63 protein-coding genes, 1 tRNA gene and 6 pseudogenes (1 of these 70 running past the window's edge) are annotated in these 56,570 nt (G+C 37.2%); 19 read left to right on the forward strand and 51 right to left on the reverse strand.

Translation table 11 applies throughout. The features are described from left to right. Positions 1–33 precede the first annotated feature (33 nt). Positions 34–936, reverse strand: coding sequence for a diacylglycerol/lipid kinase family protein (locus EUBHAL_RS11260; RefSeq protein ID WP_005349652.1), 903 nt, complete (start codon positions 934–936; stop codon positions 34–36). A gap of 326 nt (positions 937–1,262) precedes the next feature. Here EUBHAL_RS11260 and EUBHAL_RS11265 point away from each other — a divergent pair, with 326 nt between their 5' ends. The 3 genes from EUBHAL_RS11265 (at position 1,263) to EUBHAL_RS11275 (ending at position 4,858) form a co-directional block, all read left to right on the forward strand. Next, the gene (locus tag EUBHAL_RS11265) at positions 1,263–1,937 is read left to right on the forward strand and encodes a response regulator transcription factor (protein ID WP_005349655.1); all 675 of its coding nucleotides are present in this window, start codon (positions 1,263–1,265) and stop codon (positions 1,935–1,937) included. A 35-nt stretch (positions 1,938–1,972) separates the two neighbouring features. Further along, positions 1,973–3,352, forward strand: coding sequence for a sensor histidine kinase (locus EUBHAL_RS11270; protein ID WP_044923203.1), 1,380 nt, complete (start codon positions 1,973–1,975; stop codon positions 3,350–3,352). 342 nt (positions 3,353–3,694) lie between these two features. Next, positions 3,695–4,858, forward strand: coding sequence for a hypothetical protein (locus EUBHAL_RS11275; RefSeq protein ID WP_005349659.1), 1,164 nt, complete (start codon positions 3,695–3,697; stop codon positions 4,856–4,858). A gap of 209 nt (positions 4,859–5,067) precedes the next feature. Here the strand turns inward: EUBHAL_RS11275 and EUBHAL_RS11280 are convergent, their stop codons facing one another. From EUBHAL_RS11280 to EUBHAL_RS11340, 12 genes are all read right to left on the reverse strand, one after another. Beyond that, positions 5,068–5,496, reverse strand: coding sequence for an Hsp20/alpha crystallin family protein (locus EUBHAL_RS11280; RefSeq protein WP_005349662.1), 429 nt, complete (start codon positions 5,494–5,496; stop codon positions 5,068–5,070). A 240-nt stretch (positions 5,497–5,736) separates the two neighbouring features. Further along, positions 5,737–6,195, reverse strand: coding sequence for an Hsp20/alpha crystallin family protein (locus EUBHAL_RS11285; RefSeq protein WP_005349675.1), 459 nt, complete (start codon positions 6,193–6,195; stop codon positions 5,737–5,739). Positions 6,196–6,458: 263 nt separating this feature from the next. Continuing rightward, positions 6,459–7,877 (reverse strand): HAMP domain-containing sensor histidine kinase, encoded by a 1,419-nt coding sequence (locus tag EUBHAL_RS11295; RefSeq protein ID WP_005349694.1) that lies wholly within the window; start codon positions 7,875–7,877, stop codon positions 6,459–6,461. After that, positions 7,870–8,583 carry a response regulator transcription factor gene (locus tag EUBHAL_RS11300; protein ID WP_044923207.1) on the reverse strand — a complete coding sequence of 238 codons (714 nt, stop codon included), beginning with the start codon at positions 8,581–8,583 and terminating at the stop codon, positions 7,870–7,872. The genes EUBHAL_RS11295 and EUBHAL_RS11300 overlap by 8 nt, the downstream gene beginning before the upstream one ends. 313 nt (positions 8,584–8,896) lie before the next feature. Next, the gene (locus EUBHAL_RS11305) at positions 8,897–10,057 is read right to left on the reverse strand and encodes a type II toxin-antitoxin system HipA family toxin (protein ID WP_005349701.1); all 1,161 of its coding nucleotides are present in this window, start codon (positions 10,055–10,057) and stop codon (positions 8,897–8,899) included. Beyond that, entirely contained in the window at positions 10,023–10,322 is a 300-nt protein-coding gene (locus tag EUBHAL_RS11310; RefSeq protein WP_005349716.1) for a helix-turn-helix domain-containing protein, read from the reverse strand. The genes EUBHAL_RS11305 and EUBHAL_RS11310 overlap by 35 nt, the downstream gene beginning before the upstream one ends. Positions 10,323–10,872: 550 nt before the next feature. Next, entirely contained in the window at positions 10,873–12,738 is a 1,866-nt protein-coding gene (locus EUBHAL_RS11315; protein ID WP_005349718.1) for an ABC transporter ATP-binding protein, read from the reverse strand. Position 12,739: 1 nt separating this feature from the next. Further along, positions 12,740–15,184: an ABC transporter ATP-binding protein gene (locus EUBHAL_RS11320; RefSeq protein ID WP_005349720.1), complete on the reverse strand. Its 2,445-nt coding sequence runs from the start codon at positions 15,182–15,184 to the stop codon at positions 12,740–12,742. Positions 15,185–15,281: 97 nt separating this feature from the next. Continuing rightward, complete coding sequence (locus EUBHAL_RS11325; RefSeq protein ID WP_022169736.1) at positions 15,282–15,878, reverse strand: cytidylate kinase-like family protein; 597 nt, start codon at positions 15,876–15,878, stop codon at positions 15,282–15,284. Between the two features lie 172 nt (positions 15,879–16,050). Continuing rightward, positions 16,051–16,485 carry a MarR family winged helix-turn-helix transcriptional regulator gene (locus tag EUBHAL_RS11330; RefSeq protein ID WP_022169737.1) on the reverse strand — a complete coding sequence of 145 codons (435 nt, stop codon included), beginning with the start codon at positions 16,483–16,485 and terminating at the stop codon, positions 16,051–16,053. 160 nt (positions 16,486–16,645) lie between these two features. Further along, positions 16,646–17,284, reverse strand: a complete 639-nt coding sequence (locus tag EUBHAL_RS16545; RefSeq protein WP_005349725.1) for a metal-sensing transcriptional repressor — start codon at positions 17,282–17,284, stop codon at positions 16,646–16,648. A 247-nt stretch (positions 17,285–17,531) separates the two neighbouring features. Beyond that, positions 17,532–18,131, reverse strand: a complete 600-nt coding sequence (locus EUBHAL_RS11340; protein ID WP_005349730.1) for an SAM-dependent methyltransferase — start codon at positions 18,129–18,131, stop codon at positions 17,532–17,534. A gap of 236 nt (positions 18,132–18,367) precedes the next feature. Here EUBHAL_RS11340 and melB point away from each other — a divergent pair, with 236 nt between their 5' ends. From melB to EUBHAL_RS11370, 6 genes are all read left to right on the forward strand, one after another. Then, complete coding sequence (gene melB / locus EUBHAL_RS11345) at positions 18,368–19,750, forward strand: melibiose:sodium transporter MelB (RefSeq protein WP_005349739.1); 1,383 nt, start codon at positions 18,368–18,370, stop codon at positions 19,748–19,750. A 627-nt stretch (positions 19,751–20,377) separates the two neighbouring features. Beyond that, the gene (locus EUBHAL_RS11350) at positions 20,378–21,985 is read left to right on the forward strand and encodes a response regulator (protein WP_005349742.1); all 1,608 of its coding nucleotides are present in this window, start codon (positions 20,378–20,380) and stop codon (positions 21,983–21,985) included. A 107-nt stretch (positions 21,986–22,092) separates the two neighbouring features. Continuing rightward, positions 22,093–23,850, forward strand: coding sequence for a sensor histidine kinase (locus EUBHAL_RS11355; RefSeq protein WP_022169738.1), 1,758 nt, complete (start codon positions 22,093–22,095; stop codon positions 23,848–23,850). Between the two features lie 135 nt (positions 23,851–23,985). Continuing rightward, entirely contained in the window at positions 23,986–24,627 is a 642-nt protein-coding gene (locus tag EUBHAL_RS11360) for a hypothetical protein (RefSeq protein WP_005349749.1), read from the forward strand. Between the two features lie 203 nt (positions 24,628–24,830). Then, on the forward strand, positions 24,831–25,817 hold the full coding sequence (locus EUBHAL_RS11365; RefSeq protein WP_005349752.1) for a substrate-binding domain-containing protein: 987 nt from the start codon (positions 24,831–24,833) through the stop codon (positions 25,815–25,817). Positions 25,818–25,969: 152 nt separating this feature from the next. Beyond that, positions 25,970–27,583, forward strand: coding sequence for an ASKHA domain-containing protein (locus EUBHAL_RS11370; RefSeq protein WP_005349754.1), 1,614 nt, complete (start codon positions 25,970–25,972; stop codon positions 27,581–27,583). Between the two features lie 82 nt (positions 27,584–27,665). Here the strand turns inward: EUBHAL_RS11370 and EUBHAL_RS16965 are convergent. After that, positions 27,666–27,815 (reverse strand): annotated as a pseudogene (locus tag EUBHAL_RS16965) (DUF6783 domain-containing protein); the annotation flags it as partial. Between EUBHAL_RS16965 and EUBHAL_RS16970 the strand changes: the two are divergent. After that, positions 27,753–27,896: pseudogene (locus tag EUBHAL_RS16970) on the forward strand (DUF6783 domain-containing protein). The pseudogenes EUBHAL_RS16965 and EUBHAL_RS16970 sit on opposite strands and share 63 nt — an antisense overlap. A gap of 100 nt (positions 27,897–27,996) precedes the next feature. Here EUBHAL_RS16970 and EUBHAL_RS11375 read toward each other — a convergent pair. The 5 genes and pseudogenes from EUBHAL_RS11375 to EUBHAL_RS17315 form a co-directional block, all read right to left on the reverse strand. Next, positions 27,997–28,338, reverse strand: a complete 342-nt coding sequence (locus EUBHAL_RS11375) for an arsenate reductase family protein (RefSeq protein ID WP_005349759.1) — start codon at positions 28,336–28,338, stop codon at positions 27,997–27,999. A gap of 119 nt (positions 28,339–28,457) precedes the next feature. Continuing rightward, positions 28,458–28,997 (reverse strand): hypothetical protein, encoded by a 540-nt coding sequence (locus EUBHAL_RS11380; protein WP_005349762.1) that lies wholly within the window; start codon positions 28,995–28,997, stop codon positions 28,458–28,460. 273 nt (positions 28,998–29,270) lie between these two features. After that, complete coding sequence (locus tag EUBHAL_RS11385) at positions 29,271–29,825, reverse strand: alpha/beta hydrolase (RefSeq protein ID WP_005349766.1); 555 nt, start codon at positions 29,823–29,825, stop codon at positions 29,271–29,273. Between the two features lie 173 nt (positions 29,826–29,998). Next, entirely contained in the window at positions 29,999–30,658 is a 660-nt protein-coding gene (locus EUBHAL_RS11390; protein WP_022169742.1) for a 3'-5' exonuclease, read from the reverse strand. Between the two features lie 160 nt (positions 30,659–30,818). Next, positions 30,819–30,902, reverse strand: a pseudogene (locus EUBHAL_RS17315) (histidine kinase dimerization/phospho-acceptor domain-containing protein); the annotation flags it as partial. A 386-nt stretch (positions 30,903–31,288) separates the two neighbouring features. Here EUBHAL_RS17315 and EUBHAL_RS17400 point away from each other — a divergent pair. Further along, entirely contained in the window at positions 31,289–31,417 is a 129-nt protein-coding gene (locus EUBHAL_RS17400) for a hypothetical protein (RefSeq protein ID WP_330360916.1), read from the forward strand. A gap of 181 nt (positions 31,418–31,598) precedes the next feature. On the opposite strand, the gene EUBHAL_RS15945 is transcribed toward EUBHAL_RS17400, so the two are convergent. The 7 genes and pseudogenes from EUBHAL_RS15945 to EUBHAL_RS11420 form a co-directional block, all read right to left on the reverse strand. Then, a complete protein-coding gene (locus tag EUBHAL_RS15945; RefSeq protein WP_005349779.1) occupies positions 31,599–31,772 on the reverse strand; it encodes a hypothetical protein in 174 nt (57 codons plus the stop codon). 242 nt (positions 31,773–32,014) lie between these two features. Continuing rightward, positions 32,015–32,434, reverse strand: coding sequence for an arsenate reductase/protein-tyrosine-phosphatase family protein (locus tag EUBHAL_RS11400; protein ID WP_005349781.1), 420 nt, complete (start codon positions 32,432–32,434; stop codon positions 32,015–32,017). After that, complete coding sequence (locus EUBHAL_RS11405; protein WP_005349783.1) at positions 32,427–33,116, reverse strand: DUF5714 domain-containing protein; 690 nt, start codon at positions 33,114–33,116, stop codon at positions 32,427–32,429. The genes EUBHAL_RS11400 and EUBHAL_RS11405 overlap by 8 nt, the downstream gene beginning before the upstream one ends. Before the next feature lie 30 nt (positions 33,117–33,146). Then, positions 33,147–33,290: pseudogene (locus EUBHAL_RS14945) on the reverse strand (ParA family protein); the annotation flags it as partial. Positions 33,291–33,863: 573 nt separating this feature from the next. Beyond that, positions 33,864–33,950: pseudogene (locus EUBHAL_RS15460) on the reverse strand (MerR family DNA-binding transcriptional regulator); the annotation flags it as partial. Between the two features lie 142 nt (positions 33,951–34,092). Then, positions 34,093–34,617 (reverse strand): flavodoxin family protein, encoded by a 525-nt coding sequence (locus EUBHAL_RS11415; RefSeq protein ID WP_005349786.1) that lies wholly within the window; start codon positions 34,615–34,617, stop codon positions 34,093–34,095. A gap of 300 nt (positions 34,618–34,917) precedes the next feature. Further along, a complete protein-coding gene (locus EUBHAL_RS11420) occupies positions 34,918–35,787 on the reverse strand; it encodes a DMT family transporter (protein ID WP_005349788.1) in 870 nt (289 codons plus the stop codon). A gap of 151 nt (positions 35,788–35,938) precedes the next feature. Between EUBHAL_RS11420 and EUBHAL_RS11425 the strand changes: the two genes are divergently transcribed. Continuing rightward, positions 35,939–36,502: a TetR/AcrR family transcriptional regulator gene (locus EUBHAL_RS11425; RefSeq protein ID WP_044923210.1), complete on the forward strand. Its 564-nt coding sequence runs from the start codon at positions 35,939–35,941 to the stop codon at positions 36,500–36,502. An 88-nt stretch (positions 36,503–36,590) separates the two neighbouring features. Here EUBHAL_RS11425 and EUBHAL_RS11430 read toward each other — a convergent pair whose 3' ends face one another. Next, positions 36,591–37,208: a sugar O-acetyltransferase gene (locus EUBHAL_RS11430; RefSeq protein WP_044923213.1), complete on the reverse strand. Its 618-nt coding sequence runs from the start codon at positions 37,206–37,208 to the stop codon at positions 36,591–36,593. Between the two features lie 23 nt (positions 37,209–37,231). Then, positions 37,232–37,552, reverse strand: a complete 321-nt coding sequence (locus tag EUBHAL_RS11435; protein WP_005349799.1) for a winged helix-turn-helix transcriptional regulator — start codon at positions 37,550–37,552, stop codon at positions 37,232–37,234. A 133-nt stretch (positions 37,553–37,685) separates the two neighbouring features. Here EUBHAL_RS11435 and EUBHAL_RS15750 point away from each other — a divergent pair, with 133 nt between their 5' ends. Continuing rightward, complete coding sequence (locus EUBHAL_RS15750) at positions 37,686–37,889, forward strand: nitroreductase family protein (RefSeq protein WP_049940659.1); 204 nt, start codon at positions 37,686–37,688, stop codon at positions 37,887–37,889. 175 nt (positions 37,890–38,064) lie between these two features. On the opposite strand, the gene EUBHAL_RS11445 is transcribed toward EUBHAL_RS15750, so the two are convergent. From EUBHAL_RS11445 to EUBHAL_RS11465, 5 genes are all read right to left on the reverse strand, one after another. Beyond that, entirely contained in the window at positions 38,065–39,069 is a 1,005-nt protein-coding gene (locus tag EUBHAL_RS11445; protein ID WP_005349803.1) for an aldo/keto reductase, read from the reverse strand. Positions 39,070–39,079: 10 nt separating this feature from the next. Further along, positions 39,080–39,847, reverse strand: a complete 768-nt coding sequence (locus EUBHAL_RS11450) for a carboxymuconolactone decarboxylase family protein (RefSeq protein ID WP_005349805.1) — start codon at positions 39,845–39,847, stop codon at positions 39,080–39,082. 28 nt (positions 39,848–39,875) lie between these two features. After that, on the reverse strand, positions 39,876–40,346 hold the full coding sequence (locus EUBHAL_RS11455; protein ID WP_005349814.1) for a flavodoxin: 471 nt from the start codon (positions 40,344–40,346) through the stop codon (positions 39,876–39,878). Positions 40,347–40,472: 126 nt separating this feature from the next. After that, positions 40,473–41,351 (reverse strand): LysR family transcriptional regulator, encoded by an 879-nt coding sequence (locus tag EUBHAL_RS11460; RefSeq protein ID WP_021650153.1) that lies wholly within the window; start codon positions 41,349–41,351, stop codon positions 40,473–40,475. 28 nt (positions 41,352–41,379) lie between these two features. Beyond that, a complete protein-coding gene (locus tag EUBHAL_RS11465; protein ID WP_005349817.1) occupies positions 41,380–41,805 on the reverse strand; it encodes a GNAT family N-acetyltransferase in 426 nt (141 codons plus the stop codon). Positions 41,806–42,189: 384 nt separating this feature from the next. On the opposite strand from EUBHAL_RS11465, the gene EUBHAL_RS11470 reads away from it, so the two are divergent. Together EUBHAL_RS11470 and EUBHAL_RS11475 are read left to right on the forward strand one after the other, a co-directional pair. After that, a complete protein-coding gene (locus EUBHAL_RS11470; protein WP_005349819.1) occupies positions 42,190–42,576 on the forward strand; it encodes a plasmid mobilization protein in 387 nt (128 codons plus the stop codon). Then, positions 42,554–43,987 carry a relaxase/mobilization nuclease domain-containing protein gene (locus EUBHAL_RS11475; RefSeq protein WP_242648790.1) on the forward strand — a complete coding sequence of 478 codons (1,434 nt, stop codon included), beginning with the start codon at positions 42,554–42,556 and terminating at the stop codon, positions 43,985–43,987. Before EUBHAL_RS11470 ends, EUBHAL_RS11475 begins: the two co-directional genes overlap by 23 nt. A 149-nt stretch (positions 43,988–44,136) precedes the next feature. Here the strand turns inward: EUBHAL_RS11475 and EUBHAL_RS11480 are convergent, their stop codons facing one another. The 5 genes and pseudogenes from EUBHAL_RS11480 to EUBHAL_RS11500 all read right to left on the reverse strand — a co-directional run. After that, entirely contained in the window at positions 44,137–44,439 is a 303-nt protein-coding gene (locus tag EUBHAL_RS11480) for a hypothetical protein (protein WP_005349823.1), read from the reverse strand. A gap of 9 nt (positions 44,440–44,448) precedes the next feature. Then, complete coding sequence (locus tag EUBHAL_RS11485) at positions 44,449–44,655, reverse strand: helix-turn-helix transcriptional regulator (protein ID WP_003865061.1); 207 nt, start codon at positions 44,653–44,655, stop codon at positions 44,449–44,451. Further along, entirely contained in the window at positions 44,652–44,981 is a 330-nt protein-coding gene (locus EUBHAL_RS11490; RefSeq protein ID WP_005349825.1) for a DUF6442 family protein, read from the reverse strand. Before EUBHAL_RS11490 ends, EUBHAL_RS11485 begins: the two co-directional genes overlap by 4 nt. 213 nt (positions 44,982–45,194) lie before the next feature. After that, entirely contained in the window at positions 45,195–45,275 is an 81-nt protein-coding gene (locus EUBHAL_RS16990) for a TnpV protein (protein WP_330420003.1), read from the reverse strand. 257 nt (positions 45,276–45,532) lie between these two features. Beyond that, positions 45,533–45,847: pseudogene (locus EUBHAL_RS11500) on the reverse strand (Y-family DNA polymerase); the annotation flags it as partial. 223 nt (positions 45,848–46,070) lie between these two features. Here EUBHAL_RS11500 and EUBHAL_RS11505 point away from each other — a divergent pair. From EUBHAL_RS11505 to EUBHAL_RS11515, 3 genes are all read left to right on the forward strand, one after another. Beyond that, positions 46,071–46,529, forward strand: coding sequence for a helix-turn-helix domain-containing protein (locus EUBHAL_RS11505; RefSeq protein ID WP_005334845.1), 459 nt, complete (start codon positions 46,071–46,073; stop codon positions 46,527–46,529). 83 nt (positions 46,530–46,612) lie between these two features. Continuing rightward, complete coding sequence (locus EUBHAL_RS11510) at positions 46,613–47,137, forward strand: ImmA/IrrE family metallo-endopeptidase (protein ID WP_242648791.1); 525 nt, start codon at positions 46,613–46,615, stop codon at positions 47,135–47,137. A 65-nt stretch (positions 47,138–47,202) separates the two neighbouring features. Further along, positions 47,203–47,589 carry a CpXC domain-containing protein gene (locus EUBHAL_RS11515; protein WP_005349829.1) on the forward strand — a complete coding sequence of 129 codons (387 nt, stop codon included), beginning with the start codon at positions 47,203–47,205 and terminating at the stop codon, positions 47,587–47,589. 142 nt (positions 47,590–47,731) lie between these two features. Here EUBHAL_RS11515 and EUBHAL_RS11520 read toward each other — a convergent pair whose 3' ends face one another. After that, complete coding sequence (locus tag EUBHAL_RS11520; protein ID WP_330609240.1) at positions 47,732–47,911, reverse strand: hypothetical protein; 180 nt, start codon at positions 47,909–47,911, stop codon at positions 47,732–47,734. A gap of 813 nt (positions 47,912–48,724) precedes the next feature. On the opposite strand from EUBHAL_RS11520, the gene EUBHAL_RS11530 reads away from it, so the two are divergent. Beyond that, positions 48,725–49,375 (forward strand): DUF1847 domain-containing protein, encoded by a 651-nt coding sequence (locus EUBHAL_RS11530; protein WP_044923240.1) that lies wholly within the window; start codon positions 48,725–48,727, stop codon positions 49,373–49,375. Positions 49,376–49,477: 102 nt separating this feature from the next. On the opposite strand, the gene EUBHAL_RS15485 is transcribed toward EUBHAL_RS11530, so the two are convergent. The 12 genes from EUBHAL_RS15485 to EUBHAL_RS11585 all read right to left on the reverse strand — a co-directional run. Continuing rightward, on the reverse strand, positions 49,478–49,765 hold the full coding sequence (locus EUBHAL_RS15485) for a tyrosine-type recombinase/integrase (protein WP_330360920.1): 288 nt from the start codon (positions 49,763–49,765) through the stop codon (positions 49,478–49,480). Between the two features lie 66 nt (positions 49,766–49,831). Further along, entirely contained in the window at positions 49,832–50,434 is a 603-nt protein-coding gene (locus EUBHAL_RS11535; protein ID WP_005349843.1) for an alpha/beta fold hydrolase, read from the reverse strand. Between the two features lie 59 nt (positions 50,435–50,493). Continuing rightward, a complete protein-coding gene (locus tag EUBHAL_RS11540) occupies positions 50,494–50,967 on the reverse strand; it encodes a GNAT family N-acetyltransferase (protein ID WP_004611537.1) in 474 nt (157 codons plus the stop codon). A gap of 97 nt (positions 50,968–51,064) precedes the next feature. Next, a complete protein-coding gene (locus tag EUBHAL_RS11545) occupies positions 51,065–51,481 on the reverse strand; it encodes a YjdF family protein (RefSeq protein WP_005349850.1) in 417 nt (138 codons plus the stop codon). Positions 51,482–51,706: 225 nt separating this feature from the next. Next, on the reverse strand, positions 51,707–52,114 hold the full coding sequence (locus tag EUBHAL_RS11550; protein WP_005349851.1) for a hypothetical protein: 408 nt from the start codon (positions 52,112–52,114) through the stop codon (positions 51,707–51,709). Positions 52,115–52,121: 7 nt separating this feature from the next. Next, positions 52,122–52,418 (reverse strand): hypothetical protein, encoded by a 297-nt coding sequence (locus tag EUBHAL_RS11555; protein WP_005349852.1) that lies wholly within the window; start codon positions 52,416–52,418, stop codon positions 52,122–52,124. Positions 52,419–52,427: 9 nt separating this feature from the next. Then, complete coding sequence (locus tag EUBHAL_RS11560) at positions 52,428–53,426, reverse strand: DUF6017 domain-containing protein (RefSeq protein WP_005349858.1); 999 nt, start codon at positions 53,424–53,426, stop codon at positions 52,428–52,430. A 99-nt stretch (positions 53,427–53,525) separates the two neighbouring features. Further along, the gene (locus EUBHAL_RS11565) at positions 53,526–54,407 is read right to left on the reverse strand and encodes a ParB/RepB/Spo0J family partition protein (RefSeq protein WP_005349860.1); all 882 of its coding nucleotides are present in this window, start codon (positions 54,405–54,407) and stop codon (positions 53,526–53,528) included. Further along, a complete protein-coding gene (locus EUBHAL_RS11570) occupies positions 54,397–54,954 on the reverse strand; it encodes a ParA family protein (protein ID WP_044923271.1) in 558 nt (185 codons plus the stop codon). Before EUBHAL_RS11570 ends, EUBHAL_RS11565 begins: the two co-directional genes overlap by 11 nt. 14 nt (positions 54,955–54,968) lie before the next feature. Then, positions 54,969–55,934, reverse strand: coding sequence for a ParB/RepB/Spo0J family partition protein (locus EUBHAL_RS11575; RefSeq protein WP_005349865.1), 966 nt, complete (start codon positions 55,932–55,934; stop codon positions 54,969–54,971). A 326-nt stretch (positions 55,935–56,260) separates the two neighbouring features. Next, positions 56,261–56,334, reverse strand: a tRNA-Arg gene (locus tag EUBHAL_RS11580). Positions 56,335–56,384: 50 nt separating this feature from the next. After that, positions 56,385–56,570 carry the end of a DUF3881 family protein gene (locus EUBHAL_RS11585; protein ID WP_005349868.1) on the reverse strand. Its footprint extends 690 nt past the window's final position, so the window shows 186 of its 876 coding nt (coding positions 691–876); its start codon lies off the right edge, out of view; its stop codon occupies positions 56,385–56,387.

Raw genomic sequence — 56,570 nt, forward strand, 5'->3', positions numbered from 1 at the left:
TGGGTGTCTACCTTGCCTGCAGCAATCCCAAATTTACTTAGGAACCACAATATTTATTGCTTGCGGTATTATACTGATATCCACTGGGAATCCCTCTGGCAGTTCCTCTCCATCGTAGTCTACTTTGACTTCTTCCCCAGACAGATTCTCAATATGCAGCTTCTTTGTCTGGATATACTCCACAGATGGATGATTTACATGATCACCCTGCAGAATAGAAAGCATAAGCGGAAGCATCTGGAAAATGTCCATTTTCTTTATAATGATAATATCAAATAATCCATCTGAAACAGATGCCAATGGCGCAATCTCACGGAAACCTCCTACGCTCTGTGAGTTTGCAACCATAAATAACAGAATCTCTTCTTCTACCGTCTTATTGTCTGTGATAAACTTCATCTTCCAGCTCTTTCCGAACTGCTTTGGAAGTTCTGCCGCTCCTTCTAAATAATACGCCAGTTTACCCATTACTGCCTTTTTATCTTTTGATACTTTAAATCCAGTATCAGATAAAAGACCCGCCGCTACTACGTTAATGAAATATTTTTCATTAACTTTACCGACATCTACCTTTTTAAGCTTAAAATCTGCTATCATATCACAGAATTCCTTCGGTGTCTGTGGAAGATTCAGATAAGTTGCAAAGTCATTAACCGTTCCTGCCGAAATAACTGCAACCGGAGTGTTACTCTGGCTAAGTACAACACCATTAATCACCTCATTAAGCGTTCCGTCTCCTCCAACAGCAACTACAAAGTCATACTGTCCCTTTTCCAGAGCTGCCGCTTTATTCAGAGCATCGTCCTGCTTTTCTGTATAGAAAACATCAATAGTATTGCATATCTGGTCAATGACCAGCATTCCTGCTATCTCCTTAATCTTGTCAATAAAATTCTGTCTTCCAGAAGATGGATTAATGATAAACAATCCCTTCATCGCTTTCCTAAACCTCCTTTAAATTCCTATATATTTTCAGAGAATCAATCGACAAAACAAGTGCCGAAATTCTCTGATAGTACATCTCTTTAAATGTAAAATCCTCAGCAATTGAATTACCTGAGATTTCCTCATAATTTTCTAATTTAATTATTCTAACATAGCGTTTCATGTATTACAAGAATTTTACATACAAATTGCATGTTATGTACAAATTTCTACCTTTAATCTTTTTTTAATATTCTTATGATATTATTTCTTTATTTTCAAGAAATCTGTTATGATTAAATCATAGTAATTCATTAAAATTAAGAAAGGAAAAACTTATGAAAATTCTTGTAGTTGAAGATGAACCAGACTTAAATCACATTATTGCAAAGCATCTTCAGGCAGAAGGATACATTGTTGATTCCTGCTTTAACGGCAATGATGCTGTCTATTATATTACAGAAGAAAGTTATGATGCTATTTTGCTGGATGCCATGCTTCCTGGTAAAGATGGATTTGAAGTTTTAAAAGAGATTCGCAGTCAGAAAATTGAAACACCAGTTATGTTTCTGACTGCCCGTGACCAGACAGAGGATATTGTAACTGGTCTTGATTTCGGTGCCGATGATTACGTTGTAAAACCATTTTCTTTTGAGGAGGTTCTCGCAAGACTTCGTGTTATCATAAAGCGTAGCCCACAGGAACACGGAACTACCTACGAATGTGCTGATCTACTTATAGATACGGATAAAAAATCGGTAACACGAGCAGGCACAGATATTGAACTCTCCCCAAAGGAATACGCTATTTTAGAATACATGGTAAGAAATAAAAACATCGCTCTTTCCCGCTTACAGATTGAATCCAATGCGTGGGGACTTGATTTTGAGGATGAATCTAACATTATCGATGTGTACATTCGGTATCTCCGCAAAAAAATTGATGATGATTTTGATGTAAAACTCATTCAGACAGTTCGTGGAATCGGATATATGTTAACTGAGCCTGATTAATGCACATTTATTTTATCAGAAATAGAGGAGAAATCATGAAACAAAATAAAAAAATTGCTATTACTCATTATATTTCTATACGTTTTTCCGCTATTATTTTTATCATGGCGGCTATTATGATTCTTTTTATTTCATACTTCTCAAATAAAACCATTTATTTTGACATCCGACGGCAAATCAGGAAAGAAACACACTATGATTTTCTCAATATTGATATACAAAATGGAAAAATATTCGTGAATAAAAATTTTATTTTTGAGGAAGATCATGTACAAAAAATTATTTTAGACAGTCAGGGAGATTTTTTCCGTGGTCACTATCCAGATAAAAAATTAAAAAATATCCCTGTTAATCAGTGGCATTTTCAAAAAGTAAAATGTTCTTCCGATTATTACTATATTTACGATCGCCCATACTTAAAAAAAGATACAATAACAAATAAAAGAGTCCTTGTTATTGTAAGAAATATCGGAAAGGCATCTGATTTTGACAGCCAATATAAAACAATGAAATACATTTCCTATACATTTACTTTTGTAATTGCTTTTATCGGCTTTTTACTTATTGGTATTGTTTCTTCCCAGCTGACTATACCTATGAAAAAAATCAAGGATACTGCCGATAAGATTGGGACTGATGGTGATCTGGCTAAACGTATAGAATATACCACTCCTTTTAAGGAATTAGATGCTATGATTCAGGCAAACAACCGAATGATGGACAGATTAGAAGATTTATTTCAACAACAACAGCAGTTTACTTCTGATGTTGCTCATGAACTCCGAACCCCTTCTGCCATTGTATCTGCTGAATGTCAGTATTTAAAAAAATATGGAAAAAACATAGATGATTATACGGAATCTTTAACCGTAATTGAACGTCAAAATACGAAAACAACTGAAATCATCTCACAACTTCTTCAACTTTCCCGTCTTGAGCAAGGACGCATAAAAGATGATTTTGAGTATAGTAACTTTAAAACACTCATTGAATCCGTTTGTGACATGGAACCACTTCAGTTTAAAAAACAGATAACGATTTATTCTAATCTTGATGATATATCCATTTATATGAATGTAGGCCTTATGGCTATCGCCGTGAAAAATATTATAAACAACGCAATGAAATACAGCAAAAATAAATCTTCTATCAAACTTAAATTATGGAAAGAAAAAGACTATGTTTTTTTTGAAGTAAAAGATTATGGCTGTGGTATGAGTGAAGAAACAAAAAAAAACATTTATGACCGATTCTATCGAGCTGATAAATCTCGCAATACAGAAGGATTTGGGTTGGGGCTATCTCTCGTACATAAGATTATAGAACTGCATAAAGGAACAATTCGTGTGCAAAGTGAACTGGGAGTGGGTTCTATTTTTACACTTAGCCTTCCTTCAGATAAAAGTTCTCAATAATTGAATTAATCGCCCAAACTTTCCAGTCATCCACGCAAAAGATTCATTCTCTCTTGCAAAAGGAAGCTGTACCATAAGACTGACTCTTGCTTAAACACGTTCTAAAATCTTTAATCTTATTTTAATGTTTCTACGGTATCCTCTCCGTGTTAAAAATTATGAACAGCTATTCAGAATCCACTTGCCAACTACAGCACTTCTATCAAAAGAATAGATATATTAGACATAATTCGTCAAAGCCAAGAGTAATTGAAATTATAGATTTTAACATATAGTTTTCTATTATATAGGATTCTGAATAGCGTTGCAAAATAAATAAAAAAAGAATGAAAAGAGGATAACATGAAAACATTATACATACACATCGGCTGTCCCAAAACAGCCACCACTTCTATCCAATATTTTTGCAATGAAAATAAAGAAATACTCTCAAAAAACGGAATATATTTTCCTATTTTTGAACAAAAATATAAAGATGTCAATCCATATCGCAACGGACATTTTCTTATTGCCCATCAGTATGATTCCAATGGAAAAATCAATACTTTAGACGAACACAGAATTTTTCGTTTCAATATGGATCATATTATCTATATGTTTTCTAAATATAATAACATTCTTCTTTCCGATGAAAGCATCTGGCACAGTACACATTTTTTCAAAAAAGATTTGTGGGAAATTTTAAGAAAAGAATCTCTTAAAAGTGCATTTAAAATAAAAATCATTGTGTATCTCCGAAGACAAGATGCCGCTTTAAATTCCATGTGGAATCAAAAAATAAAGAAATCCAAACAGCGTTTCCGTTCTATGTCATGGGAGGAATTCATTAATACCACTCCTCCAGCTATTTATTTAGATTATGAAGAAGGTTTAAATGAAATCGCTTCTGAATTAGGCTCCGAAAATATCATTGTCCGCCGCTATGGTAAAAAATATTTTAAAAATGGGTCTATTTATGATGATTTTTTAAGCACACTTAGTCTTTCCCTGACAGATGATTATACAATCACCACCTTTGAACGTAACCCTCGTTTGAGCGGTAACTCTAATGAAATGCAGCGAATCTTTAACAGCATCCCTAACGCTACCAAAAAAGATTTTTCTTTCTTTTATCATATGCTCTCTGAAGTTTCATCGGAAGACCCCGATACAGAAAAACTGGGAATGTTCACTCCCGAAGAAGCTTCTGCCTTCATGGAAAACTATCGTGCCAGCAACCGTAGAATCATGGAAAAATATTTTAACTGCTCCGAAGATTTATTTAAAACGAATTTCAAAAACATAAAAAAATGGGAATGGGATTCCAGACATATGTGCGAGGATATTATCCGTGTCCTCGGCAACACTACTATTTCTTTAAGAAAAGAAAATGAAGATATGCAACAACATATCCTTGAATTAGAAAAAGCTATCGAATTGCAAAATGAAAATATATCCACCTTAAAAACCAAATTAAAACATCCGGTAAGAACTCTTTTCCAAAAGATTGCTGATTCGACTCATTAAATAGACAGACACCCTCAAATCCACCAACCTTGAATAGTGATTTCAAATTTATGAAAAAGCAAAAAATAAAACCCCCATATCGTCTTATCTGTGGACTGGGAGCAAGTGTTGGATGCGAGTATAGGGGCGACTATTCAACACATCGCAACGAAAGTCACAGATAGGACGGTATGAGGGTTCTATTTTCGTCTGTCTATTTTAAAAAATCACTATTCAATAGTAATATACTGTTTTTCTTCCACTGGTTTCTGCACTTCTTTTGGAACTGCTACCGTTAAAATTCCATTATTAAATGCAGCCTTCAAATCTTCCTGTTTTACACCTTCACCAACATAGAAGCTTCTCTGGCAGCTTCCGCTATATCTTTCTCTACGGATGTAGTTACCCTGTTTATCTTTCTCATCTTTGTTAGTATTCTGCTGTGCGGTAACAGTCAGGTAACCATCTTTCAGTTCTGCTTTGATGTTCTCTTTTTCAACTCCCGGCATTTCCATCTCAAGTTCGTAATGGTCACCAGCGTCTTTTACATCAGTCTTCATCAAATCATAGTTAGCAGTTGTATAATTTCCTGCGAATGGGAACATATCATCAAATACATCATCTACAAAATTATTTCCAAAAATACTAGGCATCATCATAAGTCATTTCTCCCTTCAAATAAAATCCTAAATAACGGATTCTTAAATAATCAATTTTAAAAAATTATATTTTAATCTATTATTCAAGCTACTAATTTCATTACTAATTCTGCTTTAAAATCCTCACCTGTATTATTAACCTGTTCACTTATATTTCATCAGAGTTCCTTTCGGTCATCTGTTGTTTTATTAAACTTTATTTTCAAGTTTTTTATTCGATTCTCAATAAACGTTAAGGAATTATTCACCGATTGTAATATATTTCTTCTCTTCTTTTGCTTTCTTATCTTCTTTCGGAACGCTGATACTTAAAATACCATTCTTAAATGCAGCTTTCACATCTTCCTGCTTTACATCTCCAATGTAGAAGCTTCTTGATAAATTACCTGCGTAACGTTCACGGCGGATATACTTACCGGTTTCTTTGTCAGTCTCATCTTTATCTAAACCTTTTGCAGCAGAAATGGTAAGATATCCATTGTCAAGTTCCAGCTTAATCTCATCTTTCTTAAATCCTGGAAGATCAACGTCTACTTCGTAACTATTCTTTGTCTCTCTTACATCTGTCTTCATAAGGTTCTTTGCATGTTTTCCATACAATGGATTCTTCTTACCGAAAAATCTCTTTTCAACCGGGTCACTAAACCAGCTATCAAAATCATCAAATAAATTCTCTCCAAAAATACTAGGCATCATCATAAGTCATTGCTCCTTTCAAACTCTTTTACTGTCTTCAGCAAATCGGAAGCATCTTTCTTTCGACTATGTTGAAATGATTTTTCTGAACTTTGGTTTGGAACTCTTTTTCTTATCTCTTTATGTCCTCTCCTTTGTTCTAGCTGTAATATAACACCTATTATTAGCCACGTCAAGTGTTGAGTGCTAAAAAATTGTGAACATTTTGTGAAATCTTCTTGATTTTCTCTCAAGGCTTTTTATTTTGAGTCAGAACTGATTTTCCCTTAAATAATTCCTGCATTATTTCCTGAGTAAGTCTCTGGTCTGTCAACTCTTCCATATGCGGTCAAATGAAACTCCAATCTCACAGAAAACAATCCATTTTCCTCCGAAAATGAACTCTTTCCCCCAAGCTGCTGCATCATTTTTTCCACACTCATTAAACCGATATGATTACTTTCCACTCCTGTACTTTGCTGCTTAATACCGTTCGACATTGTAAGTATATACGTTGTCTTTGTAAAACAGCCTTTTATATTTACTGGAACCGACTTATCTCCATACTTCAGAATATTTGAAAAAAGATTACTGAATATTCTTTTTATCATTCCTTTATCACCAGTAATCCATCTTTCTACATTCGTATAATCAAGCTCCGGCTGAAATCCTGCAAGCTTGATAAAGTCACTATGTTCATTAATGCAATCTCTAAAATATTCTATTGGTATTTCCTTGACTTTCGGATCATCTACCTCCTCAAATACCAGTGCATATTCAAACATTCTGTCCGTCATTTCCCGGATGTCACTTGTCTTTTGCAGACAGCGATTCAGATATTCCTCATGCATTTCCGGGTTTCGGTTTAATCGAAGTACTTCCAAATATCCATTTAAAATTGTCAAAGGCGTTCTCAAGTCATGGGACATCGCTGTAATCAAGTCCTGATTTGCCCTGCGGCTTTCCTTTTCACGAACCAAAGTATCCTGCAGAGCTGTCCGCAGATTATCCAGTTCTTCTGCGATAATTCCAATCTCGTCCTGACCCATCTCCGGCACGCTGTCTCGGAGATTACCTGCTGCCATTCGCAAAATTTCATCCTTCAACGAGGCAACCATATTCATTTTCTTTTTTATGAAAAATAAAATCACTCCGAAGAACAATCCGATGCTGACTGTCAAACAAAAAATACAATATGGATAAATAAATCGCACTCTATGATAAAACCACACCATTACCGTTGCGTATCCATTTTTAAACTTCATCGGGAACTCATATGTCTCCTCACCTTCTCCACCGGTAAGCTGATAACCCATATCAAAAAATGTACTAAATGCCGCATTATTTAACACGCTCGGAAACTTTCCTGCTACATAGGTTCCCTCTTTTAAGTTATAAATATAAATGCCCGTATATTTGTCTCCCTGACTAAGAAATGGCTGTATCTTTTTAATTCCCTCCTTATCATCTTCAGAAGACGGAATATTATAATTGGCAGCTTCTGTCCGCAGTTTCTCCCAAAATTCTTCATCCTGTGACATATCCCGAAGCCCCGGAACCTGCTGAACATACTCGTAAATATCCCACTTATTCAGCCACAAAACTTCAAACAATAAAATGCTTGCCAGCCCCGTCAAAAGAATAAGAACCATCAACTGCGTATGAATCTTCCATCCTTTCGCCTTTGTCTGTACCTTTTTAATCACAGTAATACCCCTTTCCCCAGGAGGTCTTTATAATCATCGGATTCTTAGAATCTCTTTCTACCTTTCTTCGAAGATTTCGAATATGCACCATGACCGTATTCTCCGCTCCATAATAGAAATTCTCTTTCCATACTGCTTCATAAAGCCGCTCTGTCGAAAAGACCTGCCTTCTATTTTTCAAAAGCAACAGCAATATCGCATATTCTGTATCTGTAAGCTCCAATAACTGCCCATCAGAATATACACTTTTTGTCTCCTCAGCCACAACCAGATTCTTGCAGGAAAAATTCTTTGGTGTCTCTACTTTCTCCGCCTTTCCTTTATAAACCTGATACCTGCGAATCAGCGCCTTCGCTCTGCTAATTAGCTCATTATAAGAAAAAGGCTTCGCCAGATAATCATCCCCGCCACTCGAAAATCCTAATGTCTTATCACTGTCCTTCGTTCTCGCACTCAAAAATAAAATCGGCGCATTACTCTCTTCCCGCATCTTCCGGCATGTCTGGTATCCATCCATTCCCGGCATCATGATATCAAGAATAATCAGATCATACTCCCTGTTTTCCAACATCTCCAATGCCTTAACGCCATTTCCCGCTGTCTCTACCAGATACCCTTCACCACCGAGCAATACCTGTATAATCTCCCGAATCTCCGGATTATCATCCACAACTAAAATACTTGAACTATTCTCTTCCAAATCTATCTGCCTTTCTAAAATAATTTCTTAAACATCTTCCAATCTCAGTATTTATTGCTGCATTTCATATTTGATACACCAGCAATACACTTACTGAATTTTCTTATTTGATTTATAAAAACCTCTATACAAAAAAATACTAATAAGAATCTTTTTTGTAAAACATTTTTTATTATTTTATTATACCTTATTTCGGCATGAAAAAAGAAAAAAAGAGCCTATCTTAAGTATTTTTAAGTTTTACTTAAGATAGGCTGTCACATTCTTTTTTCCAGATACTCTTATACGCTATTTAAATATTGTTACTATACTTCCACCTCTATAAATATCTTTCCAACCGTTCTTCCACCGTATTTTTCATCTTTTCTATTACTTCCTCGCACCAGCTTTTTTCCAGACCTGCCTGCATCCCCACCGCCAGCAGTTCCTTTTTCCCTGGACTTCTTCCATTACCATCTACCATTGTGGTATGCTCTCCATAATAAGTATTGCTGAAAGTAAGGTCATACGCAGGACTCAATCGCCATCCCTTTTTCATTTCATCGTACAAATATGTGAAATTCTTAGAATGATCATCCCTATTATGTGCAAACACATTAAAGCACATTCTGCGAAACATCTCTCTTACATCAGCTTCATTATCTCTCGTCAAAATCTTAGTCAATTTCATAAGGCTATGATAATCCAGGCTCGGCTGTTCAAAATCCAGCTCCAACAATGCCGCTGCTGTTAACATATGAATCCTCTTTTTCTTATTTCCTGCTTTTACTTTTGTTCCTATTCCATCTACTATTCTTTCTCTGTCAAAACGCTTAATACCAAAATAGCCTTTGCATTTCTTTGATGGAAAAAGCCGCACTTCCGTCATATCAATTCCACACGCTTTCGCACATAAAGCATACTCATACTCCATCCCTCCTGCATCCTGACCGTCTACATGAGCTGGGAACTTTATAATCCAGTCTTCTCCATCAATTTCCGTCATAATCTTAGGTCTGGCACCTCCACTGGTTCCTCCCAGCAGATACAACTCATCCAATTTTTCTGAATACTCTGTATTCAATATCTTCTGGCACTGTAATGCTAAATCATCTAAATCATATCCCTGCGGCTCAAAAGAAAAATGTTCCTCCGGCCGATACGTCAATGCTCCCATTCCATACTGTCCCACAATCGCCAAACGATTCAGCATTGTCATTTCTTCTGGCTTCATTCCTTTTTTCCGCAACATACGATTCAATAATAAATTACCCCACCCATCAGGAAGACTATCCCCAAAAACACCAAATAAACCGCCGAAATACTCTTTTGTTGGTATAAAAACCTGCTCCTTTAACGGCAAAGAAAAAGGACTAATAGAAAATCCTGTTTCCAGCCATTCCTCACTGTACTCAAATGCAATCTTTCTTCCTGCCATTAACGCCAGATTTCCAACTACTTTTCCATCATATAAAACTTGTAGTGTTCCGTTTTCTTTCATCAATAACCTCCTGAATATTCCGATATGGAACCTGTGTAAATAACTCACGAAGTTCATCTGCCATATCCAACGCCATCGCCAGCTTCGTAAGCGACAACAATGAAATCTTCCCCGTAGCCTCAAACCTCTTCACAGAACCATAACTCACCCCACTCATACGAGAAAGTTCCTCCTGCGAAATCTTTCTCCTCCGCCTAATATTCCGCACCCTCTGCGCCAGCTTCATATCAAGTTCTTCCGCCGTTTCCCAAACCAACGCCTCCATCAATGTATCTCCTTTTCTCGCTCCACTATTCTATACTCAATCTTGTTTGTGCTCAATCTTATTCATATTTTTATATTTATCCTCATTTTTCAGATAATATATTATCTAAAATCTCCGTTTTTAAGCTATTTTAGATAATATATTATCTATTATTTTATAACTAGCTTACCTCTTTAAAAATAATATGTCAAGAAGGCAAAAATTTATTCCAGCATTAAAGTCAAAAACTCTTTACCTTGATTTTTTTCATCTTAAAACCAGTGTATTTCACTTATTATTTTCGTCCTAAAATATATATTCAAATATTTGAATATATATTTTTCATACTTTTCTTATCAATTCGCCCAAAACATAAATTCTGACTGTTCTTCAACTTCCAAAGACAGCTCTCAGTAAATAAAATAACCTATATTTGTGGCCTCGGAGCAAGGTTTGGATACGAGCGTGTGTAAGCGAGTATTCAAACCGCAGCGACTAAAGTCACAAATATAGGTTGTTTTATTTACTGAGAGCGTCTCCTTGCCTGCGGCAAACCAGAATTCAAACTCTATTATGCAGCTTCTTCAAACTGTGAATTATACAATTGAGCATAGAATCCACCTTTCGCAAGTAACTCCTCATGATTTCCCTGTTCGATAATATCTCCATCTTTCATCACAAGAATCACATCTGCATTTTTAATCGTAGACAATCTATGCGCGATTACAAAACTCGTTCTGCCTTCCATAAGATTATCCATCGCCTTTTGGATAAGAGCCTCTGTACGAGTATCTACAGAAGATGTTGCCTCATCAAGAATCATTACCTTGCTGTCTGCCAAAATAGCTCTTGCGATAGTAAGGAGCTGTTTCTGTCCCTGAGACACATTACTTGCATCTTCATTAAGTTCCATGTTGTAACCGCCTGGAAGTGTTCGGATAAAGCTGTCTGCATGAGCTGCTTTTGCTGCCTCGATAACTTCTTCATCTGTTGCATCCAAACGTCCATAACGGATATTTTCCATAATAGTTCCTTTATAGAGCCATGTATCCTGTAACACCATTCCAAATGCTTTACGAAGATCACGTCTGTTATAATCACGAACATCATGATTATCTAAAAGAATCTGACCACTATTTACATCATAGAAACGCATAAGCAGTTTCACCATTGTTGTTTTTCCTGCACCGGTAGGCCCGACAATTGCGATTTTCTGACCCGGCTTTACGTCTACAGAAAAATCGTTGATAATCGTCTGATTTGGATTGTAGCCAAAATTCACATGAAAGAATTTCACTTCTCCTGTTACGTTTTCTACAGATACCGCTCCCTCGTGTTCCTGATCTTCTTCCTCTTCTTCTAAGAATTCAAATACTCTCTCGGAGGCTGCTGTCATGGACTGTACCTGATTGATAACCTGAGCAATCTGCTGGATTGGCTGTGTAAAGTTCTTTACATACTGAATAAATGCCTGAATATCACCGACACCAATCGTTCCTCTAATTGCTAACAGTCCACCGGAAATAGCAACTCCGGCATACCCAAGGTTTCCGACAAATGCCATGATTGGCTGCATTAAACCTGACAAAAACTGAGATTTCCATGCGGATTCATATAAGACTCCATTGGTTTCATCAAATGTTTTTACCATATCTTTTTCTTTGTTAAATGCTTTAATGACCAGATGACCACCATAACTTTCTTCTACCTGTCCATTAATATGTCCAAGATATTCCTGCTGTGTGCGGAAATATTTCTGAGAAAACTTTACGACTGTAGACATTAAGATTGCCGATACCGGTAAAATGATAAATGCAATTAATGTCATTAACGGTGAAATGGTGAGCATCATTACAACGACACCAATAAGCGTTGCTGTTGAAGTAATAACCTGCGTTACACTCTGGTTTAATCCCTGACCTAATGTATCTACATCGTTGGTGATTCTTGAAAGAACTTCACCATAAGTACGACTTTCAAAGTACTTCATCGGCATACGGTTAATTTTCTCCGAGATTTCTTTTCGAAGGCGGTAACATATTTTCTGTGTTACGCCTGTCATAATCCATCCCTGTAAAAAGTTAAACACTGTACTTGTCAGATACAATCCTAAAGTAAGCAAAAGGATCTTTCCGATACGGGTAAAATCAATCCCGCCTGTTCCGGCAATCTTTTTCATCAGGCCTTCGGCCAGCGCAGTAGTTGCCTTTCCCATAACCTTTGGTCCAGCTACTGAAAATACTGTAGATATTGCCGCAAAAATCATTACCGCAAGAATCGCAAATTTATAATTTCCAATATAGCGAATGAGTTTCTTAAAAGAACCACTGAAGTTCTTTGCCTTCTCTCCACCTTGCATCATTCTTCTTCCGCCACCCATCGGGCCACGACCCCCCATTGGGCCTCTGTTTGATGTTCCTGCTTTATTTTCAGCCATTTTACTTACCTCCTTTCTTATGTTTTAACTTCTTGTCATCAGACTTTTCCTTTAATTTGTTATTTTCTTTCTCATCAATTTTTGTAGAAAGGATTTCTTTCTTATTTGTTTCCTTCTCTGCTTTTTCTTCTGCCAAACCTAATTTCTCAAGTCCAAGCTCCTTTTCAGAAAGCTGTGACTTAGCAATCTGAAGATATACCTCACAGTTTTTCAGCAGTTCTTCATGTGTTCCTTTTCCAACAATCTTTCCATCATCCAAAACAAGAATCTGATCTGCATGTAAAATCGTGCTGACTCTCTGCGCTACAATTACGATAGATGCATCCTGCACCTTTTCATTTAATTCCTTACGAAGTGCTGCATCTGTCTTCATATCAAGTGCGGAAAAGCTATCGTCAAATACAAGTACTTTTGCCTTTTTCGCAATCGCTCTTGCAATCGCAAGACGCTGTTTCTGTCCACCAGATACATTACTTCCGCCCTGGGCAATCGGACTGTCGTATTTTTCTTTTTTCGTCTCAATAAATTCTGTCGCCTGGGCAATTTCTGCTGCTTCTTTTATATCCTCATCTGTCGCATCTGCTTTTCCAAATCGCAGGTTAGAAGCGATTGTTCCTGAGAAAAGAACACCTTTCTGTGGCACAAATCCGATTTCCTCTCGGAGTTCTTCCATAGAAATCCGGCGAATATCTTTGCCATCTAATGTAATCTGTCCACCTGTCACATCATAAAATCTTGGAATCAGATTAACCAGCGTAGACTTTCCACAGCCGGTACTTCCGATAATTGCCGTTGTCTTGCCTGGCTCCACTTTAAAATCAATATCAGAAAGCACGTTATGTTCTGCTCCCGGATACTTGAAATCTACATGTGAGAATTCCAGAACACCTTTATGCTCCTTAAGCGTTTCTGGCTTCTTCACATTCTGAACAGAAGCTTCTGTCTTAAGAACTTCATCAATACGATCTGCTGCAACACCCGCTCTTGGTACCATAATAGACATCGCTGTCATCATAAGAAATGCCATAACGATCTGCATTGCATAAGTAATAAACGCTGTCATCGCACCAACCTGTAACGTACCCGCATCAATTTTTTGTGCGGAAACCCATGTGATTAGAATGGTAACACTGTACATGATAAACATCATTCCCGGCATCATAAACGTCATAATACGGTTTGTAAAAAGCTGCGTACCTGTCAACTTTTTATTCGCTTCATCAAAACGCTCTTCCTCTGTTTTCTCTCTGCCAAATGCACGAATAACAGAAAGTCCTGTTAAAATCTCTCTGGAAACAAGGTTAAGACCATCTACTAATGTCTGCATAATTTTGAACTTCGGCATCGCTATCGAAACAAGCAGCATAACAAATCCGAGAATCACAACAACCGCAAGAGCAATAATCCATTCCATTCCTGCTCCGGTCTGATACACTTTAATAATTCCACCAATTCCGATAATCGGTGCATACAAAAGAAGTCTCAGCATAACTGCTGTAACCATCTGAATCTGCTGAATATCGTTTGTACTTCTTGTAATAAGAGATGCTGTAGAAAAACGGTTCATTTCCGCATTTGAAAATCCCATAACCTTTTTATAGATTTTTCCTCGCAAATCCCTGCCAATACTCGCACCTACCTTAGAAGCAAGAAAACCGACTCCAATCGCCGCTACCAGAATCATAAATGCAATTCCAAGCATACGGCCGCCTTCTTTCCAGAGATAATCTGTCTGTATCTTATCGATATCTACTCCTGCAGCTTTATCACATTTTGTCGCATAGGCAACACCTGTAGAAAATAAAGTACTCTCTCCAATATCATTCATTTTCTTTTCGATTTCTTCTCTGGACTTCTGGATATCTTTGGCACTCATCATTCCTGTCTGCTTCATCTGATACAGCATTGGGCGCACATCAACGTAAATAACCTTTTTCCCGTTATCATCTTCCTCCTGAAAGCTTTTAAACTTCATGTTGAGCATCTTTCCAATCTCATCGACACTCATATCATCTATTTTATCCTTCATCGGAGCCATCGCAGGATTCGAAGCAATCGAATTCTTAATCATCTTCTTAAACTGCGATTCTTTTACATTTGACATGTTATGATTTAAGAAAATCGCTGTAAGAAATGTATCATCTAACTGATCCAGCTTCTCCTCATCCTCCGCCTTGCAAATGTAATACTCACCTTTTTTCTCATAAGTATCTTTCCATATTTTCTTCTCTTTCGAAGTCATATACAACTGCGAAATCTCATACTCATCCTCCGTCATTTTCACAGGAAGAATATGCTCCACACCTTTATTCTGAATTCCCACATCAATGATATCTGACGTATACTGCGGCAGCGACAAATCGCCAAACGCCTGCACAATAAGCAACAGCACAATCGCAACGATCATATACCAGTATGGGGCCATATTTTTAAATATTTTTGTCATTCTTTATGTCCTCCAACTACTTTTTGTCAAAACAATTTTACTCTGACTACTATGTTCATCAAAAATCAGCATCGTTTATTATTATACTTTCCAATGCCTACTCGTTCATCCTCTTCAATAAAATCTCTGAGCACTCCTCCAAAGAAAACTTCGCTGTATCAAGAACCAGATCATAGTTCTTCTCGTCCTTCCAGTCCTTTTTCGTCCAGAACTTAAAATACTTTTCCCTGCCCCAATCCTTTCTGTCCATTAAACGACGTGCCTTCTGCATCGTGTCTACATTTTCCTTATCAAAAATGCGCTGTACCCTCTTCTCCTTATCACTACAGCGAACAAAAACTGTCACAACATCTTCGCAGGATTTCAAAATTTCTGTAGAACATCTTCCGATAAAAACCGCCGGACCTTCTGCATGAAGATTCTTGATTGTCTCTTTCATTCCATAAAAAATCTCATTAATTTTCGCCATATTTTCATACTGATTATAGCCTGCCATCATCGCAATATTATAGAGAAAACTTCCTACTTTATTCTCGTCAAACTCCTTAAGAGTTGCAATCTCTATGCCATATCCTTTCGCGGCCTCAATCAGCAACTGTCCATCATAGTAAGGAATCTGTGCCTCTTTCGCGATGCGAATTCCGATATCCCGTCCTCCGCTGCCAAATTCCCTTTCTATTGCCACTGACTTCATATACTGCATTCCTTTCTTCTAATCTGACTAACTCTTTGGTCATCATCTTCATCAATACTCCAAAAATTATCTAAAATTTCTCCCGGTCATTTTCCAGTGGCATTATCAGTCGATGCCATTAAAAATACTTCCTGTAAATGCTATCTGTAAATATTTCCGTAAAGTAATTCTGTTACTTTTGAAGTTCCTCATCCAGACTGCGAAGCATCTTCTGCATTATCTGGTTCATAAGTTCTTTCTCCTCATCCGTCACATAACGCATGACAACCTCTTTACATTCATTATGAACCTCCAGCATATTTTTCGCTGCTTCCACAGCCTTCTCAGTCAACTCAATGTGTCTCTTTCTGCGGTCATTCTCATCCTCTGTCAAAACGACAAAACCTTTCGCCCGTAAATTATCTACAGACTTTGAAATGTGTGCTTTGGATAAATTCTTCTCCTCCACAATATCTTTTGCTGTATCACCACATGGTGAATGATATAAAAATAAAAGAATCTCCAGTTCTACATTTCTCACTCCGTATTTCTGTGCAAACACCTCTGACTTTTTATCAAGAAGCTTACGCATCTTCATTCCACAGGTATTAATTAACGAATCCCGCATAGTTTTATCCTCCTGTTATGTATCTTTTTCATATTCCTTAGGTTGCCTTTCGGCAATTAGTTCACTAACGAACTTGTTTGCATATAATAATCCTTTTCTTTCCAAATGTCAATGGTGAATTTTGAATTACCGAGCTGGCGAGGCAGACGAACTCCAGAATTTACTTCATAAACTTGTCTATCGCCTCATTCAATGCTTCAATCGCCTCATCATCCCCCGTTTTTATCGCATCAACAATACAAGTTGACATATGTTCTTTCAATATAACCCGGCTAAGGCTCTTGACTGCGGCATCTACAGCGGCGAGCTGGATTAACACTTCGCTGCAGTCTCTTCCAGATTCAATCATAATTTTTATAGACTTCATATGACCTATAATCCGGGCAATTCGGTTTAGTTCGTTTTTCACGATTTGGGGCGAATGGGTGTGTGTATGAGTGTAAACATTTCCGTTTGCATCTACATGGGTATGGGTATGCTGGCACACTGATGCCTCTCCTGATTTATGAGTATGCTGATTCACTGACAACTCTCCTGATTTATGAGTGTGCTGATTCACTGATGACTTTTCTGATTTACCAATATGTTGATGTTCTGACAATTCCTCATGCTTATGAGAATGTCCTTCTTTATGTGTACTGTCATAGTGTACATTTCCTTGAATATCTTCCTGATTGTAAAAATTATTTCGATTTTTTATATATTCATTTTCTTGAATATGTATTTTCCCTATCTTTTTTGTTGTGTCATTTTTCTTATTATTTTCATTTCTATTATTTTGAATATGTTTATTTTCCATTTTATCCTGCCTCGTATTATTAAAATTTGTGGTAATTTTGAATTTTGTAATATCCAGAGAGATAGCAGAGAAGATTACAAAAATAAAATCAATGTATATAAGATTAATGTTATAAAATCGTATAAAAGATATATTCCAGCAATTATTTTACTCATTGCAATAATATTATATGAAAATGATATTAAAAACGCCGCAATTTCATTACCGAATATAATAGATAAGTAATATCATTTTCTCATTGAAGTATTTATAATCCAAATATCACAATCCGCTCTCTCATATCATTTCCCGGAAATAAATCTCTGCAATCTATTTCGTCTTCAAACATAAATTCATCTACGGTCATTAAATAAGAAATATATTCATCTGACGGATAATAAAACAGTAGTTTTATCTCTCTTGGTTTTTCGTAATAGGATTCTAGTATCCTGTGTATCACTTTTTGCAAAATTTCAAGTGAAAATGGGTTAAAGAAGTAAATTCTATCTACTTCTCTTGGTACAGAAAAGTATTCGGCATTTTCCGCTTTAAATGCTACTCTTCCTGCTGAAATGGCTTTTTCTTTGTTTTCTATTGCTTTATTGTAGATTCTCTCATCATATTCCACGCCGATGGACCTGCATCTGGTCTGATAGGCAAGGAAAAAGTCTACACGGCCTTTTCCACACCCGTAATCAAGAAGTGTATTGCCTTTTCTTATGATTCCTGTGTTTGCCAGCCTTTCTAATACAGAATATGGCGTTGGTTCATAGGGATAATAATATTGTCCTGCATTGGAATCATCGCGTCCCATTGTATGGATTTTCAGTAGTTTATCCCATTTATTTTCATATATATCTTCTTTCATTTTTTATTTGCCCCTTTTTTTATTTTTCTCTTATATTCTCCTATTTTCTTTCATTTTCTTTCTCAGAATATTTCCTGTGATTCTCAATTAGTCTACCATAATCCCACTTCTAATCCAATCTTCCAAAATAGAAATTCATATTTTTTAAATAGAATATCAAATGTCATTCTTTTTTCTAAAATGCTAAACTCCAATCAAGTTAAGAAACACGCAAATAAAAAAAGAGGAGAGGAAAAATGGAAAACAACAGTAACAGTGGTGTTATATACCAGGGAAAAATACCAAATCGTGTGAAGTACTGCTTTGCCTTTGGTGCATTAGGAAAAGACTTAATCTATGGAATGATTGCAACTTTTTCTATGATTTATTTTACAGATATTATTAAAGTTGCTCCCGCATTTATCGGAAGTATGTTCTTCGTTGCAAAGTTGTGGGATGCTTTTAACGATTTATTTATGGGTATGATTGTTGATAATACGAGAAGCCGGTGGGGTAAATTCGTTCCGTGGCTTGTTATCGGTACATTGATTAACGCTTTTGTATTCATTACCGTATTTACAGACTTTCATTTATCAGGTGTAAGTCTTTGTGTATTTGCATCTGTCGTTTATGTTTTATGGGGAATGACTTATACGATTATGGATATTCCGTATTGGTCTATTATTCCTAACTTAACTTCCGACCCGGAAGAACGTGAAAAAGTATCTGTTTTACCAAGAATTTTTGCCAGCATCGGTCAGTCTCTTATCATCGCCGGCTTCGGTGTTCAGATTATCAAAGGACTTGGCGGCAACTATACTGGTTACCACAGATTTGCATTAATTATCGCAGCAACCTTTATTTTTACAATGGCTGTCTGCGTTATCAACCTGCCAAAGAAACAGCAGGCTACCGGAACTGCAGAGAAAATGAAATTCAGAGATATTTTCACTGTAATCAAAAAGAATGACCAGTTAAGATGGGCTGTCCTCTTAATTTTATTATACAATATTGGAATTCAGGCTATCATGGGTGTTGCTACATATTATTTCAGCTATGTTTGCAATAATGCCGGAATGTTATCTGCTTTCATGATCAGTGCATCTGTTGCAGAGGTAGTTGGATTATTAATCTTCCCTAAAGTCACAAAATTATTATCCAGAAAAAAGGCATTCTTAATGGCTTGTACGCTTCCACCAATCGGCCTTATCTTACTGCTCATTGTAGGATTTGTATGTCCTTCTAATATTCCTTTAACTGCAATTGCGGGAATTATCGTTAAAACTGGTACAGGTCTTGAACTTGGATGTGCTACCGTTTTCCTTGCAGACGTTGTTGATTATGGCGAATATGTATTAGGTGTCAGAAATGAAGGTGTCGTATTCTCCCTTCAGACATTAATCGTAAAACTGACCGCAGCTTTTACAGCTTTAGCAATCGGATTCGTATTAGAATTAACTGGATACGTTCCAAATGCAGTACAGTCTTTAGCAACACAGAACTCCATCCGTGTGCTGATGTGCATTGTACCAGCTCTCGGCATCATTCTTGCTTACGTTGTATTTAAGACTAAATATAAGCTTAATGATGAGTTTATGAAAAAAGTAGTTGCTAAGATTAGTGGTAAAGCTGAAGAATAATCGCAGAATATTACACAAGGTATAAGACTAGAGCGTGTTTGAAAAATAAAAGTTATACAAAACACAAGAGTTATTACTGCTTGTTGATACTGAAAATATCAAAAATAAATATTATTTATATCATAATTGACATATTTTAAAGACATATATGCAGTATATAATAATTGATTTTGGCAATATAAATAACTTTAAATATTTTTCAAACACGCTCTAGAGCGTGTTTGAAAAAGGCTTTCTGCAATATAACAACAGGATACTGTGCAAAGTATATAACACTAACTATTCCGATTCATTAAATTTACAAACTTACATTTCAAATAAATTCTATGTTTCGGAACAGTTATAAAACATTATAGGGCAAATAAGTAAGGGCAAGTTGATTGATATAAAATGTAATCGACTTGCTCTTATTTATGGTACAATCTAAACGGCTGCAAAATAATAAAATAAGTAGCAAAATCCATACCAAAAGAACTATGTCAAAAATAAATAACACAATAAATAGAAAAACAACTATAAAAAATAAATTTCAAAACACACAACAACGTAACTATAAAAAAACAAACTTAAAATCAAATACCATATAAATAACCACAAATAAACTACAGAAAAAATGAGGAAAAAATCTTGATAAACTTTACTATTATTTTAGCTGATGATGAACAGCAAATATTATATGGAATGAAAAACGGCATCGACTGGGAGAGCCTTGGTTTCTCCGTTGTTGGTACGGCACAAAACGGGAAAGAGGCCTTAGAACTCATTGAAGAATATCACCCAGACCTTTTAATCAGTGATATTAAAATGCCATTTATGGACGGTTTAGAGCTTTCTAAAACCATTCATGAGAACTACATAAACACGAAAATTATTCTTTTTTCCGGTTGGGATGATTTTGAATATGCCAGAACCGCTATCAGCTATGGAGTTTCACAATACATCATGAAACCAATCGACTACAACGAAATGCAGAAACTTCTCACTACAATGCATGAGGAACTCGAAAAAGAATATGCCGAGAAAATGAACCGCACCCGCTTGGAGAACATTTATACAGAAAGTATTCCTCTTCTTCGGCAGCAGTTTTTTACACAGCTTTTAACAGAAACTCTTACCGAAGATTATTGTACTCTTCAAATGAAAAATTTAAAACTGAATCTTGATTATGAAGTTTTTCACATCATTACTGTAAAGATTCGTGAAAATGATTTAAATGATGTTCTTTCCGAACTTTCCATCAAGGAAACGATTAAAGAATCTCTCGAAAAAATAACGGACCTCTACCATTTCGGTATGATTGACAGAGAAGTATTTTTGCTATGTGGCAATAAAAAGCACGATATTGAACGGATTACCCGTACTATACAGGAGGCCTCCGTCATTATCGAACGTATTTTTCACACGAAAATATCCTGCGGCATCAGTTCCAGCGGTACCAGTTTAAGGGCACTTCCTGTCCTCTATCAGCAGGCTCTAGAAGCACTTGATTATAATGTAGTCATTCAAGATGAGAGCTATACTTACTATAATGACATCCTTCCGCTCCAAAAGGATGCACCGCTTCAAAAAGACGATGACTGGAATTCCGAAGTAGATTCCATTGAGAAGATCATAACTCACTGTTCTGAAGAAGAACTGAAAACTGCTGTTTTAAATATGCTTGAACATCTACATGAAGCCCATTACAACTTAAATGAATACCAGATCGTCATATTAGAGATTTCCTTCTCCCTCGCCCGCCTTTATAAAAAATATCAGATTACCTCTGATAAAGAATTTGCCGGTTCCAAAAAAATGGCGGTAAAAATTCTCTCTTTAAACACTGGCGAAGAGCTCGACAACTGGCTTATTAATTATTTTCAGCTCATGCGTACATTGATTCAGAAAAAGCAGGTAGATAATAACGTTATTTTAGCAGAAAATGCAAAGAAATTAGTGGAGGAACATTTCCGTGAACCTGACCTTTCCGTAGAGTCCATTTGCAAGGAACTTCATGTGAGTTCTTCCTACTTTTCAAAGATTTTTAAGCAGGAAACGGAAACTACTTTTTTAAATTACCTCATCAGCCGCCGCATGGAAGAAGCGAAAATGTTACTGAAAATGACCGACTACAAAAGCCATGTCATCGGAACAATGGTCGGATACCCCGAACCAAATTACTTTAGCTATGTATTTAAAAAGCACTGTGGTATCTCTCCGGTAAAATACCGAAAACTTGGAGGGGAAAATAACTAAAAGGACCTTCTCCCGGCATCCAGAGTATGTTTAAAAAATGCTTTTTGCAAGATGTACGTCACAATTTACGGGAAATTTCCTTCCCTGACAAACGAAAGGATTTATTTATGAACAATAAAAAATTAAGCATTCGTGTTCTTTTTCCTTTAATAATGTCCATCTCGATTGTCTTCTGTATTTTAAGCTGCATGATACTGTTTTCTCATTATATTTCTACCTATCTTGTCCGTAAAACGATAGAAGAAACCAGCAGGCAGAAAAATGTACTTGCACAAAATATTGAAAATGAAATAGATTCAATCAATTCTATTATGAATAACATTTACTACAACACAATCAAAAAATATGATATTCAGGACAAGAACTTTAAAACTATTTTGGCAAATGAAATCACCAGCAATTCAGAAACAATCTATGGACTCGCTTTATATGATACAGATGGCAAAAACTTATGGCACTCTAACAATTTAACCAGTACTTCCATGCAAAATGAAAGCTGGTTTACTCAGGCAAAAGATAATATCGAAACTATTTGTTACGGCTCAAAAAAACTTGTTTATCCCGACAACGTAAAACAGGTATTTCAGATAAGCCGCTATGTAGAGTACATTAATCACGGCAAAATGAAATCCGGTGTTCTTTTAATGCAGTACTATACCGATTCCATCGATGCAATTTTAGAGCATTATAAGAATACGCAAAACTCTTACTGCTACCTGCTTGATAATACATCGAACTTTCTTTATCATCCGTTTATAAAAGAAATTTCTTCTGGTTTATATAAAGAAAACACTACTAAAATTGCTCTAAACAGCACCAATTACAGCATCAAAAAGCTACATGGTACAAAGTGGCTGATCGAACGTCAGCAGATTGGTTATACCGGCTGGAATATCGTCCTTGTCAGTTCCCTGTTTAATATTCACACAGAAAATATGGGTATTTATTATGTAATCTGGCTGCTTCTGCTTATCGTTGGAATTATTCTTGTTTTCACTGACATTTTGCTGTTCCATGACTTCACAAATCCTGTCTACCAATTACTCGATACCATGCAGGAATTCGGAAAGGGCAATTATGAAGTAAAAGCCGCAGAAAATGGAATTGGTGAACTGAAAACATTAAGTGCACATTTTAATATTATGGCAGAAAAATTACAAAACCAAATGGGCGAAATCCGTAGAAATGAACGGGAAAAACGAAAAATGGAGAAAAAACTTTTGCAGTCTCAGATTAACCCGCATTTTCTCTATAATACGCTGGACTCTATCATCTGGATGATACAGAGTGGCGAATATAAAGGTGCCGAGCAAATGGTATCCTCCCTCGCGAAGTTTTTCCGCATTTCTTTAAGCCAGGGAAAAGACATTATCCCACTGGAAAAAGAGTTGGAACACGCAACAAGTTACCTCGCTATTCAAAATATCCGTTTTAAGGACAAGTTTGAATTTTCCGTACAGGCAGACAAAAAACTTCTTCATTATCTCTGCCCCAAACTTTCTATCCAGCCTCTACTTGAAAATGCTATTTATCACGGTATGGAAGGTGTGTACGATGATGGCGAAATCACTATTTCTGTTTATGAAAAAGATAACCTTATTCACATTGACGTAAGCGATAACGGACTTGGTATGCCAGAAAAAGTTGTGGAATACATCATGCACAACCGGGTTGTTTCCAGCAAACGAGGCTCTGGAATCGGTGTGCGTAATGTCGATGAGCGAATCAAACTTATTTACGGTGAACAGTATGGTGTCACTATTGAAAGTGAATTAGATGAAGGAACAACCGCAACGATAATTATTCCGAAACTGGAGGAGACTGCAGAGATAAATTCAGATGAATCCAATAAAACAAAATTATAGAAAATCAGCAACTTGTAATAATCTAACAATACTACACTGAACTAAATCTATAATATATATTACAAAAAACTGCCCAAATAGACAGTAGCCAATAACACTAAATTAAAAGAAGTTATTAAAATCAGGAGGAAACTGATGAAAAATAATAAGAAAAAATATGCTTTAGTAATCATCTTAATACTCTTCATTGCCTTTTTTTCCTCGCAATGTATGATGACACGCACAAACACCGAAAGTAAAAAAACGGTAGCAGTAATCCTTCCCTACACTTATAATAAAGAGAATTCCCGTATATTAGATGCCATCCGAGATTACTCTCACAATAATTCTATTATACTTGACGTGTGGCATGAAAAAAGCCTTTCTTCAAATGAGCTATCTTCCATCATCGCTAATGAAGAACAAAATCATGCAATTGGCATCCTGTTAATTTATCCAGAAAACTATTTAACCCAACAAGAAAAACACTACGATTACAATAATGTACTGGCAATTACCGCCACGATGCAAACTGCCTTTTCTCACTATGCAGCCTTTGAAAACAGCCCTTCTCCAAGCTATCTTCTTCCTGTTTCTGCACAGGTAATAAAGAAAATCCAAGACGGCAAAACAAACTGCATTTACATAAAAAACACATACAAACTTGGCTATGAAAGCATTCAAATGCTGGATACTTACTCACGAAATAAATATATGAAAGATATATCTATTCCATGTCATAAAGTAGATAAGGCAGCTATTGAGAGCGGGGAATTAGATGCACTACTGACAAATTAGAAGAGTAGTTTTAATTCAATCTACACACCCCAATTTACGGTATATTTCGCCTGAATGAATACAAAATATACCATAAATTAGAGCGTGCAGGTTGCAGGAATGATTTTTCAAACACTCTCTAAACATAATAGTTTTCCAAAAATTTAGTCAATATTTATCAACTACAGATAATAAATTATACAGAACACGAAAGGATTTCCGTTATGAAAACAAATCTTTTTAGCTATAATTCCATCCTGTTTACCTTAATCATCATCCTGATAAGCACCATAACCATATGGAAATTACCTCAAACGCAGAATGGATACACCCACATAGGCATCGCTGTTTATGATATGGACGACACTTTCATAAACGACTATGTAACCAAACTCCAAAACAAAATTGACCGTTCTTCTTTTTCTGGCAAAAAAGTTCTTTACGAAATCTTTGATGCAGAAGGAAATGCCAACCGGCAGGAACACCAGCTCCAATATATGTACACCCAAAACTTCGATGCCCTGCTTATTAACCTTGTAACTCCATCTTCTGCCGCCAGCGTCCTAAACGAGACAGCAAACCACGATATCCCTGTTATTTTATTTAACAGAGAAGCGGATAAAAAGGACTTATCCATCTCCAAACAGACATGGTACGTCGGAACAGCGGCAAAAAAAGCAGGAGCCATTCAGGCAGACATGCTCCAGAATGTATGGAATACAGACAAAATAAACCTGGACCGAAACAAAAATAATAAACTGGACTATATTCTAATCGAAGGAGAACAGACACATTTTGATGCTGTAAGAAGGACAAATGGCTTTTTAGAAAACAGCCAGAACCTCCCTCTAAATCAGCTTACTAATCTCTCCGCAGATTGGCAGAGAAACCTTGCCTCCGTGAAATTTTCAAAACTGGATACTAGCATTATCCAATCTGCAGAAGCCATTATCTGCAATAATGATGACATGGCACTTGGAGTTTACGATTACTATAAACAGCATAATCTCAAACTCCCCCTTATTCTCGGAATTAATAACAGTCCAGAGATGAATCAGAAAATACAAGCTGGAGAAATTTATGGAACTGTAGATAATGGCACAAGTGACCAGATATCTTATATCTGCAAATTGCTTAATGATATTCTAAATAAGGATACCGCCAAATATCACAAAATATGGTATAGCAAACCGTTTGCTATTGAAAAGTAATTTTCATTTGCGATAACAGACGCAAAAAGAACTGCCCTGATATCTTATCTGTGAGTGGCTTCAGATGCTTATGGCGTTTACGAGTTGAAGGATTTACACTGGAACTATTATTATATTATAATATGGTTATTAATAATTGAGGAGGAACACCATTGAAAACAATTGAATTATCAATTTCCGATAAAAATAAATCTTTACTTACACACCTTCAGGAAAATGGAGAATTTTTACCTGCCTATTGTGCCGGTAGAGGAACCTGTGGAAAATGTAAGGTACAATTTTTAAATAATATACCAGCCCATACTACACATGACGCTGCCTTTTTTTCAGCAAAAGAACTCTCTGAAGGCTGGCGGCTGGCATGTCAGTCTTATGTAAAAGGGCAGTTTACTATTCAGATAGAAGATTATGAAGAAGACCAGATTCAGGCTGCCTCTGCATTTAATCTGTCGGCAGATAAATCTGTTTCAAATAAGTTTACTGCGGCGGATACTGTCTCTGACTCTTCATCTAAATCTGCCTCCGTTCAACACATCTCAATGCAGCCATCTTCAGAAAAATCTGATTCGAAAATTGCTACTGCTCCATCTTCATCCACTCATAACGAAATTTCCAGTTATGATTCTCTTGCTCTCGCTGTCGATATCGGAACTACAACCATTGCTTCCAATCTCATTGATACAAATCAAAAAAAAGTATTACAGACCATAACCAGTATCAATCATCAGCGAATATTTGGTACCGATGTCCTTTCACGAATTGATATAGCCAATCAGGGAAGACTTTTGGAGCTTCAGAGAACTATATTAAACGATTTAGATTCTATCTGCGAACAATTTCAGCTAGGAAAAGATATCACAAAACTTTCTATTCCTGTCATCATTTCCGGCAACTCTACTATGCAACATTTACTTCAGAAATTATCCTGTGAAAGTCTTGGATCCTTTCCTTTCACCCCTGTTGATATTTCCATGCATTCCTACAAAAACATGACGATTCTTCCGGGGATCAGTACTTATGTAGGTGCCGATATTGTCAGTGGTATTGTAGCCTGCGGAATTGATCAAAAAGAAGAAGTTTCACTTCTCGTAGACCTTGGTACAAACGGGGAAATGGTTATCGGTAATAAAGATCGACTCCTCGTAACTTCAACCGCAGCAGGTCCGGCTTTTGAAGGCGGCAATATCCGCTACGGTATTGCCGGTGTTCCAGGCGCAATTGATACCGTAACTATTTTCGATAATCATCCAGCCATTTCTACTATTTCAAATAAAAAACCAATTGGCATCTGTGGAACAGGAGTCATTGAAACAGTCTATGAACTTGTAAAAGAAAAAATTGTTGATAACACAGGATTGATTGCTGATAAATATTTCGATAATGGATATCCATTGACAGAGAATATTTCATTTACTAACAAGGATATTCGTGAGGTTCAATTAGCAAAGTCGGCTATTCGGGCCGGTATAGAAATCCTCGTAACCTCCTATGGTATTGATTACTCTCAGATTGCACATCTATACCTCGCCGGAGGTTTTGGGCAAAAAATCAATTATACCAAAGCTGTCGGAATCGGTATGCTGCCCAAAGAACTGAACGACCGAATCATATCCGTCGGAAACAGCTCTCTCGCAGGCGCAGGCATGTTAGCGATGAACTCTGAATTATCCCATCGCTTTACACATATTCCAGAAATTTCAGAAGAAATCAGCCTTGCAAATCATAAAGCATTTAATGATTTATACTTGGAATATATGTCTTTTTAAAACTTTCCGCTTATCATTATTATAGAAAAATTCTATTTACAGATTTTTCTTCACAGTATCAGACTTATAATACCGAACTAAATCAAGTAGGTAGCAGACGCAACTCATCTCCCACCTTAGAGGTCGGAGTCTTCTTGCTAGAGCGTGTTTGAAAAATGCTTTCTGCAAGATGTGCGTTACAATTTGTGGGAGATTTCGCCTGAATGAGGGCGGCGTAGCGGGCTACGTCAACTGAATGAAGGCAAAATATACCGCAAATTGGGGCGTGCAGGTTGTAGGAATGGTTTTTCAAACACGCTCTAGAAAAGGATAAAATATTTAAAGGGTGCGAAACAACTCACATGAGTAGCTCACACCCTTTCTTAGAACTATCTTACGACAATCCTTTTTTCATTTTCTTATTACTATCTTTTCTATTTCCAATCTTTCCAAACATCCGGCTCATAGCCGACTGTCGCCTGCTTTCCATTTCTGACAATCGGTATTCTTATAATCTTTTGATTTTCCAGAATTTTTTCTTTTTTATCTTCCTCAGAAAGATATTGAACCAATGCCAGTAAGTTTTTATCCTTACACTTAGGGTCAATCAGCTTTTCATAACCACCTACAGCTTGACATACAGAATGAAACTCCCCCTTACTAAGTCCTTTTTCTTTCATATCTACAAACTGATATTTTATTCCTCTTTCTTTAAAATAGCGCTCTGCCTTTTTGCTGTCAAAACTCTTTTTCGTCCCAAAAATCTGTACGTTCATCTCAATTTCCTCTCTATTCCTTCACAATATTATTATAGTTTTTTCACTATCTTCAAATATATCTGATTACATTTATATTTATTTTTGAATATATTTCTTAATAGTATTTTTCTTATATTCTATACCTCTCTATATTTCTCGAACAATCCCAAATACTCTTTTTCCACCTCAGAAAATGATCTCACCGTATAATCAACCTTCACATGCAGCTTTGGCTGCTTTTCTTCTGATTCTTCATCCAATAAATACTTTAAATCATACCACAATAATGCATTATCAATCTCTTTTATCAACTTCTCCTCATCTATGTTTAACGTGAAACCTAAAAACTTCGTATAAATAACATCTAATAAATGATTCTCATATTCCTTATACTTCTTCATATTCTGCTTTAAAGGTCTTGGTACATCTGACATATAACACTCACTCGCATCATGTAGCAAAGCTGCCAATACAAGTCGATTAGAATATCCCTTTGCCGCTGCTTCCTTCGCACATAAAATACAATGCTCTCCCACAGACCAGAATGAGCTGACATGTCCATTTCCCCGACAGATCATCGGAAGTGCGTGAGCAATATCCTCAATGCAAATTAATTCTGCATCAGGATTTATCGGATCAAAATGTTTTCTCGTATATGTAGTAATATAATTTCCCATAAAATCACGCCTTTCTTATTACTGTTTAATTCATTAGATAAACTACAGACGAAGCCAGTGAACTTCATAAGCCATATTTGTGCTTTTAGTCGCGGCGTGTTGAATGTTCGCTCCACGCGCTCGCATCCAACACTTGCTCCGAGACCACAAATATGGCTTATGAAGTTCGCTGGCTTCTGTGCTGTGGCTGGAGAAGATGAATTAAACAGAGGGGAGGGGATTTGGGGACAGAAGCTGATGTCTTCTGCCCTCTCCCCCAAGTCCCCGCAACCACTATTTGTCTAATGAATTAAATAGTAACCCTATTATCTGTTGAAGATTTTCTAAGTCTTTTAATGTATCCCCTGTTTCCAGAGAATGATTTCCTTCATCTGTCAAAATAAGAGGAAGATTTAACTTTTTACATCCTTCTGTAATATCCTTTGTATCAGCCCATGGGTCTGCCGTTCCATGAAATACAATCCCATTCCCATCTGCAAATAAAAATGTCTGCTGAAGTGGTGTAAATAAAATATTCTTCGCTGAGAGTTGATGCCTTCTGGCAAATGCAGAAGATATGACTGTTCCTATACTCTTTGATACAAATAATATATCTTCATATTCTTCCCAGCAAATATCCTGCAAAATTTTTTCTGCCTGCTCTAATCCACAACGAAAAGCCTCTTCCATCTTTTCTTTATTTTCCTTTATTCCTGATGGAAAATTACCATATTCTACTTTCACAAGTTTGTATCCCCTTGCTACCGCAAGTTTACCTGTATAGTAGAGTAATGGCTTATCACAAGTATAACCAATACCTGGAAACAGTACTGCTATTTTTTTCTTCATAATAATCTCTTTTCCTGTTATTCTGCATTGCTATATTTTCTTTAATAATCCATAATTTAATTTTTATAAATAGAGCAATTCAATGCTAATGATTCTGGATATCAATATGTGATGAAATCTATATTTTCCATAATCTACCCTTTATTTTCCATCCATGCTATCTCTCATCTTCATTATCCAAGCTGCAAATTCAACCCTTCAAATAGTTCTCCTAATCGAACCTTTAATGGCTGTGAATCTTCTTGCTCCTGCCGTTCCCTATAAATGAGCTTATAATTTGGATTCTTTTCTAATTTTTCAATAAGACGTGCTGTATTCCATGCATCATCCAGCCCATCATGCATTCTTCCATCTGGCTCAATATCACATAGCATCAAGGCCTCCTGCAAACCTACTGCCTGCTCAAAGTTATACTTTTTCCCGAATATTTCCTGATAATCTACCCAACGCTCTGGCTTCATCAATTCATCCAGTTTCTCATCATTTAACTTCTTACTTTTAATCTCATGGTCAAGCTGCCAGTAATCACTTTTACTCCATGCAAAAACTTTATATTCCCGCTCTCCAAGCCAGTCTGCCATATGAATAAGTGCATCTTTCAGCTTCGGTGCATTCTTTATCTGCCCTTTCTCAATTCCTGTAAGATTCGTTATAAAGTAATCAAGGATACCAAACTCAGGATGTACATACTGGCATAAAGTTCCTATTTCCTTATATTCTTCATCTAAAAGAACTGCTCCAACCTGAATAATCTCACTCGCATACTTATAATTTTTTCCCCGATAATTCTTTGGGACTTTGCACATTTCTAAATCAATAACCAGATAATTCAAGCACTCACCCCCTCTATATATGTTTTTTATCTGTATTTCTTGTCATCATAAAAAAATACCGCCTTTCTGATATTTATTATATCAGAAAAACGGCTCTAACAATAGCAAAAACCTATAACAGCAGGCTTTGTCCCTGCCGGAGGCTATATCGGATAGGGGGCAAATGTCCGGACGCCAGTTCTGCATAACCAATGATTGCATTCATAGGAGTTCTGATATCATGGGACATATCAAGCAGTAAAGAATGACCATCTTGTGCTTGCCGGAGATCAGCGACAATGTCATGAACGCCGCATGGGGCACCATGCAGTAGCGGGACACCGTTGTTGTGAACCTCACCGAGACACACAAGACCGTACAGAACATCAAGGCACGGGGAGCATTCACCGTCAGCATTGCCGATGCAGCCCACATAGTGGAAGCAGACTATTTCGGCGTAGAGTCCGGCAATAAAGTTACCGATAAATTTGCCCGCAGTGGTCTGACCGCCAGCAAAGCAGAAACAGTAGATCCACTCTCATCAACGAGTTTCCGATCTGCCTGGAGTGCAGGTTCATCGAGTATCAGAACAATGAATACGGATGCGGCGTTATCGGCAAGGTGGTCAATGTCACTGCCGATGAGAGCGTTATGGGGGATGGGAAAATTGATATGTCTAAGGTCAACGCCATCGCATTTGACCCCTACACCCACGGCTATTATAAAGTCACCGAGCGTGTGGGCGAAGCATTCCGAGATGGCTTAAAGCTGAAAAAGTAAGGTATGCAGAAAAGGAGCTTTCGCATAAGCGAAGGCTCCTTCTTAAAATATCACAAATTCTAAGTTGTCAAACAGCGTTCGTTGTTTCGCTTTGTGGCATTTTTACACACTGCTGAATCACACCTGTAACATACGTAATGGAATCGGCGTAAACACATGACGGAACATCCTATCATAGCTTTTATCCATCCCCAACACCAGCCACCATCGCAGTGACAATACCGAATGTGTAGGTAAAAACGGTTGCGGGAAGCTTGGCTTTTGTATCCAGCTTGCGAAGAGCGACCACCTTGGTGGTGTCCTTGGGTGCATATTTGTTTGCGAGTTGTTCTGCATAGATTTTATCTGTATTCATGGCTTGTTGCCTCCTTCATTTGATGGTTCTATGATACCAGCAAAGAACGAGCAACGGAACAACACTGATGGCAGTTTGTGTTGAGTTCAAGAATTGTGCAAATTCCGATTTCTATTTTCGTTTCCATAGCATGGTGTATTCTTTTTCACCAGTAGCTTCATCTTGTAAATCACCTTTTTTCAGAAATAGAAAAAGTGATGACCACATTGATCACCACCTTAACCATCTGTATTTTCTAATGTTTACTCACGCAAAACTCCACTTTCACTCAACCTTTTCTTTAGCTCCATGATATTCTCCTCAATCCGCTGTATCACAGCCTTGAAATCATCATCTGATTTCCCCGTTGGATCATCAAGTCCCCAGTTATCATCAAATGCCCTTCCAATAAAAGGACATCCCACATTGCATCCCATGGATATTGCAATATCAACATCTGGGATATCAGTAATCAGCTTACTATGCTGACTATTTGCTTCCATGTCTATTCCATAAGTCTCTTTCATGATACGAACTGTATCCTGATTAATCTGAGGCTTTGTCTCTGTTCCGGCCGAATAGCTTTCAAATATATCTGATGCCAGATATTTTCCCAATGCCTCTGCTATCTGACTACGGCATGAATTATGAACACAGATAAGTGCGACTTTTTTCTTATTCATGAAATGGGCACCTCTCCTTAATACATTGGTTGTTCTTATCAGAATGAATACACTTTATAACAGGCTTTTCCATTTGTATATTGAAATTCTCTGCCACATAGTCAATCGCTGAGATTATGGCCATATAAGAATCTCTTTTACAACATCTTGGTCCACCAATGCTTCCGATTGCGTCAAGTGCCTTGGAAGTCATTTTATTAGCCAGACCCCAAGGTTCATTTTTAAGTGGAGTCGCTCCTGAGATTATTGATATAAACATTCCTGTACTAATTCCAGCACCACAAGCACCCCAGAATCCACATACGCCACCCGGAACAGTTTTTCCTCTATTCATCATTTCAAGTAGTGCTTCCGGCAAATCAATCTCACCACCTGCATTTTTATATGCAGCAAGAAGTGCTGAACCAACCATAACATGATGCTCTGGTCCATGCATATGACAGAATGGCTGTTCCATCATTTTTCTTATAATTTCTATCGGATTCTTAGATGTTTCACTAAGACATATGTCTATAATTACATCCATTCCTTTTGTATGGCATTCATTACATACATAATGGCCCTGCTCACATCTAGTCTTGCTTAATTCCTTTTTATGGCATAACACGCACTCCATCATTTCATCTTTTTCGAGATATATAAGTGGTGCTTTACATATAATACATTCTTCTTTCATTTCCATTTCCTACCTTCCCAAAGCTTCAATAAATGAACTTGCTGTTAAACTTCCCTGTGAATCCGCGTCGATCAGCAACACTTTCTTACCTTCTCTTGCCAGTCCAATGCCTACATTTACGGTTGTTGTGGTCTTTCCAACGCCGCCTTTCTGGTTTACTACGGATATAACTTTACACATGATTTTTTCCATCTTTTCCAGCGATAACTGTTTTTCTTTACTCAGCTGCTTTATCCGTTGAGCCTGTGAGAGTGACGGAATCGCTTGTGCATAAAGGTTATAAATAGTAGGTCTGCTGACTCCTAAGATCTCCTGTAACTCTTGAACTGTATAACATCTTTTCTCTGACATTTCTTTATCCTCTTTTCTTTGAAATATGAAAGAAAAATTATCCCTTCATATAACGAAACGCTCAGAGCATGTTTTACAGTGGTCAAAAGCAAATTTTTTTACTTTTTTTCTTACGAGTTTTTTTAATGCAACTCGTAACATTAGATTTCTGCATTTATCCTGAAATTAAGAAAAGAATCAGGTTGTCTTTACATAATTTCCACTTTCAAGAAATAAAAAAATTTGTGTTTTTGAAAGCGACATCTTGCATATACTATTAGCAGACAGTATTCTAAGTACAACAAAGCGGTTTCGAAAAATGAAAAACTTCAATTTTTGAAAGTGGGTGACTATATGAAAACAATCACGAGAGCAACCAAACATCCCCCTATATAGCTATGAAGGTATCGAAATTCACGATATAGGTTTTAAGAGTCCAATGGTGTCGTAATACTGCAGAGTGCGTATACTCACTCCCGTTAATTTACTTACTTCATTCACCGTCATCATTGTCATTTTCTCCTCTCGATAAGCATACTCTAAACTATTACGTTACGTAGGAGTCAATAGTTTTTCAAAGAAATTTTCAAAATTAAAAAGCTTGATAAACAACGATTTTCTTAATTCAACAAACTTGAATTTGGAACGTGCTTTATAAATTTTTTCCGATCTCCTCAAGTTCGTTCATGGAATCCTTGTTTTTTTCAAGTTCATCTCTGGCTGTTGCGTAATATGATTTTTTGAAAAGCATATCCCATGAAAGATATTTTGCCATACAGTCAAACTGCTTATCAATCAGCTCATACTGGATACTGTCTACGGGAGAACCGCCTACAACAATCGTGCCAACTTTTTTATTTTTTAACTGCAATCCACGGCAGTAGCACTTATCAATGATAAGTTTCAATTGTGCTGACATTCCCCACCAATAAACTGGTGTAGCAAAAAGAATCATATCTGCGGCAGCAATTTTATCAATTGTAGGATTTGTATCATCCTTATCGACGCATCCCTTAGAGCATTGACAGACACCACATCCCTTGCATGGTGCAATGTTGAGTTTGTCAGGTTCAATGATTTCAATTTTATTCTTTTCTGACGCTCCTTTTATGAATGCATTGATTGCTGCCAGCGTATTTCCTTTTCTGGCGCTTCCATTAATGATTACAATTTTCATGCGTGTATCCTCCAAATTCCGATTTCTATTTTTGTTTCCATAGCATAGTGTACTCTTTTTCACCAGTATCTTCATCAAAATCTTCACATTGAATGCTTTTCTCTTTTTTCCATTCTATCACAAGTTCACCATTAATCATCAATTTTTTGATATTTTTTCTTTTACCCCACTGTAAAACAGCCTCTGAGCGTTTCGTTATATAGAGGGATACAAATAAGAGTAAGATTCACCCATGTTTAACAGTAATGCCGTTTAGCATTTCCTTTACTCATTTTTAACTTTTCTGATTAGCGGCTTATCTTACGAAGAAAGCCAGGCACCTACAATCATTAACACAAGTGCGACAAAGTAAGTAACATCAGGTATTTCTCTAAAGATAATCAACGAAAGAATTGCCGCTATAAATGGAGCAACGGCATAATATGCACTTGTTCGTGCTGCACCAAGTAATCTTTGTGCATATACATAAAAGTAAATACTCAATCCGTATGCCACAAATCCTACACAAAGAACAGCAACGATACTCCAAAGTGCCTCTATCCGTTCTCCAATAAACAAGCCGATAATGAGGGAACCGATACCCGAAAATATTCCTTTTAGCAGAACAATCTGCAATGGATCTTTTGACGATATTTTTCGAGTGTAATTATTCTCAAATCCCCAACAAATGGTGGCAAGTAAAACAAATAAAGAACCATATGAGAAACGCAGACTTGATATATCTTCAAAAGACAGTATTCCACAGGATAACGTTACAAAAAATATCCCAAACCACAATCTTGTGCTGATTTTTTCTTTGAATACCATAAGGGCAATTATCGCTGTTGCTACAATTTCAAAGTTATTAAGTAACGACGCATTTGCGGCAGTTGTAGAGTTTAGACCAAACAGTAAACAAATAGGAGCAGCAATATCTAAAACTATCATTGCAATGGTGTATGGTAATTCTGATTTTGTTAATTTCAATTCTTTTGCTTCATATTTCTTTATTTTCCGCATAAGAGCAATAAATATCATTCCTATTCCTGCACCAACATAAAGAAAACCAGCCATTAAAGTAGGCGGCATAAATTCAAGCAATATCTTTGAAAAAGGAGCATTTATGGCATACAGTGCTGCTGCAAGTATCGCAAATGCTATCCCTTTCTTGCTTTTCTGTTCAGTTTCCATTTTCTTGACACCTCCAAAATACTACGATATAATTTGTATGTTATCTAACATCTTGTTCGATTATATCATTAGCATATTTGGGCGAACAATAATTAAATCAAAAGAAATGTACGTTATTGAACATTTCTTCAAATTTGTACGGAGGAAGATAATGGATAGACGACAGCAAAAGACACGAGAAGCAATTTTTCATGCATTCAGCACATTGCTTGAAAAGAAAAGCTACAATCATATCACAGTACAAGAAATACTTGATACCGCAAACATCGGCAGAAGTACCTTTTATGCCCATTTTGAAACGAAAGACGAATTATTAAATGCAGTCTGTAAGGAACTGTTCGGACATATCATCGACAGTGCTATGGATAAAACTCATATACACGGGCTTTACTCAAATGAAGAAATGCCACAATCTGTTTTTTGCCATCTTTTACAGCATTTGAAAGAAAATGATAACAATATTTTAGGATTACTATCTTGTGAAAGTAGCGAAATTTTCCTTCGTTACTTTAAGGATAGCTTAAATGAATTGGTACAAACACAATTTATAAATCACAACCGCAAGCGAAATCAAGACTTACCCCAAGAATTTCTTGTTAATCATATTTCAGGAAGCTTTGTAGAAATGGTTTTATGGTGGTTGAAAGATAAAAAAAAACATACACCAGAAGAATTAGATTACTATTTTCGTGCTGTTATTGAACCGATTTTATAAAAAATTAAGTGTGGAATTTTTGAAACAGCCAGCACCTTGAATGGGCTGGCTCTTTCAATGTCACCTGTAATTGACAAACTGGAATTGTTCAATTTTTTTCAATTCTATCTGACATATGATCTTTCTCAGTTATTTTGCGAATAACCCGGCATGGATTTCCCGCTGCCAGACTATAGGGTGGAATATCTCTTGTTACAACGCTTCCTGCACCAATTACACACCCTTCTCCTATGGTGACACCACCGCAAACAACCACATTAGATGCCAGCCAGCAATTATCTTTTATAGTGATTGGCTTCGCATATTCAAGATTATAAAAACTTCCATCTTCTTTCTTTCGGACATTGCGTTCTTCAGGTAACAATGGATGCATAGGAGTTGCCAATGTAACATTAGGACCAATCATCACATTATCTCCTATATGTATTTCACATACATCTAAACATGTAAAATTAAAATTAGCAGAGCTGAATTTTCCGAAGTAAGTATTACATCCATAATCAAAATAAACAGGCGCCTGCAAATACGGAAGTTCCTCTGTTGCCGGCAATAATTTTCTCAATATTTGTGCTTGTTCTTCTTGATTATCTTCATCTGTCAAATTATATTTCCTTGCTAATTTACGTGCGTTCAGACGTAATTGTTCTAATTCCTTATCCATTGGATTATACAACTTTCCATTTATCATTTTTTCTCTTTCTGTCATTCCTGATAACCTCCAATTCCAAATTATAAATATCTGTTTCCCCATTCTCTCATGGTCTGAAATACTTTATCTAATGCTTTTGCACTTTCCGTCAGTGAATATTCAACATGAGGCGGCACCTCGTTAAACTGCTGTCTTAAAACAAGACCTTGATTTTCTAATGCCTTTAATGTAGATGTCAAAACTGTATTGGAAATATCCAGAACAGCTTTTTTCAATTCTCCGAACCGCATGGATTCATGTTTTGATAATTCGTAAATAATTCTCAGATTCCATTTTCTCTGAAATAAGTTCAATATCTTTTGCACCGGACATTCATCAAGTTGATAGTTAACATCTTTCATTTTCAGTCCTCCAGTAAGAAATTTATTACCAAGTTAGTTATTTCTGCGTACTTGATAAGTTTTTCCTGCCGCAATAATATATAAGATAAAGAATCACTGTCAATACTATTTTAATAATAAAGGAGACTTTAAAATGGAACTTTTAAACACACTTATCAGCAGACACTCTGTTCGTACTTATAACGGCGAACCATTATTGTCTTCAGACCTTGAGAAAATCCTTAAGGCAGCAAAAGCTGCGCCTGTGGGTCTAGGCCTTTACGACCAGATGCACTTAACTGTTGTGAATCCAATGCATTTAAAGATTCTTTTCTTATACGCTGTGATTCTTTGTTGATGAAGACATATGCACGGTTTTCTTCAATTGCCTCAGGAGAAATATCTACACAATCCCAGGTAAGACCAAGCAGCTCACCAAGTCGCAGGGAACATGAGAAAGATAGATTAATTGCAAGCTTTAATCGTTCATCTTCACAGACACTGAGCGCATACACTCTATGATTACTGAAACTTTATTTCTTTTCATCAAGCAAAATAACACCTTGCGCCGGATTTTTATCAATTGCACCAACTATCTCATGTGGAACATATGGCTCTTCAAGATATGCAAAGTCTTCGGCAGTTAATTTAATGTCAAATGCTCCGACTGAATCATCCAGATACTGCGTTTTGGTTGCCCCAATAATAGGCGATAGAATTCCCTTTGCCCACTGCCATGCAATGGCTATCTGGGACATTTTGCAGTTATACTTTTCGGCAAGCTCCGCTACACGTTTAACTATCTGCATGTCTTCCGCTTCAGTCTTATCATATTTTCCCATGGCAACCCTATCCGTGGTTCCACGAAGAGACTCTGATCTCCACTGTGGTCTTGCCAGATGTCCGGCTGCAAGAGGGCTATACGGCATTAACGAAACTTTCATTTGCTTACAAATTGGTAGCAATTCTCTCTCATCCTCTCTGTAAAGCAAATTATAATGATTCTCCATCGCAGAAAATGGTGTCCATCCATTGTCTCTTGCGGCTAACTGCATATTATAAAACTGATATCCATACATGGCAGATGCACCAAGTGCCCTGACCTTTCCTGCTTTTACCAGATCGTGCAGTGCTTCCATAGTTTCTTCAATTGGTGTATCATAGTCAAATCTATGGATGATATATAAATCAAGATAGTCGGTTCCAAGACGTGACAGAGTTCCATCTATTTCCCTCATGATTGCCTGTTTTGATAAACGACCTTCATTAAAATATACCTTGGATGCAATCACAACCTGATTTCTCGCTACATTTTTCTTCAATGCTTTACCTAAATATTCCTCACTTGTTCCTGCTGAATATCCATTTGCTGTATCAAAAAAGTTATATCCCAAATCAAGTGCATGCTTGATAACATTCTCACTTTCAGCTTCATCCAACGTCCAGTCATGCATGGTTCCAGCTTTCCCAAAACTCATGCAGCCCACACATAATTTTGACACTTCTATATCTGTATTTCCGAGTTTACCGTATTCCATAGTGCTCTCCTTATCTTAATCCAGCGTACTCTTTCTCCGATACCGCCTCACACCACTCATTGGAACAATCCACTCCCGGCACCTCAATTGCCAGATGGGAAAACCATTCATCCGGAGCGGCCCCATGCCAGTGCTTTACATCTACCGGAATGTTAATACAGTCACCCGGTTTCATTTCTACCGCATCCCTGCCTTCTTCCTGATAAAACCCTCGGCCGGCTACACATACTAAGATCTGCCCGCCACCGCTTTTTGCATGATGAATATGCCAATTATTCCTGCATCCGGGTTCAAATGTCACGTTGAAAATGCCAACCTGAGAAGTGGAAATCGGTGCAAGAAAACTTCTGCCAGAAAAATACTGTGCAAAGCCATCATTTGGTGCACCAATTGGAAATACCATCTCTTTTGCATGCACCCGCATTGCTTCCTCTTCGTATGGTAAATCTCCTTCACCTGCCTCCCACACTTCCTTTGCAAGATTGAAAACAGCCCATGCTTTTGGCCATCCTGCATAAAATGCGACATGTGTGATTACTGCGGCAATCTCTTTTTGTGTTACACCATGATTTTTTGCATTTTGAAGATGATATTTTAAAGAAGAATCTGTAATTCCGGAAGCCATCAGAGCAACCACTGTGATGATACTTCTTGTTTTTACGTCGATGTCCTGGTTATTCCAGTTTTCGCCGAAAAGTACATCATCGTTAAAATGTGCAAATTCCGGTGCGAATTCACCAAGTGTATTTCTTCCTGCTGTCTGTACTATTTTTCCCATTTTCTGTATACCTCCATAGCACTGTTATTTATAAAGATTTTACCCACTCACTGATTTCCTGTTTTGTTCCACGGTTTAACAGGCTGCCTTCTGTGATAACCGCATCCGGTGCAGATGGCTGTAATTCCTTTACAGTATTACCGAATCCACTTCCACCGGATGTTGCAAAGAGCACAATCTTTTTGCCACTGAAATCATAGGCTTCCAAAAATGTATTGACAATTGTCGGAGCTACATACCACCAGATTGGGAATCCCAGAAGGATCTCGTCATAAGAACTCATATCCATCTTTTTCTTCATAATCTCCGGTCTGTATTTCTTATCACTCATTTCCACACTGCTGCGGGATTTTTTATTCATCCAGTCAAGATCAGTCTTTGTATATGGAACTTTTGGCTCAATCTCAAATAAATCCGCTTTTGCTTCCTCTGCAATCATTTCTGCTACTTTTTTTGTTGTCCCGCTTGCACTGAAAAATGCGACTAAATTTTTACTCATAATAAAAATCCCCTTTCTTTGCGAATTTTTCGTATAAAAATAGATGTATAAGATTTGAATTTCTCTTATACATCTATTTTATACCTGATATTTTTATTATGTCTAATGCTTATATTGAATTCCATTCTATGCCTGAAAAGCATTTATTTCTTCTATCATTTTACTGACCGCCAGAGAATATGGAATGTTTCGTCTCCAGGCAATCACAGTACTTGTTGTGATTTCAGGAGAAATTCTTCGCTGTACAAGAATATCCTCCCGCCAATACTTTGCAGCACCTTCGATGGATACCGGATAGCCCAGTCCATTTGCTGCCATAACTCCGGCATTCGTTCCAAGATTACTTGTAAAAGCAATCTGCAGTTTCGAAAAGTCTTTTCCAAACCAATTGGCAAGTTCACTTTGAACATTTACTCTTTCCGGCAGGATCAATGGTTTTCCAATAAGATCTTCTTTTCTTATAAACTCTTTTTCTGCCAGCGGATCATCCGGCCGCATTCCAACACACCAGTGATCGCAATCTGTGATCCGGATATAATCCAGCCCTTCGGTGTCCACCGGCTCCATGAATAATGCAATATCTACAAGTCCTTTGTTCATCATCTCATACACTGCATCTGCTGTTGCAGTATGCAATACAATCTGAACCAGCGGGTATTTTTCTTTATATGTTTTACATATCTCCGCCAATGTCTCCACCGCTGCAAATTCACCGCATCCAATGGTTATATTCCCCTCTACAACATCTTCTTTTCCTTTCAGTTCCTCAAGTGTTTTTTCCTCAAGATTAAGGATCTCCAGGGCACGCCTTTTTAATAAAATCCCCTCTTCAGTAAGCGAAATTTTCTTCCCGCTTCGAATAAATAATGTTACTCCAAGCTCCTCTTCAAATGCCGCCATTTGTCTGGATAGCGTTGGCTGGGTAATATGCAATTGTTCTGCTGCTTTTGTAAAGCTCTGTTCTTTTGCCACCGTCAGAAAATAGCGCAATAGTCTTAATTCCATATTTTTTATTCCCTCCAACTCCCGATTTCTATTTTTGTTTCCATAGCATAGTGTACTCTTTTTCACCAGTAGCTTCATCCAAACCTTCACATTGAATAATGAACCCTTCTCTTTGGTAAAAAGAAATTGCTCTGACATTCTTCTGGTATACATTTAATTGTAATCTTTCTTTTTTATCCTTAATATAATCCAATAAAAGTTTACCTATGCCACATGACTGCATTCCATCAGAGACAAAAATACCTTCGATATATTCATCATTTAGTCCTACAAATCCTTGTATCATTTTATCTGCTTCAAATACATAGACTTCGGATTGTGACATCATTTCTTTCACTAATTCATAATTACTTTTCCAGTATTGATTGGAAATAAAATAATGTGCTTTCAGATTTGTCTTTAACCATATGTCAGCGACTCTATCGATATCTCCGTTCAGCAATTTTCTAATCATAACAAATATTCTCCACAACTACATCCTTTATGCTTTTCTCTTTTTTCCATTCTATCACAAGCTCACCATTAATCATCATTTTTTTGATATTTTTTCTTTTCCCCCACTGTAAAACAGCCTCTGAGCGTTTCGTTATATAGAGGGGTACACATACAGAGCAAGATCCACCCAGGTATTACCGTATCGCCATTTTATGGCTACGGCATACCTCCGGGTAAGTCTCTTGATGGGGATTCCGATTCCCCATACCCTCGTACAGACATCAAAGACATCTGTTGGCTCTCTATCAAAGATAGTCGCAGCACTTTATATAACCGGAAGGGACAGCCGGTTAAAAAGTGTAATCGCACATCCAAGATGTCTTATCAAAAAAGAAGGAGGACTATGGCACCTAAGAAGAAAGAAAAGAATCTCAAGAGGAGTAACATCATCACATTAAAATTAACGGATATTGAATTGGCAGTATTAAATGAAGCCGCTGACGTTACAGGACTTTCTCGTTCTGAATATGTGAGAAAACTACTACTTGAAAAGCAAATCAATCACCAAATTGAAGTTGTTGCAGACATGAATGATCTCAGGAAACTGGTCAGTGAATATGGAAAGATTGGATCGAACCTCAATCAGATTGCCAAGCATTTTAACAGTGGTGGCAGTCAGTCTCGTGCTATAGAAAATGAAATCCATCAGTGCATCACGGACTTATTCCTATTGAGAAAAGAGGTACTGAAACTGGCAGGTGGTATGAATGGCAATCGTAAAACACATTAAAAGCAGAAATGCAAATTACTCGGCTGCTATCAATTACCTTCTGTTTGAAGATGATGAAAAAACCGGGAAAAAGATTGTAGATGAATCCGGACGAAGCATCCTGCGAAAAGAGTTTTACATGGATGGGTTGAGCTGTGATCCAATGTCTTTTGACAAGGAATGTGAACTGACAAATGCTCATTTTCACAAAAATAAGAAACGTGAAGATATCAAAAGTCACCACTACATTATCAGCTACGATCCAGCTGATGTTACAGAAAACGGACTTACCGGAGAGAGAGCACAGGCAATCAGTTTGGAACTTGCGAAGCAGATGTTTCCCGGATATCAGGCTCTGGTGGTTACTCATACCGATGGACACAATGAATCTGGAAATATTCATACCCACATCGTCATAAACAGTGTGAGGATGACTGCAGTGGAAAGGCAGCCTTATATGGATAAACCACATGAGGAAGCTGCCGGTTACAAGCATCGTTCCACTGATAAATTCATGAACGCTTTTAAGAAAACTGTCATGGATCGGTGCCAACAGGAAGGACTTCACCAGATAGATCTTCTTGCTCCGGCTGAGAGAAAAATTACTCAGAAAGAATATATGTCACAGAAACACGGCCAGCAAAAACTGGATGAGATCAATCAGAAAATTATTGAAGATGGTCTCAAACCAACATCCACCGTGTTCCTTACACAGAAAGAATATTTACGAAATGCGATTGATGAATGTGCTGCCACATCCAATAGTTTTGATGAATTCCAATCCAAACTTCTGGAACAATTTCAAATCTCTGTGATTGAGCATCGTGGCAGATACAGCTATCTTCATCCTGATCGACAGAAGCGGATTACTGAACGTGCACTGGGAACACGATATGGAAAAGAGCACCTGGAACAGACCTTCTTACGCAAAGATCCATTGGTCATTCTCTACGTCAGATCTCACCTGCGTCTGGTTGTAAATCTCCAGACAAATGTGAAAGCAATGCAGAGCCCAGCTTATGCTCATCGGGTAAAACTTTCTAACCTGCAGCAAATGGCAAATACCATTATCTATGTGCAGGAACATGGATTTGATACGCAGTCAGATTTGAAAAATACACTGCTTGCATCAAAGCAGGAACTGAAAGAAATGCAGACACAGTTTGCTCAGCATCGATCCGATCTAAGGATTCTCAACGATCAGATCCGTTATACCGGACAGTACTATGCAAATAAGGAAGTTTATTCCCAATTTTCAAATGCAAAGTACAAAGGAAAGTACCGGAAAGAACATGCGAAGGAAATTCAGAAATATGAAGAAGCCAGAAATTGGCTGAGATCCTTTTATCAGGATGGAAAGATGACAAGCCTAAAAACCTTGACTTTACAAAAAGAAAAACTGCAAACAGCAGATAGGTTCCTGCTCCGATAAAGAACGAAGAAATCCTTGCCTTAAGCTTCACCCTTCCTGCAATGAACAAAGCAATCGGTACCCCCATCGAGAGGACAACGGAGCAGATAACTCCCGCTATCGCCAGTCCTGATATTGTGTTCAATTCCATCTTTATACCTCCCTGATTCTTAAAAAATTCCTTTATTGTATTTGAACTGTCCATACAATATAAAGCCTAATCCGACAATAACTGCTGGAAGAATGATATAATCTATAATTATTTCACTCCAAAACGAAACAATAAAACCTACTACAAGAGATATTCCTATAATCAGCGTTCCTGTGCCGACTGTTTTTCCATACTTTGGTATATCTTCTTCCTTTACTTTTCGCCTGTTATAAGAGTGAATTGTGCTGATATTGCCTTTGATATTTACAATTCCCACAACAGATATGAACACTCCCAAAATCAACATTATAATATTTTCCATAATGACCTCCTAAAAATAAAATAGTTCCTCAAATTTTTTGTCCAATGCAATACAAAGAATTAGAGCCAATTTTGCAGTTGGATTAAACTGTCCTGTTTCAATAGAACTAATGGTATTTCTTGATACTCCTACCATTTCTGCAAGCTGAGCTTGAGAAAGATTTGCTTCTGTGCGAACTTCCTTTAAGTGATTTTTCAGTTGTAATTGTTCTTTCATATTCTCACCTCTAAAAGATGGCTAACAAATCCAACAAATGCCAAAATGGAAAACACAAAAAACAGAACAGTCAAGACCAAATCGCTCTTTCGCTTCATTTTGATAAAACGAACTAACCATTGTGTTGCAATAATGCTGAAGTATATAACCCACGGACTGTAAATCATAGTATGAGCAAGCACAGAAGATAACAGCGAAAGCAAACAACACACTAAAGCACCAACTCTGCTTGCGTGACTTCCGGCTTGATATACCACTTCCATTTCAGCCAAGTCCTTATTGCGATGTTCTTTTCTGCTTGCATTTAAGATTTCGTCCTTTTTCATAAAAACACCTCCATGCCAAGTTTTCTTTGCATATTTTAATTATACACATACCAAGTTTTCTTGTCAATAGAGTCATAAAAAAGTTACAACCGATATAAGAGATAACTTTTCTACCACTTCGATTATACTCACGACTTAATGACTTCTTGAATACATGCCGAAAAAGAAAAACTGCCATCGGTTTGACAGCAGTTCTTCTTCGGTTGGTATCCGTTAGGAATACACAATATCATTCAATACAATCTCATCGGCACAGGCTCGAATGTTATTCATCAATCCTATCCATCTCATCATATCCGTTGCTTTCAGTTCTTCCGTTACACCCTGCTTAAACGCTAGTTTTTGCCCTTTAATTGTGGTATTACTTATAGCAAAGCACAAAATAAGGCCCAAAAGGGCACTTTCCCTTTTGAGCCTATACACTTTATTAGCTAACGTATTTTGCTTTCATTTTTCCTCATGGTCATGAGGCTTTTTTCTCTTAAATCGCATTCTATGAATCCTTCGATTGTTCTTTCTGTTCTTCAATAATTCGTTCTGTTGCTTTATGAATAAATCTTTGCGGAATAATCCATGTACAGCTGCATCCTCGGCATGGCTGTAATGTACTTCACACAATCCGGTATCTCATGGATCCGGCACCGATTCTTGATGCCAAGAGCCTTCATAGCCGGAGTGATTGCCAGACAGATTGTTGACTTTGATCTGGTCGGATCTGCAACCACCAGGTTTGCTTTAAATGGATCCAGCCCACGTTCTACGCATTCCACAGAAGCATAAAAGGACTTCAGATCAATACAGATAATAGAAGTCTGATCCTGACTCACATTGTCACCTCCCAAATGTCTTTCCTCTTTTTGTAACATGTATCCCATTTTGACTATCAATGACTGTGTATCCTTCCTGTTTTCTTCAAAATATAGGAAATTCATTTCACATATTCGTTGACAAAAGAGGAAATATTGTATATCTTATAGGAAAGATGTTTCCCTTATCTGTGATTCACATTATGGGAGAGATATCTCCCTTTGTCAAGATTAATTTTTGATTTTTAGGAAACACATTTCCCGTTTTGCCTTGAGGCGGCTAATGAAACTTATAAGACAAGGCTTAGAAAGAGGTATGTTTATGACATTCGGTGAAAAAGTAAGATCATTAAGAAAAGAAAAAAAGATGAGTCAGCAGGAACTGGCCAGCATGGTTGGCGTTTCATATAGGACCATTCGATCCTGGGAAGTGGAAGGACGTTTCCCAAAACAAAATGTTCTGTATCAGAAACTGGCAGATGCATTACAGTGTGACGTTTCTTATCTCATGAGTGAGGATGAAGCTTTTATCACAGAAGCATCCGAACAGTTTGGTAATCGCGGTGCCAAACAGGCTCAACAGATCCTGGAACAGGCTGCAGCTATGTTTGCCGGTGGATCACTGACTGACGAAGATAAAATAGCTTTTATGGATGAAATCCAGAGTCTTTATCTGGATTCCAAAAGACGTGCAAAGAAATTTACACCGAAAAAATATCTGAAAAACCAAGAGGAAAAATAATAGAAGGCGGGATTATTGTACACCTAATCTGTTACCTTATAGTTACAAGGATATTTCTGCCCTTTTTATTTTTTACTTTTGAGGTGATTTATTTGAGAAACACTTACATTTATACAGAAACAAAGAAATTAATCAAGAAATATGGCACCAGGGATTCCTTTGAGATCATGGATCAGATGAACATTGCTGTCGGGGAAACTTCCAGATATAAGACACTGAAAGGATACTGTTTTATGAGCTGTAAGACGATTTATGTCATGATCAGCAGTTTCCTTTCTGAAGAAGAAAAGATGATTGTTGCCGCCCATGAATTAGGGCATATCATCCTGCATCGTTCCCAGCTGAAAATGGCTCCAATGCAAGATGATACACTCTACAATATGACGGATAATACAGAATACCAGGCCAATCTGTTTGCTGCCGATCTACTGATTGAAGATGAAGACATTGAAGAGATGGTTCAGAACGAAGACCTGGATTATTTCGGACTCTGCAGTTCATTGAATGCGACTCCGGAACTCATGAGCTTTAAATTATACAGCCTGACAAAACGAGGCCAGGCTTATCATATGCCGATGGAGATTCAGAGTAATTTCCTGGCAAAATAATAAAGGATAAGTGTATTCTACAATAAGAAAACTATAGATTTATCTCACTGAAAGGGGGATTATTTATGTCAAAACATCATATAGAAAAGGTAACCTGCCCTTCCTGCCATCATGAGGGAGATTTTGAAGTCTGGGACAGCATTAATACTGTACTGAATCCTGAAATGAAAGAGAAGGTACTTAATCAGTCTATTTTCCTTTATACCTGCCCGAACTGTGGAGAGACCTTTCGTTTAAACTATCCTACACTCTATCACCAGATGGAAGATCTTGTCATGATTTATCTGGTTCCTGAATCAGAAGTAGAGAAGACATATGAAATGTTTTATGGAGAAAATGCTTTGGCTGATTATCGTACCGAAAAGTACTTAAACCGGATTGTGACATCAGCAAATCAGCTCATTGAAAAGATCAAAATCTTTGATGCTGGTAAGGATGGCAGGATAAATTAATAATATATTTGGTGGCTACACCCCCAAGCCCCTGTGGAATCAACAACACCGGTACTGGATATCAAAATCCCGCACCGGTGTTATTGATTGTAATTAGCTTACTTTGATAAAATGATAGATTGTCAGCTCTGCAAACTTGAATTTATCGTCTTGTTCCATTCTTATCAAAATTCTTTTTTAATGCTATTTCTGTTGGGAGAATAGACCCAATTAAAGGAATAAGTTGAACACCACAGATAATTCCTCCTATACTCCCAACACAATCTTCATTTTTTCCAATCACTAAAAGCATGAATATTACTGTTATCGGCAACATAACCATTCCACAGACATACCAGACTTTACCACAATATTTATGAGCAAATTCCCATGCTAAATTGCAGATGAACAATTATTATGGAGAAATTATAACAGAGTATTTGACAAATTATATGTGTTTTATTGTGTTGTCAGTGGAAATCTTCTCCATACTTTTTACTTTCGGAGTGGTAAAAAGTGTTGTTGTACTGTTATTTGTGGACACGGCAATTTTTATTGGATTGTTAGTAGTTGGTTTGGTAAAAATGGATTTGAGAGGGAAAGAAGTTTTATGATTCAAATTTTATATTTCAGAAATAACAATAAGATACTATTTTTCCCACGCCTACTATGAGAACGGCGGCTATGAGATAGAAATTGCATATACTGGCGAATAAAAGAACCGCTGTTGCATGGTTTATTGGCTTCCATGTAGCTGGTATTCGGCTGAGGTATTGAAAGAGCTGGGATTGAAATGAGGAAAGTGGATAAATGTTTTGATTGACGAAATAACCTATACATGATAGTATAAATCCAAAGATGATGGTCTATCAGAGAGACTGTTATATATCTTCAAGTTTAAAAAGATAATTTTCAATAATTTTTCAAAAATCAGAATCGACAATTCATGACAAATCAACCCTGAATCGGGGAACGTTTCTCATAGAAAAGAACTACAAAAAATAAGAAAATAAAAACGGAAAACCATTGTCTGTAGTATAAGTATTTGTTATTATGAAGTAAATAGAGGATATTTTACAAAGTAAAGCTTAATCTAGAGAATCTGCCAGTGGCAGGCCTCTGTAGATACCAAGGTATACAAAAGGAGAATGAAAAAATGAAAAAAGAAGACATGTCCTGTATCGACTGCGCAGTAAAAAACTGCAACAAAATGGATAAAACCTATCCGGATTTCTGTCTGACAACACACATGGATGAAGAAGTTCTAAATGAAGCTATGGAATGCTACAATGAAGACGAGAACCGCAAAGTAACAATCGCTGCAGCTGAAGTAGAGTATGAGAATTACTGCAAACATACCCGTGTCGAAGAAATCATGGATTTTGCAAAGAAGATTAATGCGAAAAAGATCGGGATCGCAACCTGTGTCGGATTGTTGAAAGAAAGCCGTATCCTGGCAGATATCCTGCGCAGACATGGCTTTGAGGTGTATGGTGTCGGCTGTAAAGCCGGAACACAGAAGAAGACATCGGTCGGCATCCCGGAATGCTGCGAAGGTGTCGGTGTGAATATGTGTAATCCGATCCTGCAGGCAAAGCTTCTGAACAAGGCGAAGACGGACCTGAATGTTGTGGTCGGACTTTGTGTGGGGCATGACAGTCTGTTTTACAAATATTCCGAGGCACTGACTACGACAGCAGTGACGAAAGACCGTGTATTGGGGCATAATCCGGTGGCGGCGCTTTATACTGCGGATAGTTATTATTCGAAGTTGAAGAAGAGTAATATTTCTAATTTGGGCGTTTAAAGATACATAAAGATATCCCATTCAAGCATTTCTCTTTTTATCCAACGAAAAAAAGAACACACAACACTCTGTATGTTCTCTTTCTGTATGTGAAGTCCAATATTATACTTTGAAGTAGCTATCCAATCCTTTGAACTCTTCCGCTTTCATTTCTTTTGTAACATCAGCATAGATGTTCAGTGCAGTTGAAATATCTGAATGTCCGAGTGCGTCTTGAATGACCTTTATATTTACTCCAGCTTCACACATTCTTGTTGTAAATGTATGTCTAAGCGAGTGGCAGCTAAAATGAGGAAGTAACACATCAGGTTCATCACTGTGCAAAAACTGCTCATCATTGCAATCACGGATAATTCTTCGGATTGTCCTGTAGTTTGCGAATATCCGTATAAATAGAAAAAGCCCTTTGAGAAGAGGATTTCTCCCCTCTCAAAGGACAACCAGACAAACTTGAATTTATTTGGAAGATTTTATTATCCATTCATCAAGAAATTTCATTTGTTCATCCGTATGAAACCAATGCTCTCCATTTTTCATAATAGAAAGTGTTGAATTAGTCCTCTGTACAAATTCAAATATCGTTCCATAAGCGGTAAGATTATCTTTTTCACCATACAAAATGTGCGTTGGGATTTCCCATATAATAGGATTTTCTCTTGCATAGCAAAGATAATCCCATGAAAGAGTCTCTCCAAAGGTTGTCTGAATTTCTTTTCTCTCTTTGAGTTCATCCTCTGTAACATTTGCCCAAATCATCATATCAGCAATAAGCCTTTCCATATCTACAACGGGCGAAATAAAATATGCTTTCTCTATTTGCTGATTTGATAAGGCATTGATAGCAAAATACGCTCCAATGCTATTGGCAATTACTTCAACAGTTTTGTAGTTTCTATAAATTGAATTAAAAAGTAATGGAAATTCTTCTTTTGCTTCCCATGGAAACTGTGCAATATAGTCGAGACCAATCACATCACAATTACTAAAGAGCGGTTTGTAATGAATAGCTTCTTCAGCATTACCACCTTTTCCATGTATATAAATAACTGCTTTATCCACAATAGTTATCCTCCACAAATTCCGATTTCTCAGTTTCAAAAACTGGAAGTTGAAAGTTCCTATAATTTACAAATCATAATATATTCTTCATCATTTTCATCAACGATTTCAAATCCTACCTTCCTATACATACGGACAGCATAATTCATCTTCTGAACAGCTAATGATGCTTGTTTATATCCTTCTAGTTTTAATTTCATTAGCATCTGTTTCATTAATTCTGTTCCGATACCATAGTTTCTATACTCTTTAAGAAGTGAAATTGCAAAAGACGGTGTTTCATTATCTATATGCCCGTAATCATTCATAATCCGAACCCATACAGCACCAACAATCTCATCCGCAACTTGAGCAACCAAACATAAGTCTCCCTTGTTCTCACCAAAGTCTTTTACATATACCTGCAAATCTGGTTTGTTAATGATATCTTTGGACGGTACAGGAACACCTTCAGGAATAAAAATCGCCTCGTACAAAAAAGTATCTAATATCTTATTTTCATCTCGTTTTAATTCTCTTATTGAATAATTCATATAAACCTCCGATTTATTTTTATTTATAAATCAGTTGTCATTCCACATATAATGATTCCTCCGCTAAATATCGAATTGTGCAAAAGCCCAAGGGACTTTAATGCCCCTTATGCTTTTCTCTTTTCTTTTGCTGTTTCAACTCAAACATTCGCTGTTCTTCCGCCTCTTTTTTCTTGCGGTTTCTCTCTTTACGCACCTGATTGTTCTGTTCCTGTTGTAATTTTAATGCCTGCTGCGATTTTGTGCCGATGCCTGTTTCCATCGTCTGCTTTTTTGCTTCTCGTTGCATACGCTTTGGATTTCTTTTTATATCCTTTACAACAGTTTCAACAGCCGGACTGAATTTCAAACTAAAATAGTATTTTTGAATATATTCCTGCACTTCGTAATCCTTTGGTTCTGCACCAAATGTTACCTTCGCCACAGATAGTTTACCATCTTCAATACGTTCAAATACGCCTACCCAAAATGGTTCTTCAAAATATACCGTCAGTTTTCCACTTGCTTTGTCCATAAGAATCCCTCCTAAAATGAATTGAACAAAGAATGGACAACCCGGAGGGGCAGGTTACTTACCCTATTTGCATAGGACGGCTGGGCTACCTACCAGCTCTAGTACATTTTTAATGTACATTGCGTTTTTATCTTTGTATTTATAATCAAGCCATATGGCACGATTAACTTATTCGGTCAATCCCGATTTGCACATCAAATCGTTTTCTTCATTCTATCACAACTTCTATTGATCCGCCATCAGTCTTTCGAACCAGGTATCCATGACAATGATAAACTGGCCTGCTCCTGGCAATTCTTGCAGCATTTCATCAAGAGTTTTCTGTTTCACATATTTCTGCACATACACCCAACAGGCAACGCTACTGGCTTCTGATACAATGTCAGCTATGGTTTTGCGCATAAGCTCTTCAAATTCAGCAATTTCTTCTTTTGGGACAACATCATACAGTGTTGGTGCCTGATGACTTAATTTTACTCCATTTTCATTTGCATCTTTAAGCAGATTCTTAACTTTTTCTCTTGAATTCTCCGGTACTTTCATGTACTCCCACATAAATGCTACCACATCAGATGGTGTGTCTTTTTTTAGTGGTGGTAACTGAATATAATCATTGTTTTCACTCATTTTCATATTCTTCTCACGATATAATAAAATCAATAATACGTTCTCTTGTCATGTCCAGTACAGTATCTACGAACACTCCTGCAAAAAGGATCAGATACAGAATAACACTCAGCGAAAACAGGAATGCAACCTGTACCCAATCATGGTAACAGTATGCAGTCGCTATGATCAATAAAGTGAATATAAACCCAAGGATTCCTCTGACAACCGCATAAGTCTGTACTGTCATTTTTACTGCCAAACCGATCACAAAAAGGATCAGCCATACCGGCAGTAATAATATCTTCCCAACAAGTTTTAAAATAAACATGTGCACCTCCTATCTTACCAGTCCTGGCATATCATGGTTCACCTCTGCCTGATAATACCCGTTCATCGTTGACGGTGCATTAAACAAAGCTGCTAATAAATATTTCTTGATGTTCTTCACCTTTGTGGTGTTACCACTCATACAGTGTAAGACATACTCGATATGTGAATAGGTCAGCATCAGAAATTTTTTCTTCACCAGTGATGCCGGATACCAGTTGCTGGCAATCAAGATCTTGTCATTTTTACACATCACAGTCTCTACGATCAGGTTCACGATTTCATCTACCTGCCGCATATCGTCATGATGGGTTACTTCCAGTGATTCATAATCAATGGTCTCTTTGACAAGGTTTTCATAAGCCTGATAATCCTCAGAGCGATTATCGCTATCAAATCTTTTCTCATCCACAGATATGATATGATTAGATTTATTATCATTCATTTCAGTATCACTAAGATTAGTATTATTAGGGTTTGAAATGTAAACTTCTTGAAGTTTGTTTTCGGGACTTCTAGAAGTTTGATTTTGGGACTTCATGAAGTTTGAATTGTAAACTTCTGCGGGTTCCTCATTTTCCACAGAAGTTTGTTTTTTAAACTTCTTTAATTCCTCTTCAAATTTTTTCTCATCTGTTTTCTCAGGCATAAAGGTTTTCACGTAGATGACGTTCACCTTTCCAAATCCCTGTCTGCGTTTCTCAATCAGGCCAATCCCTGTTTCGTCATCCAGTTCTCTCATGGATTTGGTGGCTTTATTTCTGCCACAGTTCAGTAATTCCATGATATCTTCGATGGAAAAGTAGATATATGCTCTATTTTTGTCGTCAAACCACTGATTCTTGATGGAAAGAGACATTCGATCCAACATCAGTCCATATAAAATTTTAGCATCGCTTGATAAATCTTTAAAGTAACTGTCTGTAAATAATGCTTTTGGTATGCGGTAGAAGCTGAACTGATCAGCTTCAGTACCGTAAAAATAATTAAATGTCATTTTTTTCTCCATAATTTTCTCCTTTCATTTTCTGCTAAGAAGTCCTCTTTTTAAACTTCTTTGACTTTGTTTTCTTAGCTTTTTCTATCCTTAACAGGACTGTTCCTGCATCTATTTTTCTAATAATGATTCAATCACCTGCTCCATATCTTTGGCTGTATAATCATCCGGAAAGTACTTTGTCAGTTTCTTTTCTGAGAAAGTAAGAGACCGGGATACTTTCTTTGCCATCACACAGTTATTGAAAATTGATAACATCTGGATCTGATTGATTGGTCCATCATTCAGCTGATTTCTGAGTGCTGCAATCTGTTTTGGCTTGATAAATCCGGTGTCGCTGATATATTCGTAAATCCATTCCTGTACTTCCTTGTCGATATAGGAGATATCGACAGCAACCGTGAATTGAAGCTTTTTGTTATCTACCAGATCAAGAAGTTCCGGAATTAATTCTGTCAGTCGGATATACCGCTGAACACTTCGTGCACTTTCTCCAACCTGTTCTCCTAATAACTGATCTGTTCTCGACTTCGTGCCACTTTGGCACAAAGTTAAATCTGTCCGACTCCCCTGTCTTTTCATTGCATCAAGTTTCATCTTATAAGCAAAGGCTTTCTCACTGGGCAACAGTTCCTCTCGCTGAATGTTAGCGTCCACCATCGCAATCACGGCATCATCATCCGATAATTCTCTTACGATTGCCGGAATAGTCGTAAGTCCTGCAAGCTGTGCTGCATGCATTCTTCTATGACCGGATACCATTTCATATTCTTCATTATCATCCATTCGAAGCAGTACCGGTGTCAGTACTCCATTGATCCTTACACTTTCAACCAGATCCTGCATCTTTTCATCATCCAGCACCTTGAACGGATGATTTTTAAACGGATGGATCTTACTGATTTCTATCTCCATTGCAGATTCTTCATTTACCACACCCAGCAGTTCATCAATGCTTGCCAGTTTAATCTTTTCGCCACTTCTATTTTTCATTTTTCAAAACCTCCTGTGTTAAGTTCTTATATGCTTCGGCAACTTTTCCTTTCGGGCAGTGCATGTAGATGCTTTTTCCCTCTGCACTGGTCTCAGCAGCTTTTACAGACATCGGGATTACATTTTCAAATACCTCGATCTGACTTCCGTAGGTTGTATGTACTCTCGATGCAATATCCCTTGCGTAATTGGTTCTGAAATCTACCATGGTCAGGAGAATGCCCTCAATCGCCAGTTTCCGGTTCAGTCTTTTCTTTACTGTAAGAATGGTCTTGATCAGCTGCTGAAGTCCTTTCACCAGCAGATATGCGGCTTGCACAGGTATCAACACAGAATCGGAAGAGACCAGTGCATTGATCGTTGCCAATGTGATGCGAAGATCATCCGGTTCCTCATATCCAAGACTTGCGGTTAAACTTCCCTGTGGATCCGCGTCGATCAGCAACACTTTCTTACCTTCTCTTGCCAGTCCAATGCCTACATTTACGGTTGTGGTGGTCTTTCCGACGCCACCTTTCTGGTTTACTACGGATATAACTTTACACATGATTTCTTCCTCCTTTAACTTTCCCATGATTCTTTTTTCCATAATTTCAACAGTGCCAGTATTTCCCGTTTCATCATTGCCGGTGTATAAGAATTTGGAAAATACTTGTGCAACTGCTCGTTTGTGAATGCCACTCTTGTGATCTCACCCTTTTTCACTTCACACATGATCTCTTCCATCTTTTCCAGTGACAACTGTTTTTCTTTACTCAGTTGCCGGATCCTCTGGGCCTGTGAGAGTGATGGGATTGCCTGTGCATACTCCATTGCTACAAGCAGTTCTCTTTGTTCTTTTTCACTTAATGCAGCTATCTCTACAGCCGGACAAAAAGAAATAATCTCATCATCCAGTTTCTGCAACATTTCCGGTATCAGTTTTGTCAGTGAAATATAACGCTGCACTTGTTTTGGGCTATCACCACAATCTTCACTGATGATTTCTATTGCCCGCTTTCTTGGTGTTTTGTGGTCAACTTGGCTCTTTTTTCGACCACTTTTTCTTTTTAATACGTCATTCTTTAATTTGTAAGCAAAAGCTTTTTCACTGTAGCTGATCCGTTCTCTGTGAAGATTAGAATCTACCATGCTTAAAATGGAATCATCTTCACTTAATACTCGGATAATCACCGGTACTTTACGGTATCCCAGTTTCTCCGCAGCATGTTTTCTTCTGTGACCGGATATGATTTCATAGTATCCATCCGGTACCGGTCTGACGATCAGCGGATTTAAGATGCCATACTTCTCAATGCTTTCCTGCAGAAGAAACATTTCCTTATCATCTTTTACTTGAAATGGATGTTCCTTAAAAGGGCGAAGACGCTCAATCTCAATTTCTATGATTCTTTCTTCTTTTTCTCCTGATTGTCTGTTTTGCTCAGTCATCTTGACTCCTTTCCTCCAGGATTCAGAAACTAAAAAATGCCTGCCTGGAACTTTTATAAATAGTAAAGTTCCAAACAGACATTGCTGTTTGACCATTAGCTGTAGCTAATAGAATTGAATACTGTTTCAGCTAATTTATGTTTGCAGGTTTGGGAGAGATTTTTTCTTTTCCCGCCTTTTCTCTGATTTACATCCCCAAATAAGGGGTGACAACAGAGCGGAACCCAAATGTTAGCTGGACTCTTGAAAAACCATGTTTGCAAACCAGTGATTTTGATTAGCTGTCAGCTAACAAAAATCGGATTGTGTTGGCTGGAAATTAATCATTTTGAATGGAATTTTGTGTCACGAACGTGATTAGAAAATAACAAAAGCGTTCGTTGTCAGCTAATTTAGCTAACATTTTCGAACGCTTTGAAGCCCGTCGCCAAGAGGATTTGAACCTCCGACCCCTCGCTTAGGAGGCGAGTGCTCTATCCAGCTGAGCTATGACGACACATTAACATACATAAAGTATATTAAATTATTTTTTTTCTTTTGTCAAGCCTACAGGCAGTCTACTTCTCCCTGCAGCCAAAGAATCCCTTTAAATCTGCGTCCTACTTTAGGCTCACCCATCAAATCTTCTTTTGCTATAGTGAATTCAATCTGAATGGAATTGCACTCTACTGATAAATAATAAAATATCTCTTTCGTTCTGCTGTTCTGCATTTCCATCACATTGATGATTTT

The sequence above is a fragment of the Anaerobutyricum hallii DSM 3353 genome (genome assembly GCF_000173975.1).
Classification (GTDB): Bacteria; Bacillota; Clostridia; order Lachnospirales; family Lachnospiraceae; genus Anaerobutyricum; species Anaerobutyricum hallii.

Bases quoted from the DNA above. Each gene is read 5' to 3' on its own strand.
- EUBHAL_RS11530 (WP_044923240.1), top strand. From the start codon at position 48,725: ATGAAAAAAGAAGACATGTCCTGTATCGACTGCGCAGTAAAAAACTGC.
- EUBHAL_RS15945 (WP_005349779.1), bottom strand. From the start codon at position 31,772: ATGAATACAGATAAAATCTATGCAGAACAACTCGCAAACAAATATGCA.
- melB (WP_005349739.1), top strand. From the start codon at position 18,368: ATGGAAAACAACAGTAACAGTGGTGTTATATACCAGGGAAAAATACCA.
- EUBHAL_RS15750 (WP_049940659.1), top strand. From the start codon at position 37,686: ATGGAACTTTTAAACACACTTATCAGCAGACACTCTGTTCGTACTTAT.
- EUBHAL_RS16545 (WP_005349725.1), bottom strand. From the start codon at position 17,284: ATGGAAAATAAACATATTCAAAATAATAGAAATGAAAATAATAAGAAA.
- EUBHAL_RS11315 (WP_005349718.1), bottom strand. From the start codon at position 12,738: ATGGCTGAAAATAAAGCAGGAACATCAAACAGAGGCCCAATGGGGGGT.
- EUBHAL_RS11450 (WP_005349805.1), bottom strand. From the start codon at position 39,847: ATGGGAAAAATAGTACAGACAGCAGGAAGAAATACACTTGGTGAATTC.
- EUBHAL_RS11520 (WP_330609240.1), bottom strand. From the start codon at position 47,911: ATGGTTATGTTGCCGATAACAGTAATATTCATGCTTTTAGTGATTGGA.
- EUBHAL_RS11330 (WP_022169737.1), bottom strand. From the start codon at position 16,485: ATGCGGGATTCGTTAATTAATACCTGTGGAATGAAGATGCGTAAGCTT.
- EUBHAL_RS11425 (WP_044923210.1), top strand. From the start codon at position 35,939: ATGGATAGACGACAGCAAAAGACACGAGAAGCAATTTTTCATGCATTC.
- EUBHAL_RS11285 (WP_005349675.1), bottom strand. From the start codon at position 6,195: ATGATGATGCCTAGTATTTTTGGAGAGAATTTATTTGATGATTTTGAT.
- EUBHAL_RS11275 (WP_005349659.1), top strand. From the start codon at position 3,695: ATGAAAACATTATACATACACATCGGCTGTCCCAAAACAGCCACCACT.
- EUBHAL_RS11430 (WP_044923213.1), bottom strand. From the start codon at position 37,208: ATGACAGAAAGAGAAAAAATGATAAATGGAAAGTTGTATAATCCAATG.
- EUBHAL_RS11270 (WP_044923203.1), top strand. From the start codon at position 1,973: ATGAAACAAAATAAAAAAATTGCTATTACTCATTATATTTCTATACGT.
- EUBHAL_RS11550 (WP_005349851.1), bottom strand. From the start codon at position 52,114: ATGAAAATGAGTGAAAACAATGATTATATTCAGTTACCACCACTAAAA.
- EUBHAL_RS11265 (WP_005349655.1), top strand. From the start codon at position 1,263: ATGAAAATTCTTGTAGTTGAAGATGAACCAGACTTAAATCACATTATT.
- EUBHAL_RS11455 (WP_005349814.1), bottom strand. From the start codon at position 40,346: ATGAGTAAAAATTTAGTCGCATTTTTCAGTGCAAGCGGGACAACAAAA.
- EUBHAL_RS11360 (WP_005349749.1), top strand. From the start codon at position 23,986: ATGAAAAATAATAAGAAAAAATATGCTTTAGTAATCATCTTAATACTC.
- EUBHAL_RS11435 (WP_005349799.1), bottom strand. From the start codon at position 37,552: ATGAAAGATGTTAACTATCAACTTGATGAATGTCCGGTGCAAAAGATA.
- EUBHAL_RS11560 (WP_005349858.1), bottom strand. From the start codon at position 53,426: ATGGAGAAAAAAATGACATTTAATTATTTTTACGGTACTGAAGCTGAT.
- EUBHAL_RS11320 (WP_005349720.1), bottom strand. From the start codon at position 15,184: ATGACAAAAATATTTAAAAATATGGCCCCATACTGGTATATGATCGTT.
- EUBHAL_RS11465 (WP_005349817.1), bottom strand. From the start codon at position 41,805: ATGATTAGAAAATTGCTGAACGGAGATATCGATAGAGTCGCTGACATA.
- EUBHAL_RS11545 (WP_005349850.1), bottom strand. From the start codon at position 51,481: ATGGACAAAGCAAGTGGAAAACTGACGGTATATTTTGAAGAACCATTT.
- EUBHAL_RS11400 (WP_005349781.1), bottom strand. From the start codon at position 32,434: ATGAATAAGAAAAAAGTCGCACTTATCTGTGTTCATAATTCATGCCGT.
- EUBHAL_RS11515 (WP_005349829.1), top strand. From the start codon at position 47,203: ATGTCAAAACATCATATAGAAAAGGTAACCTGCCCTTCCTGCCATCAT.
- EUBHAL_RS11405 (WP_005349783.1), bottom strand. From the start codon at position 33,116: ATGGAAATGAAAGAAGAATGTATTATATGTAAAGCACCACTTATATAT.
- EUBHAL_RS11415 (WP_005349786.1), bottom strand. From the start codon at position 34,617: ATGAAAATTGTAATCATTAATGGAAGCGCCAGAAAAGGAAATACGCTG.
- EUBHAL_RS11565 (WP_005349860.1), bottom strand. From the start codon at position 54,407: ATGAAAAATAGAAGTGGCGAAAAGATTAAACTGGCAAGCATTGATGAA.
- EUBHAL_RS11460 (WP_021650153.1), bottom strand. From the start codon at position 41,351: ATGGAATTAAGACTATTGCGCTATTTTCTGACGGTGGCAAAAGAACAG.
- EUBHAL_RS11555 (WP_005349852.1), bottom strand. From the start codon at position 52,418: ATGTTTATTTTAAAACTTGTTGGGAAGATATTATTACTGCCGGTATGG.
- EUBHAL_RS17400 (WP_330360916.1), top strand. From the start codon at position 31,289: ATGGGGGATGGGAAAATTGATATGTCTAAGGTCAACGCCATCGCATTT.
- EUBHAL_RS11325 (WP_022169736.1), bottom strand. From the start codon at position 15,878: ATGAAGTCAGTGGCAATAGAAAGGGAATTTGGCAGCGGAGGACGGGAT.
- EUBHAL_RS11485 (WP_003865061.1), bottom strand. From the start codon at position 44,655: ATGAAAGAACAATTACAACTGAAAAATCACTTAAAGGAAGTTCGCACA.
- EUBHAL_RS11355 (WP_022169738.1), top strand. From the start codon at position 22,093: ATGAACAATAAAAAATTAAGCATTCGTGTTCTTTTTCCTTTAATAATG.
- EUBHAL_RS11475 (WP_242648790.1), top strand. From the start codon at position 42,554: ATGGCAATCGTAAAACACATTAAAAGCAGAAATGCAAATTACTCGGCT.
- EUBHAL_RS11445 (WP_005349803.1), bottom strand. From the start codon at position 39,069: ATGGAATACGGTAAACTCGGAAATACAGATATAGAAGTGTCAAAATTA.
- EUBHAL_RS11470 (WP_005349819.1), top strand. From the start codon at position 42,190: ATGGCACCTAAGAAGAAAGAAAAGAATCTCAAGAGGAGTAACATCATC.
- EUBHAL_RS11575 (WP_005349865.1), bottom strand. From the start codon at position 55,934: ATGGTCAAACAGCAATGTCTGTTTGGAACTTTACTATTTATAAAAGTT.
- EUBHAL_RS11505 (WP_005334845.1), top strand. From the start codon at position 46,071: ATGAAACTTATAAGACAAGGCTTAGAAAGAGGTATGTTTATGACATTC.
- EUBHAL_RS11540 (WP_004611537.1), bottom strand. From the start codon at position 50,967: ATGAATTATTCAATAAGAGAATTAAAACGAGATGAAAATAAGATATTA.
- EUBHAL_RS16990 (WP_330420003.1), bottom strand. From the start codon at position 45,275: ATGATGAGATGGATAGGATTGATGAATAACATTCGAGCCTGTGCCGAT.
- EUBHAL_RS11490 (WP_005349825.1), bottom strand. From the start codon at position 44,981: ATGAAAAAGGACGAAATCTTAAATGCAAGCAGAAAAGAACATCGCAAT.
- EUBHAL_RS11310 (WP_005349716.1), bottom strand. From the start codon at position 10,322: ATGGAGGCGTTGGTTTGGGAAACGGCGGAAGAACTTGATATGAAGCTG.
- EUBHAL_RS11380 (WP_005349762.1), bottom strand. From the start codon at position 28,997: ATGGGAAATTATATTACTACATATACGAGAAAACATTTTGATCCGATA.
- EUBHAL_RS11280 (WP_005349662.1), bottom strand. From the start codon at position 5,496: ATGATGATGCCTAGTATTTTTGGAAATAATTTTGTAGATGATGTATTT.
- EUBHAL_RS11365 (WP_005349752.1), top strand. From the start codon at position 24,831: ATGAAAACAAATCTTTTTAGCTATAATTCCATCCTGTTTACCTTAATC.
- EUBHAL_RS11570 (WP_044923271.1), bottom strand. From the start codon at position 54,954: ATGTGTAAAGTTATATCCGTAGTAAACCAGAAAGGTGGCGTCGGAAAG.
- EUBHAL_RS11305 (WP_005349701.1), bottom strand. From the start codon at position 10,057: ATGAAAGAAAACGGAACACTACAAGTTTTATATGATGGAAAAGTAGTT.
- EUBHAL_RS11420 (WP_005349788.1), bottom strand. From the start codon at position 35,787: ATGGAAACTGAACAGAAAAGCAAGAAAGGGATAGCATTTGCGATACTT.
- EUBHAL_RS11260 (WP_005349652.1), bottom strand. From the start codon at position 936: ATGAAGGGATTGTTTATCATTAATCCATCTTCTGGAAGACAGAATTTT.
- EUBHAL_RS11385 (WP_005349766.1), bottom strand. From the start codon at position 29,825: ATGAAGAAAAAAATAGCAGTACTGTTTCCAGGTATTGGTTATACTTGT.
- EUBHAL_RS11340 (WP_005349730.1), bottom strand. From the start codon at position 18,131: ATGAAAGAAGATATATATGAAAATAAATGGGATAAACTACTGAAAATC.
- EUBHAL_RS11480 (WP_005349823.1), bottom strand. From the start codon at position 44,439: ATGGAAAATATTATAATGTTGATTTTGGGAGTGTTCATATCTGTTGTG.
- EUBHAL_RS11375 (WP_005349759.1), bottom strand. From the start codon at position 28,338: ATGAACGTACAGATTTTTGGGACGAAAAAGAGTTTTGACAGCAAAAAG.